Annotated in this window: 56 protein-coding genes (2 of these 56 running past the window's edge); 31 read left to right on the top strand and 25 right to left on the bottom strand. The window is 74.0% G+C overall.

Annotated elements, in window-relative coordinates; all coding sequences use genetic code 11:
* Positions 1 to 305, bottom strand: partial view of a diacylglycerol/lipid kinase family protein gene (locus tag HNR21_RS17640; protein WP_220500199.1) — the start only. Its footprint begins 601 nt before the window's first position; only the first 305 of its 906 coding nucleotides appear in the window; it begins with the start codon at positions 303 to 305; its stop codon lies beyond the left edge, outside the window.
* A 2-nt stretch (positions 306 to 307) separates the two neighbouring features.
* Positions 308 to 1,894, bottom strand: coding sequence for an FAD-binding oxidoreductase (locus HNR21_RS17635; protein WP_182708696.1), 1,587 nt, complete (start codon positions 1,892 to 1,894; stop codon positions 308 to 310).
* A gap of 72 nt (positions 1,895 to 1,966) precedes the next feature.
* On the opposite strand from HNR21_RS17635, the gene HNR21_RS17630 reads away from it, so the two are divergent.
* The 4 genes from HNR21_RS17630 (at position 1,967) to HNR21_RS17615 (ending at position 5,586) form a co-directional block, all read left to right on the top strand.
* Positions 1,967 to 2,557 carry a TetR/AcrR family transcriptional regulator gene (locus HNR21_RS17630; protein ID WP_182706049.1) on the top strand — a complete coding sequence of 197 codons (591 nt, stop codon included), beginning with the start codon at positions 1,967 to 1,969 and terminating at the stop codon, positions 2,555 to 2,557.
* Positions 2,554 to 4,092, top strand: a complete 1,539-nt coding sequence (locus HNR21_RS17625) for a glycerol-3-phosphate dehydrogenase/oxidase (protein WP_182706048.1) — start codon at positions 2,554 to 2,556, stop codon at positions 4,090 to 4,092. The genes HNR21_RS17630 and HNR21_RS17625 overlap by 4 nt, the downstream gene beginning before the upstream one ends.
* An 88-nt stretch (positions 4,093 to 4,180) precedes the next feature.
* The gene (locus tag HNR21_RS17620; protein WP_182706047.1) at positions 4,181 to 5,110 is read left to right on the top strand and encodes a sucrase ferredoxin; all 930 of its coding nucleotides are present in this window, start codon (positions 4,181 to 4,183) and stop codon (positions 5,108 to 5,110) included.
* A gap of 179 nt (positions 5,111 to 5,289) precedes the next feature.
* Positions 5,290 to 5,586, top strand: a complete 297-nt coding sequence (locus HNR21_RS17615; RefSeq protein WP_021600082.1) for a WhiB family transcriptional regulator — start codon at positions 5,290 to 5,292, stop codon at positions 5,584 to 5,586.
* 196 nt (positions 5,587 to 5,782) lie between these two features.
* Here HNR21_RS17615 and HNR21_RS17610 read toward each other — a convergent pair whose 3' ends face one another.
* From HNR21_RS17610 to rsgA, 3 genes are all read right to left on the bottom strand, one after another.
* Complete coding sequence (locus HNR21_RS17610) at positions 5,783 to 6,424, bottom strand: dienelactone hydrolase family protein (RefSeq protein WP_182706046.1); 642 nt, start codon at positions 6,422 to 6,424, stop codon at positions 5,783 to 5,785.
* Entirely contained in the window at positions 6,421 to 7,116 is a 696-nt protein-coding gene (locus HNR21_RS17605; protein WP_119731142.1) for a phosphoribosyltransferase, read from the bottom strand. Before HNR21_RS17605 ends, HNR21_RS17610 begins: the two co-directional genes overlap by 4 nt.
* 84 nt (positions 7,117 to 7,200) lie before the next feature.
* A complete protein-coding gene (gene rsgA / locus HNR21_RS17600) occupies positions 7,201 to 8,268 on the bottom strand; it encodes a ribosome small subunit-dependent GTPase A (RefSeq protein ID WP_246442212.1) in 1,068 nt (355 codons plus the stop codon).
* A gap of 233 nt (positions 8,269 to 8,501) precedes the next feature.
* Between rsgA and HNR21_RS17595 the strand changes: the two genes are divergently transcribed.
* From HNR21_RS17595 to HNR21_RS17585, 3 genes are read left to right on the top strand one after another with little or no spacing between them, the layout of a single operon-like run.
* A complete protein-coding gene (locus tag HNR21_RS17595; protein WP_182706045.1) occupies positions 8,502 to 9,692 on the top strand; it encodes a lycopene cyclase family protein in 1,191 nt (396 codons plus the stop codon).
* On the top strand, positions 9,689 to 10,396 hold the full coding sequence (locus HNR21_RS17590) for a class I SAM-dependent methyltransferase (RefSeq protein ID WP_182706044.1): 708 nt from the start codon (positions 9,689 to 9,691) through the stop codon (positions 10,394 to 10,396). The genes HNR21_RS17595 and HNR21_RS17590 overlap by 4 nt, the downstream gene beginning before the upstream one ends.
* Entirely contained in the window at positions 10,393 to 11,970 is a 1,578-nt protein-coding gene (locus HNR21_RS17585; RefSeq protein WP_376766592.1) for an FAD-dependent oxidoreductase, read from the top strand. The genes HNR21_RS17590 and HNR21_RS17585 overlap by 4 nt, the downstream gene beginning before the upstream one ends.
* On the opposite strand, the gene HNR21_RS17580 is transcribed toward HNR21_RS17585, so the two are convergent.
* From HNR21_RS17580 to HNR21_RS17565, 4 genes are all read right to left on the bottom strand, one after another.
* Entirely contained in the window at positions 11,919 to 12,899 is a 981-nt protein-coding gene (locus tag HNR21_RS17580; protein WP_312881075.1) for a DUF5914 domain-containing protein, read from the bottom strand. The two genes, HNR21_RS17585 and HNR21_RS17580, sit on opposite strands and share 52 nt — an antisense overlap.
* The gene (locus HNR21_RS17575) at positions 12,896 to 13,876 is read right to left on the bottom strand and encodes a phytoene/squalene synthase family protein (protein ID WP_119732175.1); all 981 of its coding nucleotides are present in this window, start codon (positions 13,874 to 13,876) and stop codon (positions 12,896 to 12,898) included. Before HNR21_RS17575 ends, HNR21_RS17580 begins: the two co-directional genes overlap by 4 nt.
* Positions 13,877 to 13,890: 14 nt before the next feature.
* Positions 13,891 to 15,441 carry a phytoene desaturase family protein gene (crtI, locus tag HNR21_RS17570; protein WP_182706043.1) on the bottom strand — a complete coding sequence of 517 codons (1,551 nt, stop codon included), beginning with the start codon at positions 15,439 to 15,441 and terminating at the stop codon, positions 13,891 to 13,893.
* 317 nt (positions 15,442 to 15,758) lie between these two features.
* Positions 15,759 to 16,721 (bottom strand): phosphotriesterase family protein, encoded by a 963-nt coding sequence (locus HNR21_RS17565; RefSeq protein WP_119731146.1) that lies wholly within the window; start codon positions 16,719 to 16,721, stop codon positions 15,759 to 15,761.
* A 212-nt stretch (positions 16,722 to 16,933) separates the two neighbouring features.
* On the opposite strand from HNR21_RS17565, the gene HNR21_RS17560 reads away from it, so the two are divergent.
* From HNR21_RS17560 to HNR21_RS17535, 6 genes are all read left to right on the top strand, one after another.
* Positions 16,934 to 17,116, top strand: a complete 183-nt coding sequence (locus tag HNR21_RS17560) for a hypothetical protein (RefSeq protein ID WP_119731147.1) — start codon at positions 16,934 to 16,936, stop codon at positions 17,114 to 17,116.
* A 288-nt stretch (positions 17,117 to 17,404) separates the two neighbouring features.
* Positions 17,405 to 19,057, top strand: a complete 1,653-nt coding sequence (locus HNR21_RS17555) for a nitrite/sulfite reductase (protein ID WP_182706042.1) — start codon at positions 17,405 to 17,407, stop codon at positions 19,055 to 19,057.
* Between the two features lie 51 nt (positions 19,058 to 19,108).
* Positions 19,109 to 19,288 carry a transposase gene (locus tag HNR21_RS17550; RefSeq protein ID WP_182706041.1) on the top strand — a complete coding sequence of 60 codons (180 nt, stop codon included), beginning with the start codon at positions 19,109 to 19,111 and terminating at the stop codon, positions 19,286 to 19,288.
* Between the two features lie 20 nt (positions 19,289 to 19,308).
* Positions 19,309 to 20,034 (top strand): phosphoadenylyl-sulfate reductase, encoded by a 726-nt coding sequence (locus HNR21_RS17545; protein WP_182706040.1) that lies wholly within the window; start codon positions 19,309 to 19,311, stop codon positions 20,032 to 20,034.
* A complete protein-coding gene (locus tag HNR21_RS17540; protein WP_182706039.1) occupies positions 20,016 to 20,792 on the top strand; it encodes a sirohydrochlorin chelatase in 777 nt (258 codons plus the stop codon). The genes HNR21_RS17545 and HNR21_RS17540 overlap by 19 nt, the downstream gene beginning before the upstream one ends.
* Positions 20,793 to 20,882: 90 nt before the next feature.
* The gene (locus HNR21_RS17535; RefSeq protein ID WP_119731152.1) at positions 20,883 to 21,143 is read left to right on the top strand and encodes a hypothetical protein; all 261 of its coding nucleotides are present in this window, start codon (positions 20,883 to 20,885) and stop codon (positions 21,141 to 21,143) included.
* A gap of 70 nt (positions 21,144 to 21,213) precedes the next feature.
* On the opposite strand, the gene HNR21_RS17530 is transcribed toward HNR21_RS17535, so the two are convergent.
* Complete coding sequence (locus HNR21_RS17530; RefSeq protein WP_220500198.1) at positions 21,214 to 21,882, bottom strand: DUF1707 SHOCT-like domain-containing protein; 669 nt, start codon at positions 21,880 to 21,882, stop codon at positions 21,214 to 21,216.
* 145 nt (positions 21,883 to 22,027) lie between these two features.
* Between HNR21_RS17530 and HNR21_RS17525 the strand changes: the two genes are divergently transcribed.
* The 5 genes from HNR21_RS17525 to HNR21_RS17505 all read left to right on the top strand — a co-directional run bounded on the left by HNR21_RS17525 (position 22,028) and on the right by HNR21_RS17505 (position 26,170).
* Positions 22,028 to 23,653: an acyl-CoA dehydrogenase family protein gene (locus HNR21_RS17525; RefSeq protein ID WP_182706038.1), complete on the top strand. Its 1,626-nt coding sequence runs from the start codon at positions 22,028 to 22,030 to the stop codon at positions 23,651 to 23,653.
* 121 nt (positions 23,654 to 23,774) lie between these two features.
* Positions 23,775 to 24,452, top strand: coding sequence for a maleylpyruvate isomerase family mycothiol-dependent enzyme (locus tag HNR21_RS17520; RefSeq protein WP_182706037.1), 678 nt, complete (start codon positions 23,775 to 23,777; stop codon positions 24,450 to 24,452).
* Between the two features lie 4 nt (positions 24,453 to 24,456).
* Positions 24,457 to 25,071 carry a TetR/AcrR family transcriptional regulator gene (locus HNR21_RS36030; RefSeq protein WP_220500197.1) on the top strand — a complete coding sequence of 205 codons (615 nt, stop codon included), beginning with the start codon at positions 24,457 to 24,459 and terminating at the stop codon, positions 25,069 to 25,071.
* Positions 25,072 to 25,100: 29 nt separating this feature from the next.
* Complete coding sequence (locus HNR21_RS17510) at positions 25,101 to 25,634, top strand: DUF4262 domain-containing protein (protein ID WP_182706036.1); 534 nt, start codon at positions 25,101 to 25,103, stop codon at positions 25,632 to 25,634.
* Between the two features lie 5 nt (positions 25,635 to 25,639).
* Positions 25,640 to 26,170, top strand: a complete 531-nt coding sequence (locus HNR21_RS17505) for a GNAT family N-acetyltransferase (RefSeq protein WP_312881074.1) — start codon at positions 25,640 to 25,642, stop codon at positions 26,168 to 26,170.
* Between the two features lie 18 nt (positions 26,171 to 26,188).
* On the opposite strand, the gene HNR21_RS17500 is transcribed toward HNR21_RS17505, so the two are convergent.
* Complete coding sequence (locus HNR21_RS17500; protein WP_182706035.1) at positions 26,189 to 26,659, bottom strand: DUF1877 family protein; 471 nt, start codon at positions 26,657 to 26,659, stop codon at positions 26,189 to 26,191.
* 223 nt (positions 26,660 to 26,882) lie between these two features.
* Here HNR21_RS17500 and glgX point away from each other — a divergent pair, with 223 nt between their 5' ends.
* Complete coding sequence (gene glgX / locus HNR21_RS17495) at positions 26,883 to 28,979, top strand: glycogen debranching protein GlgX (protein ID WP_182706034.1); 2,097 nt, start codon at positions 26,883 to 26,885, stop codon at positions 28,977 to 28,979.
* Positions 28,980 to 29,006: 27 nt separating this feature from the next.
* On the opposite strand, the gene HNR21_RS17490 is transcribed toward glgX, so the two are convergent.
* The 3 genes from HNR21_RS17490 to HNR21_RS17480 form a co-directional block, all read right to left on the bottom strand.
* The gene (locus HNR21_RS17490; RefSeq protein ID WP_182706033.1) at positions 29,007 to 30,056 is read right to left on the bottom strand and encodes a peptidoglycan-binding domain-containing protein; all 1,050 of its coding nucleotides are present in this window, start codon (positions 30,054 to 30,056) and stop codon (positions 29,007 to 29,009) included.
* Positions 30,057 to 30,200: 144 nt separating this feature from the next.
* Positions 30,201 to 30,932, bottom strand: a complete 732-nt coding sequence (locus tag HNR21_RS17485) for a hypothetical protein (RefSeq protein ID WP_182706032.1) — start codon at positions 30,930 to 30,932, stop codon at positions 30,201 to 30,203.
* Positions 30,901 to 31,446, bottom strand: coding sequence for a SigE family RNA polymerase sigma factor (locus tag HNR21_RS17480; RefSeq protein ID WP_157996086.1), 546 nt, complete (start codon positions 31,444 to 31,446; stop codon positions 30,901 to 30,903). The genes HNR21_RS17485 and HNR21_RS17480 overlap by 32 nt, the downstream gene beginning before the upstream one ends.
* 76 nt (positions 31,447 to 31,522) lie before the next feature.
* Between HNR21_RS17480 and HNR21_RS17475 the strand changes: the two genes are divergently transcribed.
* Positions 31,523 to 32,248, top strand: coding sequence for a pyrimidine reductase family protein (locus HNR21_RS17475; protein ID WP_182706031.1), 726 nt, complete (start codon positions 31,523 to 31,525; stop codon positions 32,246 to 32,248).
* Here HNR21_RS17475 and HNR21_RS17470 read toward each other — a convergent pair.
* On the bottom strand, positions 32,233 to 32,952 hold the full coding sequence (locus HNR21_RS17470) for a dihydrofolate reductase family protein (protein ID WP_182706030.1): 720 nt from the start codon (positions 32,950 to 32,952) through the stop codon (positions 32,233 to 32,235). The two genes, HNR21_RS17475 and HNR21_RS17470, sit on opposite strands and share 16 nt — an antisense overlap.
* Before the next feature lie 34 nt (positions 32,953 to 32,986).
* Here HNR21_RS17470 and HNR21_RS17465 point away from each other — a divergent pair, with 34 nt between their 5' ends.
* Positions 32,987 to 34,054 carry an ATP-dependent DNA ligase gene (locus HNR21_RS17465; protein ID WP_182706029.1) on the top strand — a complete coding sequence of 356 codons (1,068 nt, stop codon included), beginning with the start codon at positions 32,987 to 32,989 and terminating at the stop codon, positions 34,052 to 34,054.
* 67 nt (positions 34,055 to 34,121) lie between these two features.
* On the opposite strand, the gene HNR21_RS17460 is transcribed toward HNR21_RS17465, so the two are convergent.
* From HNR21_RS17460 to HNR21_RS17450, 3 genes are all read right to left on the bottom strand, one after another.
* Complete coding sequence (locus HNR21_RS17460) at positions 34,122 to 35,801, bottom strand: alkaline phosphatase D family protein (protein ID WP_182706028.1); 1,680 nt, start codon at positions 35,799 to 35,801, stop codon at positions 34,122 to 34,124.
* A 284-nt stretch (positions 35,802 to 36,085) separates the two neighbouring features.
* The gene (locus tag HNR21_RS17455) at positions 36,086 to 36,337 is read right to left on the bottom strand and encodes a GNAT family N-acetyltransferase (protein WP_233358795.1); all 252 of its coding nucleotides are present in this window, start codon (positions 36,335 to 36,337) and stop codon (positions 36,086 to 36,088) included.
* 178 nt (positions 36,338 to 36,515) lie between these two features.
* Positions 36,516 to 36,725, bottom strand: coding sequence for a DUF4236 domain-containing protein (locus tag HNR21_RS17450; RefSeq protein WP_312881073.1), 210 nt, complete (start codon positions 36,723 to 36,725; stop codon positions 36,516 to 36,518).
* 208 nt (positions 36,726 to 36,933) lie between these two features.
* On the opposite strand from HNR21_RS17450, the gene HNR21_RS17445 reads away from it, so the two are divergent.
* Positions 36,934 to 38,892: a Xaa-Pro dipeptidyl-peptidase gene (locus tag HNR21_RS17445; RefSeq protein WP_182706027.1), complete on the top strand. Its 1,959-nt coding sequence runs from the start codon at positions 36,934 to 36,936 to the stop codon at positions 38,890 to 38,892.
* Between the two features lie 112 nt (positions 38,893 to 39,004).
* Here HNR21_RS17445 and HNR21_RS17440 read toward each other — a convergent pair whose 3' ends face one another.
* Positions 39,005 to 40,084: a DNA polymerase domain-containing protein gene (locus HNR21_RS17440; RefSeq protein ID WP_182706026.1), complete on the bottom strand. Its 1,080-nt coding sequence runs from the start codon at positions 40,082 to 40,084 to the stop codon at positions 39,005 to 39,007.
* Between the two features lie 55 nt (positions 40,085 to 40,139).
* Between HNR21_RS17440 and msrB the strand changes: the two genes are divergently transcribed.
* Positions 40,140 to 40,541: a peptide-methionine (R)-S-oxide reductase MsrB gene (gene msrB, locus HNR21_RS17435; protein ID WP_119731169.1), complete on the top strand. Its 402-nt coding sequence runs from the start codon at positions 40,140 to 40,142 to the stop codon at positions 40,539 to 40,541.
* A 6-nt stretch (positions 40,542 to 40,547) separates the two neighbouring features.
* Here msrB and HNR21_RS17430 read toward each other — a convergent pair whose 3' ends face one another.
* From HNR21_RS17430 to hemG, 3 genes are all read right to left on the bottom strand, one after another.
* Positions 40,548 to 41,063 (bottom strand): hypothetical protein, encoded by a 516-nt coding sequence (locus HNR21_RS17430; protein ID WP_182706025.1) that lies wholly within the window; start codon positions 41,061 to 41,063, stop codon positions 40,548 to 40,550.
* A gap of 132 nt (positions 41,064 to 41,195) precedes the next feature.
* Positions 41,196 to 41,909, bottom strand: coding sequence for a hydrogen peroxide-dependent heme synthase (gene hemQ, locus HNR21_RS17425; RefSeq protein ID WP_119731171.1), 714 nt, complete (start codon positions 41,907 to 41,909; stop codon positions 41,196 to 41,198).
* Positions 41,854 to 43,335 (bottom strand): protoporphyrinogen oxidase, encoded by a 1,482-nt coding sequence (gene hemG, locus HNR21_RS17420; RefSeq protein WP_182706024.1) that lies wholly within the window; start codon positions 43,333 to 43,335, stop codon positions 41,854 to 41,856. The genes hemQ and hemG overlap by 56 nt, the downstream gene beginning before the upstream one ends.
* 144 nt (positions 43,336 to 43,479) lie before the next feature.
* Here hemG and HNR21_RS17415 point away from each other — a divergent pair, with 144 nt between their 5' ends.
* On the top strand, positions 43,480 to 44,373 hold the full coding sequence (locus HNR21_RS17415) for a DUF4349 domain-containing protein (protein WP_182706023.1): 894 nt from the start codon (positions 43,480 to 43,482) through the stop codon (positions 44,371 to 44,373).
* Here the strand turns inward: HNR21_RS17415 and hemE are convergent, their stop codons facing one another.
* Positions 44,374 to 45,438 (bottom strand): uroporphyrinogen decarboxylase, encoded by a 1,065-nt coding sequence (gene hemE / locus HNR21_RS17410; RefSeq protein ID WP_182706022.1) that lies wholly within the window; start codon positions 45,436 to 45,438, stop codon positions 44,374 to 44,376.
* A gap of 163 nt (positions 45,439 to 45,601) precedes the next feature.
* Between hemE and HNR21_RS17405 the strand changes: the two genes are divergently transcribed.
* Genes HNR21_RS17405 through HNR21_RS17395 form a run of 3 tightly spaced genes read left to right on the top strand, consistent with a single transcriptional unit; the run spans position 45,602 to position 47,727 of the window.
* On the top strand, positions 45,602 to 45,790 hold the full coding sequence (locus HNR21_RS17405; protein WP_119731175.1) for a hypothetical protein: 189 nt from the start codon (positions 45,602 to 45,604) through the stop codon (positions 45,788 to 45,790).
* A gap of 49 nt (positions 45,791 to 45,839) precedes the next feature.
* Positions 45,840 to 46,451, top strand: coding sequence for a DUF3000 domain-containing protein (locus HNR21_RS17400; protein ID WP_119731176.1), 612 nt, complete (start codon positions 45,840 to 45,842; stop codon positions 46,449 to 46,451).
* Between the two features lie 19 nt (positions 46,452 to 46,470).
* Positions 46,471 to 47,727 carry a ribonuclease D gene (locus tag HNR21_RS17395; RefSeq protein WP_376766591.1) on the top strand — a complete coding sequence of 419 codons (1,257 nt, stop codon included), beginning with the start codon at positions 46,471 to 46,473 and terminating at the stop codon, positions 47,725 to 47,727.
* Positions 47,728 to 47,775: 48 nt separating this feature from the next.
* On the opposite strand, the gene HNR21_RS17390 is transcribed toward HNR21_RS17395, so the two are convergent.
* Entirely contained in the window at positions 47,776 to 48,138 is a 363-nt protein-coding gene (locus HNR21_RS17390; protein WP_182706020.1) for a hypothetical protein, read from the bottom strand.
* A gap of 238 nt (positions 48,139 to 48,376) precedes the next feature.
* On the opposite strand from HNR21_RS17390, the gene HNR21_RS17385 reads away from it, so the two are divergent.
* The 4 genes from HNR21_RS17385 (at position 48,377) to HNR21_RS17370 (ending at position 54,860) form a co-directional block, all read left to right on the top strand.
* On the top strand, positions 48,377 to 49,579 hold the full coding sequence (locus HNR21_RS17385; protein WP_182706019.1) for a thiolase family protein: 1,203 nt from the start codon (positions 48,377 to 48,379) through the stop codon (positions 49,577 to 49,579).
* Entirely contained in the window at positions 49,576 to 51,654 is a 2,079-nt protein-coding gene (locus HNR21_RS17380) for a 3-hydroxyacyl-CoA dehydrogenase NAD-binding domain-containing protein (RefSeq protein ID WP_182706018.1), read from the top strand. Before HNR21_RS17385 ends, HNR21_RS17380 begins: the two co-directional genes overlap by 4 nt.
* Before the next feature lie 304 nt (positions 51,655 to 51,958).
* Positions 51,959 to 53,434, top strand: a complete 1,476-nt coding sequence (locus HNR21_RS17375; protein ID WP_182706017.1) for an amino acid permease — start codon at positions 51,959 to 51,961, stop codon at positions 53,432 to 53,434.
* Between the two features lie 67 nt (positions 53,435 to 53,501).
* Positions 53,502 to 54,860, top strand: a complete 1,359-nt coding sequence (locus HNR21_RS17370) for an FAD-dependent oxidoreductase (protein ID WP_119731182.1) — start codon at positions 53,502 to 53,504, stop codon at positions 54,858 to 54,860.
* Between the two features lie 36 nt (positions 54,861 to 54,896).
* Here HNR21_RS17370 and dxs read toward each other — a convergent pair whose 3' ends face one another.
* Positions 54,897 to 55,649, bottom strand: partial view of a 1-deoxy-D-xylulose-5-phosphate synthase gene (gene dxs / locus HNR21_RS17365; protein ID WP_182706016.1) — the 3' end only. It continues 1,173 nt past the right edge of the window; the window shows 753 of its 1,926 coding nt (coding positions 1,174–1,926); the start codon falls outside the window, past its right edge; its stop codon occupies positions 54,897 to 54,899.

Here is a 55,649-nt window from a genome sequence, read left to right as displayed (position 1 = left end):
TGGCGGGCGAAGTCGTTGCCGCGCCCGGCCGGGACGATCCCGATCACCGCGTCCGTCCCGGCGGCCGCGCCGGCCACGCACCCGGCCATGCCGTCGCCGCCGACGGCCAGCACCACCCGGCCCTCGTCGGCCGCCGTCCGGGCCAGGTCGGCGGCGTGCCCCAGGCAGCGGCTGTACTCCACGTCGACCCGGGCGCCGGCCTCGCGCAGCAGCCGGGTGATCCGCAGCAGCGTCGCGGCCGAGGAGGCGGCGCCGGGACCGCCGGCGGAGGGGTTGACGACCGCGGTGAAGGAACGCAGGGTCATGGTCACCTCGAGGAGGGCAGCAGGACGCCGGGGTTGAGGACGCCGGCGGGGTCGACGCGCTGCTTGACCGCGCGCAGCAGGTCCACGGCGAGCGGGCCGATCTCGGCGGCGTACCAGTCGCGGTGGTCGGTGCCCACGCCGTGGTGGTGGCTGATGGTGCCGCCCGCGGCGATGATCGCGTCGTTGGCGGCGTGCTTGGCGCGCAGCCAGTGCGCCACCGGGTCGGGCCCCTGGGCGGACACGACGGTGAAGTACAGCGAGGCGCCCGCCGGGTAGACGTGCGAGATGTGGCACATCACCACCGGCGGGGTGCCGGCGTCGGTGAGGGTGCCGGTGAGGGCGTCGCGGACGGCCGCGTACAGCGCCGGGATCTTCGACCAGAACGCGGCGGTCTCCAGGGTCTCGGCCATCGCCCCGATCTCCAGCAGGGAGTCCCGCAGGTAGGGGGCGTTGAACCGGCCGTGCGCCCAGCTCTCGCCCGGCTCGGCGCCGAGCGGTTCGCCGCCGGCCTCGCGCAGCACCCGCTCCACGGCGGCGCGGCGCGCGGCGACCTCCTGCTCCTCGCCCTCGTACCCGGCGACGGCCAGGCAGCCGGACTCCTGCAGGGCGCCGATCCGGTCCGGCCGGGCCAGGCCGATCATGGTCTCGGTCTCGTCCGACAGGCGCAGCACGGTGGGCAGCGGCCCGTCCTGGGCGACCTTCCGCAGCGCGGCCGTCCCGGCGTCGAACGAGGGGAACCGCCAACCCTCGTAGGCGGCGGTCGCGGGGGCCGGGCGGATCCGCACGGTGACGGAGGTGATGACGCCGAACGCGCCCTCCGAGCCGAGGACGAGCTGGCGCAGGTCCGGCCCGGCCGCCGACCTGGGGGCGCGGCCGAGTTCCAGCGTGCCCTCGGGGGTGGCCACGGTCAGCGCCAGGACCATCTCGTCGAAGCGGCCGTACCCGGCGGACGCCTGCCCGCTGGACCGGGCGGCGGCGAACCCGCCGATGCTGGCCCACTCGTACGACTGGGGGTAGTGGCCGAGGGTGAACCCGTGCTCGCGCAGCAGCTCCTCGGCGCGGGGGGCGCGCAGGCCCGGCTGCAGGGTCGCGGTACGGGACACCGGGTCGACGTCCACCAGGGCGTCCATGCGGCGCAGGTCCAGCGCCACGACGCCGGTGAAGCCGCCCGCCTCCGGGGCCAGGCCCCCCACCACGGAGGTGCCGCCGCCGAACGGGACGACCGCGATCCGCCGCTCGGCGCAGATGCGCAGCACCGCCAGCACCTCGTCGTGGGTCGCCGGCAGGACCACCGCGTCGGGGGCGTCGGCGACCTCCCCGGCGCGGATCCGCAGCAGGTCGGGGGTGGACTTGCCGCGGGTGTGCCGGATGCGGGTCTCGGCGTCGGCGCGCACGTGCGGATCGCCGACCGCCTGGGCCAGGGCGGTGAGGGCGTCGCCGGGCAGCCGCGGGTCGGCGACCTTGACCTGGTCGAGCCGGACCCGGGGCGCGTCGGAGGGCCGCACGCCGAGCAGGTCCTGCAGCAGCCGGGTCACCGGCTCCGGCAGTGGCGTCGCCCGGGCCGGATCGCCCCACCCGTTCCACGCCATCTGTCGCGGTTCCACCCCGTGCACCTCCTGCGTTCCGGCCGATACCCTCAGTATGGCCTTACACTGTGACATATGACGTCCATTCGTCACAAGAACACGAATGTGGACGCGGTGCTGGACGCGGCCCGCGACTGCGTGCTGGCGGTGGGGGTGCGGCGCACCACGCTCACCGACATCGCGCGCCGGGCGGGGGTGTCCCGGATGACGCTGTACCGCCGCTGGCCGGACGCCCGGCGGATCCTGGCCGACCTGATGACCCGCGAGCTCACCGAGATCGCCGGCGCGGTGGCGGCGGAGGCCGGTCCGGACGGCACGGCGCGCGACCGGCTGGTGCGCGCGCTGGTGGCCGGCGTGCGGGCGGTCCGCTCCCATCCGCTGTTGCGCAAGACGATGGAGGTCGACTCCGACCTGCTGGTGCCGTACCTGCTGCAGCGCCGGGGAGCCAGCCAGAACGCCTTCCTGCGCTACCTGGAGGGCGCCATCGCGGCGGGGCACGACGACGGCTCGATCCGCGGGGGCGACCCGGCCCGCCAGGCCCGCTCGGTGCTCCTGGTGGCCCAGTCCTTCGCGCTGTCGGCGCCGACCATGGCCGACGACGGGCACCCCCTCGACGCCTTCGACGACGAGCTCCGCGACATCCTGGAAAGGGCGCTCACCCCGTGAACTCCTCACTGAACGCCGCCCGCCGCGCCCGTGAGCTGGCGGACCTGCCCGACCGCACGTTCGACCTGCTGGTGGTCGGGCTCGGCGTGACCGGGGCGGGGGTGGCGCTGGACGCCGCCGCGCGGGGCCTGTCGGTCGTCGCGATCGACGCCCACGACCTGGCCTTCGGCACCTCGCGGTGGAGCTCCAAGCTGGTCCACGGGGGCCTGCGGTACCTGGCGTCCGGGCGGCTGGACGTGGCCCGCGAGAGCGCCGCCGAACGGGACGCGCTGATGCGGAGCATCGCCCCTCACCTGGTCTCCGCCGCGCCGTTCGTGCTGCCGCTGACCGCGGCGGTGTCCCGGTCGCAGGCGGCGCTGACATGGGCGGGGCTGGTCGCCGGGGACGCGCTGCGGGCGGGGGCCGGCACCCCCCGTTCGGTGCTGCCGGGGCCGCGCCGGCTGTCGGCGGCCCGCACCCGCGAGCTGGCCCCGGCGCTGCGGCCGGCCGGGCTGCGCGGCGGGCTGCTGTCGTGGGACGGGCGGCTGACCGACGACGCCCGGCTGGTGACCGCGCTGGCCCGGACCGCCGCCGCGCACGGCGCGCGCGTGCTGACCCGGGTCCGGGCGCTGTGGCTGGGCGCCGAGGGAGCGCTGGTCCGCGACGAGCTCACCGGCGGGGAACTGCGGGTCCGCGCCCGCGCGGTGGTGAACGCGGCCGGGGTGTGGGCGGGCGGGCTGGTCGAGGGGGTGCGGCTGCGCCCCTCGCGCGGCACCCACCTGGTGCTGCGCTCGAGCGCGCTGGGCGATCTGCGGACCGGGCTGCACGTGCCGATCCCCGGCGAGCTCAACCGGTTCGCGCTGGTGCTGCCGCAGCCGGACGGGCGGACCTATGTGGGGCTGACCGACGAGCCCGTCGACGGGCCGATCCCCGACGTGCCGGAGCCGAGCGAGGCGGAGATCGGGTTCCTGCTGGACGTGCTGGCCGGGGTGCTGGACGCGCCGGTGCGCCGCCGGGACGTGGCCGGGGCGTTCGCGGGGCTGCGCCCGCTGCTGGACGACGGGCGCGGCCGCACCGCCGACATCTCCCGCCGGCACGCGGTGCTGACCGGCCGGGACGGGGTGGTGACGGTCGTCGGCGGCAAGCTCACCACGTACCGGAAGATGGCCGAGGACGCGGTGGACGCGGCGGTGGCGGCCCGCGGGCTGTCCGCCGGGCCGTGCCGCACCCGGCGGCTGCCGCTGGTCGGCGCGGCCCCGCGGGAGCGCCTGGCCGCGCTGGCCGGGCAGGGGGTGCCCCGGCGGCTGGTGCGGCGGTACGGGGCCGAGGCCGCGGCGGTGGCGAGGCTGGCCGCCGACCGGCCCGAACTGCTGGAGCCGGTGGTGCCGGGGCTGCCGGTGCTGGGCGTGGAGCTGGCCTGGGCGGTCCGGCACGAGGGGGCGCTGGACGCCGCGGACCTGCTGGACCGGCGGACCCGGATCGGGCTGGTGGCCGCCGACCGGGCCGCCGCGCTCGCGCTGGCCGAGCGCCTCGCGGAGGCATCGGCGATCGATTGAGGGGTAGGGACCCTCCCCGAACCTGTCCGCGACTGTTAGCTTAGTCTTACCTAACAACGCGGGATCCGACGTTCTCTCGGGGGGATGCGTGCCGTCGGCGAGCCACTGTGACCACTGCCCGGGCAGCCACACCGGTGAGCGGTCCTGCCTGGCCACCGCCACCACCAAGGCGCGGTCCTGGCTGCTGATCGAGCACCCCGGTCCCTGGCCCGAGCGCATCGAGCGGCTCACCGGGCCCGCCCCCCTCGCCGCGGCCATCGCCCGCGCCACCGCCGCCGGGGTGCGCCCCCAGCTGATCCGCAGGCCCGGCCGCGCGGGGCGCCGTTCCGTCCCCCCGCTGCAGGTGTACGTCGGGTCCTCCATGCCGGGCGGCCCGGTGTGGCTGGAGGGCCGGCGGCTGTCGACCCTGGCCGAGCTGGACAAGCTGGACGACGCCATGCTCGCCGCGGTCGCGGCCGGGCGGCGGCCCGAGTTCGGGGAGCTGCTCTCCGGCGACGAGCCGGTCGTGCTGGTCTGCACGCACGCGCGGCGCAACGCCTGCTGCGCCCAGCACGGCGCTCCGCTGGCCCGGGCGCTGTCGGCACGTTTCGACCCTTTCGTCTGGGAAACGACGCACGTCGGCGGCGACCGCTACGCAGCGAACCTGGTATGCCTTCCCCACGGTCTGTACTACGGCGCCCTCGGCGTGGCCGAGGCGGAGTCGGCCGTGGCCGCGTACCTGCGCGGCGAGCTGACGCTGGAGCGGCTGCGCGGCCGGGCCGGGATGCCCGAGCCGGCGCAGGCGGCCGAGCACTTCGTCCGCGCCCGCACCGGCGCGCTGGGGGTGGACGCGGTTTCGGTGGAATCCCTCACCGGGACATCTCCGTACGAAGCGGTCATCGATGTCTCGGGCACCCGTTACCGGGCGATCGTCGAGCGCGCCGAAGCGGGGCACGAGTGCGGGCCCGACTGCGCCGAGAACAACGGATCGTGGGTTGTTAGGGGGATCACCCTTCTCAACCCGGCGGCGCTCGTGTAACCTCCTGGAGGCCCCATTTCACGGGCTTCCCGCCGCACACGGCTCCAGGACTCCATCGCAAACGGGATCCGGGGAACAGAGCGGCGCATCTAGACGTTGGACCTTTCGGCGCTTCCTTGAAAGCACGTAGAGCGTCCATGTCCGAAATTTGCTCAGCAACCAACCAAGGTGGGTGTTCCATGGCTCAGGTACGTCGGCAGGCAAACCTCCCTCGTCCCAGCTGGGGCTGGCAGGACGCCGCGGCGTGCCGGGGGGAGGACCTCGTGCTCTTCTTCGGGCCCGACGGTGAGCGGCAGCCCGAGCGCGAGATTCGCGAGCGTAAGGCAAAGCAGATCTGCATGGGCTGTCCGGTGCGCACGGAGTGCCTCGACTACGCCGTCTCCCGGCCCGAGAAGTACGGCACGTGGGGCGGTCTGAACGAGGACGAGCGCGCCTCCGAGCGCCGTCGCCGCATGCGCCGCGCCAACGCCGCCTGACCCGCGGCACGGCAGCGCGCCGGACGCCGTAGCGCACGCGTTTCCACGCCCGCGCCGAGCGCCTTCCGGTGCGCCACACGAAAACGTCACGGCCCCGCCCGCCGGGGCCGTTTGCGTTGCCTTGATCCAATCCCCCCGGCACATTTCCGGGGCCGGTCGAATTCCGGCGCGGACCGGGCCGCGCGCGGTGGAAAATTCACCGTCGCGTGTGCTCGGCGAACCACTCCGCGCTGAGTCGGCCGACCTCCTCCAGGGCGCCGGGCTCCTCGAACAGGTGCCCGGCGCCCGGCACTATCGTCAGCCGGTGCCCGGCGGTGTCGTCCATGCCCGCCAGCGCCTGCTCGTTCAGGCCGAGCACCTGCACGTCCTGCCCGCCCACGATGAGCAGGGTGGGGGCGCGCACCTCGGCCAGCGCGGGCCCGGCCAGGTCGGGCCGGCCGCCCCGGGAGACCACCGCGGCCACGTCGCCGGGCAGCCGGGCCGCCGCCACCAGCGCGGCCGCCGCCCCGGTGCTGGCCCCGAACAGCCCGACCGCAGGCGCGTCGGCGGCCGACCGCAGCCACGAGGTCGCCTCGGCCAGCCGCCGGGCCAGCAGCCCGATGTCGAACCGCAGCCGGGCGGTGCGCGCGTCGACCTCTTCCTCCTCCGGCGTCAGCAGGTCGAACAGCAGCGTTCCGAAGCCCCGCCCGTTGAGGTACTCGGCGACCGCGCGGTTGCGCGGGCTGAGCCGGCTGCTGCCGCTGCCGTGCGCGAACACGATGACCGCCTGCTCCCGGGGGACCTCGATCAGGTCGCCGGCCAGCCGCACGTCCCCCGCCGGGACCGCCAGCGCCGTCATGCCCGCCTCCCCTCCAGCAGCCGGGTCACGTCCCGGTCGGTGAGCTGGTCGAACCGCCGGTACCACTGGCCGACCGCGCGGAACGCCGCGGGCTGGGCGCACACCACGACCTCGTCGGCCTCGGCCGCCAGCATCCGCACCGAGTCGGGGGCGCCGACCGGAGCGGCCAGCAGCAGCCGTGCCGGGTGCCGCGCCCGGACCGCGCGCAGCGCCGCCCGCGCGGTCACCCCGGTCGCCAGCCCGTCGTCGACCACCACGACCGCCCGTCCGGCCGGGTCGGGCAGCGGGCGCCCGCCCCGGTAGGCGCGCACCCGGCGGTCCAGCTCGGCCCGCTCCCGCGCCACCGTGTCGGCCAGGTCCGCCTCCACCAGCCCCAGCCGGTCCAGCAGGGTGCGGTCGAACACCGGCTCGCCGCCCTCGGCGATGGCGCCGACCCCCAGCTCCGGCTGCGGCGGATACCCGATCTTGCGGGTCACCAGCACGTCCATGACGGCCGGCCGGTCCGGCCCGCCGAGCCGCCCGGCCACCTCCGCCGCCACCGGCACCCCGCCCCGCGGCAGCGCCAGGATCAGCGGGTCGGCCAGTTCGTGCGGCACCAGCAGCTCGCCGAGCACGCGGCCGGCCTCCGCCCGGTCGGCGAACGGCAGCCGCACGTGCACGGTCGCGCTGCCGCCGGTCCTTCCGAAGACCATTGCGATCACCTCTCAGGCCGCTTCCGCTACGGGCCCTACCCCGCCTGCCGCGCCCAATCCGCGGCAGGCGGGGCGGGGCGGCGGTCACGGGCGGTTGCGGCCCGACCGGCGCATCTCCCTGTGGATGATCTTCCACTTGCGGGTCTGCTCGGCGCGCAGCCGGGCGTCGGCGCGGCCCGCCATCCAGGCCGCCTCGCGCTGCAGCCTGCGCCAGCTCGCCAGCCGCCGCGGCGGCAGGTCGCCGGACTCGACGGCGGCCAGCACCGCGCAGCCGGGCTCGCTCTCGTGCGCGCAGTCGGCGAACCGGCACCCGGCGGCCAGCTCCTCGACATCGGCGAACGTCTGCGCCAGCCCTTCGGCGACGTCGTCGGACAGCCCGATCCGGCGCAGCCCCGGCGTGTCGATCACCAGCCCGCCCCCGTCCAGGAGCAGCAGCTCCCGGTGGGTGGTGGTGTGCCGGCCGCGCCCGTCCCCGGCCCGCACCTCCCCGGTCCGCATCACCGGCCTCCCGGCGAGCGCGTTGACCAGGGTGGACTTGCCGGCCCCGGACGGGCCGAGGAGGACCGCCGTCCGGCCCGGTCGCAGCCGTACGGCGTCCAGGCCGTCGCCGTCGAGCGCGGACACCGCGTGCACCCGTGCGCCGACGGCGGCGGAGGCGACGGCGTCGAGCAGGCCGGGCAGGTCGGCCGCCAGGTCGGCCTTGGTGATCAGGACGACCGGCTCGGCGCCGCTCTCCCAGGCCAGCGCGAGCAGCCGTTCGATGCGGCCGAGGTCGGTGTCGGGCGCGGCCGGTTCGACGATGTAGGCCACGTCGACGTTGGCGGCCAGCACATGCCGCGACGAGTCGCCCGACAGCCCCGACCGCGAGTCGCGGCCGACGCCGCCGCGGACGACGGCGGTGCGGCGCGGCAGGATCGCCCGCACCCTCGGCACGGGACCGGTGCGGACGGCGACCCAGTCGCCGACGCACGGCGGTTCGGCGCCGTACCCGGCGCGAAGCTCGCCCTGCTCGGTCAGCACCGTGCAGGCGCCCTTGTCGACGCGGGCCACCCGGCCCGCCAGGTGCTCGGTGTGCTCGGTGTGCTCAGTGAACGCGGCGGCCCAGCCGCCGTCCCAGCCCAGCTCGGGCAGGGGGAAGTGCGATGACGCCAATGTGGTGGCACCCTTCGGACACGGGCGCCCGTCCCCGCGTGCGGGATCAGATCAGGCGGACGCCCTGGAGGAAGAAACGAACCGGTGAGCGGGTATGGCGACGACGGCCATACGGCTCACCTCCTCTCGACAGGGCACCGCCCTCTGCGGCTGCCCCCACGTTAGCCGCCGCGGTCCGGCCGGTACAGCGGTTTTCCCGCCACAGCGGGTATGGAGGCGGCGGGAGGTGGTGCGTGGACGAGTCCGAGATCGTCGTCATCGGTGCGGGGGCCGCCGGGCTCTCGCTGGTCCACCACCTCACCGCGGACGGCGCGTCGCCCACCGTGATCCTGGTGGACGCTCCGGAGGGGCCGTTGCGCCCGCCCGAACGCACCTGGTGCTTCTGGGAGGCGGGCGACGGGGACTACGAGGAGGCGGTGGTCGCCTCCTGGCCGCGGTTGCGGGTGCTCGGCCCGGACGGCACCGCGCTGGTCCGGCGACCGGATCCGCTGCGGTACAAGATGATCCGCTCCACCGGCTTCGAGACGTTCGTGGGCCGTGCCCTGGCCGCACGCCCCACCGTGCGGCGGGTGTGCGCCGAGGTCGACACGGTGCGGAACGTCCCGGGCGGCGCCGAGATCGGCGGCACCACGGCCGAGGGGCGCCGGATGACGCTGCGCGCCCGCTGGGTGTACGACTCACGTCCGCCGCGGTCGCTGCCTCCCGCGCGTTCCACGCTGTTGCAGCACTTCCGGGGCTGGTTCGTGCGGACCGGGCGCCCGGTGTTCGACCCGGATGTGGCGTCGCTGATGGACTTCCGGACTCCGCAGCCCGCCCGGGGCCTGTCGTTCGGCTACGTGCTGCCGCTGGCGCCGGACGAGGCTCTGGTGGAGTACACCGAGTTCTCCCCCGCCCCGCTGGGCGACGACGCCTACGAACGGGCGCTGCGGCACTACACCGGCGAGGTCCTCAAGCTGGGGGCGTTGCGGGTCCGGGCCGTCGAGCAGGGCGTGATCCCGATGACCGACGCGGTGTTCCCGCGGCGGGTGGGGGACGCGGTGTTCCGCATCGGCACCGCGGGAGGGGCGACCCGTCCGGCGACCGGGTACACGTTCGCGGCGATCCAGCGGCAGAGCCGCGCCATCGCCGACGCCTACCGCCGGGGCGCCGAACCGGTGCCGCCCCCGCCGTATCCGGCCCGCTCCCGCGCCATGGACGCGGTGCTGCTGCGCGCCCTGGACCGGGGGCGGGTGGACGGCGCCGCGTTCTTCACCGGCCTGTTCGCCCGTACCCCGCCCGAACGGCTGCTGCGTTTCCTCGACGGGCGTTCCCGCCCGTGGGAGGACATCGCGATCGGCCTGAACACGCCGGTGTGGCCGATGCTGCGCACCGCCGCCGAACTTCCGCTGCTGCCCCGTCGCCGACCTTCCCGGGAGCGTCCATGACCATGCTGCGGGACTCCGATCTCGCCGCCGCCTTCGACCGTGCCGCCACCACCTACGACCGGCTGGTGGCGGCCAACCCCGGATACCACTCCCATCTGCGGCGTTCGGCCCGCAGGCTGCGGCTGCCCGGCGGCGGCGCCGGGCTGCGGGTGCTGGATCTGGGGTGCGGAACGGGCGCGTCCACGGCCGCGCTGTTGCGGGCCGCGCCGCACGCGGAGATCACCGCGGTGGACGCCTCGGCGGGGATGCTGGAACGCGCCGCCGCCAAACCCTGGCCCCCGAACGTGCGGTTCGTGCACGCCCCGGTGGAACGGCTGGCCGACGCCGGGGTGCACGGGCCGTTCGACGCCGCGTTCGCCGCGTACCTGCTGCGGAACGTCACCGACCCGGACGGGGTGCTGGCGGCGATCCGGGCGCTGCTGGGGCCGCCGCTGGGCCGGCTGGCGGTGCACGACTACACGCTCAGCGGGTCGCCGTTGCACCGGGCGGTCTGGGCGGCGGTCTGCCGGGGGATCATCATCCCGGCGGGGTCCCTCACCGGGAACGCGGACCTGTACCGCTACCTGCAACGCAGCGTGGAGGGCTTCGACACCGCCGCCGGGCTGCGGGACCGGATGGCCGCGGCCGGGTTCCGGGACGTGCGGGTGCTGCCGGTGTCGGGCTGGCAGACCGGCATCGTGCACACCGTGGTCGGCCGGCGGTGACCGCGCCCAGGGACCGGCGGGCGTGCGTGCTGGCGACGCCCGGCGGGCGGGACCGATGCACGGGGGACGTGCCGCGCGTCGCCGTCGTCGGCGGGGGCGTCGCCGGGCTGGCCGCCGCCACCGGACTGGCCGAACGCGGCGCCGAGGTCACCGTGTACGAGCGGGAGCCGGTGCTCGGCGGGCGGGTGGCGGGCTGGCCGGTCACGCTCGCGGACGGGTCGCGCGTCACGATGAGCCGGGGATTCCATGCGTTCTTTCGCCAGTACTACAACCTGCGGGGCCTGCTGCGGCGGGTCGACGGCGGGCTGGGGATGCTGGCGGGGCTGCCGGACTATCCGGTGCGGCACTCCGGCGGGATGCGGGACGGGTTCGCGCGGGTGCCGAGGACGCCGCCGTGGAGCGCGCTGGGGTTCGTGGCGCTCAGCCCGTCGTTCGGCTGGCGGGATCTGGCGCGGATGGACCCGCTGGCCGCCTCGCCGCTGCTGGACGTGCGGGTGCCGGAGGTCTACGACCGGCTCGACGCGACCGGCGCGCGGGACTTCCTGGATTCCATCCGGTTCCCCGCCGCCGCCCGGCATCTGGCGTTCGAGGTGTTCTCGCGGAGCTTCTTCGCCGATCCGGGCGAGCTGTCGGCGGCCGAGCTGGCGCTGATGTTCCACATCTACTTCCTGGGGTCGGCCGAGGGGCTGCTGTTCGACGTGCCGGCCGAGCCGTTCCCGCAGGCGTTGTGGGATCCGCTGGCCGCCTATCTGGAGCGGCGCGGGGTGCGGCTGCGGCCCGGGACGCCGGTCGAGCAGGTCCGGCCGCGTCCCGGCGGAGGCGTGGTCGTCCACGCGGACGGGACCGGCGACCACCATGACGCCGTCGTCCTCGCCCTGGACGTCGAGGGCCTGCGGGGTCTGGTCGAGCGTTCTCCCGGCCTCGGCGACGAGGACTGGCGGGCGCGTGTCGGGCGGCTGCGGACCGCTCCCCCGTTCCTGGTGACGCGGCTGTGGCTGGACCGGCCGGTGCGCGCCGACCGGCCGGGGTTCCTGGGCACCGGCGGTTACGGGTCGCTGGACAACGTGAGCGTCCTGGAACGCTGGGAGGGCGAGGCCGCCCGCTGGTCGGCCCGCACCGGTGGCTCGGTGGTGGAGCTGCACGCCTACGCGGTGGATCCGCGGGCCGATCCCAAGATCGAGCAGGAGCGCCTGCTCGCGCAGCTCCACCACGTCTACCCCGAGACCCGCGACGCCCGGATCATCGACGTCCGGCATCTGTGGCGGCGGGACTGCCCGCTCTTCGCCACCGGTTCCTACCGCGACCGGCTCACCGTGCAGACCTCCGACCCGGCGGTGACGGTGGCCGGTGACCATGTGCGCACCGGGCTTCCGGTGGCGCTGATGGAACGCGCGGCCACCAGCGGGTTCCTGGCGTCGAACGCGCTGCTGGCGCGCTGGGGCGTGCGCGGCCAGACGCTGTGGACGGTCCCCCGCCGGGGCCGTTCCGGGTTGCTGCGCGCGGTGGCCGCCCTGGGCAGGCGTCAGCCCGGGAAACGACCCGAGGCCCGCAACGCCCAGCGCCGTTCGGCGTAGGCGAGGTCGTCGCGCCACAGCCGCCCGGCCGCCAGCCGCATGAGGGGACGCACCAGCGGCGAGACCCTGCGGGCGGCGGCGAACCCGGGCCGCTCGGACGTGGCGATGACCGCCTCGATCACCGCCGTGCGGGGGCGGCCGTGCACGTCCGGCGCGAGCGGGGTGGCGTGGGTCTCCACGACGGAGGTGCGGCCCTCGCCCTCGGTGATGTGCATGACGACCGTGCGGGGCTCGGGGGCGGTGAAGGTGGCGCGGACCGGGACGACGGCGCGCCCGGCGACCTTGAACGACACGTCGACCGTGAAGTCGTCGTCCGGCGGGGCGCTCACCACCGTCAGGTCCACGAACGAGTACGGGTGGTACCAGCCGCCGTGCCAGGGATCGAGGCGGTTGGCGACCACGTCCTCGGGCTCGCAGACGCCGACGCCGGTGAACACCGCGTCGATCGACGCCGCCGGGCGCGGCCTGGCAGGGATCACCGGGCGTTCCAGCGGGGGCTCGCCCCCCAGGTCGTCCAGCCGGACCCACACCAGCACCCCGTCGTCGTGGGCGGGATAGGGGTCCCAGCCCGCGCACGAGGCGCCGTCCAGCGCCAGCCCGTGCCAGTGGCAGACCACCGCGCCGCCGACGACGCGGCTGTCCCGCAGCGGGGCGCCCAGATGCGGGCACGCGCCGGGTCCGGCGTGCAGCCGCCCGGCGCGGTCGCGCCAGGCGATGACCTCCAGACCGCCGATGCTGCGCCCGAACGGGCGGGCGCCCCGGCCGATCTCGCGGGAGGCCCCCAGCACGTACCAGTTGCCGGACGGCCTGGCGGTCGCCTGCTTCAACGCGTGCGCGATGAGGGCGGGCCGGGCCTCGCGCCAGGTCGGCCGCTGGTGATGCCAGGGCACCGGGCGTCGCAGCCGCAACGGGATGCGGGGGCGGTTCACCGGGAGGACTCCTTCGGCCGGGTGACGGGAAGGGGTTCGGGGCGGCGGGCCAGCAGCCGGAACGCGGCGACCCGGCCGGCCCCGGCGAGCGCCACCGCCGCCCGCCGCCTGCGGGGCACCACGGCCCGCCGGTGCAGCACCGCGTATCCCTGGGCGTCGATGACGCGCAGGATGTCCCGGTAGAGGGTGCGGGCGGTCTCGATGCACGGGCGGGACGCGGGCTGGAGCATCCGCAGCCCGGGCTCGGCGGTGCGGTAGGCGGCGTGCGCGAGGCCGGCGGCGGCCCGCAGCGCGGCCGGGATCCGGCGGTCGGTCCGGCCGGTGTCGCGGCTCCAGCGCAGCAGGGCGCGGTCGACCCCGTGCGCGGCCAGCAGGTCCTCGGGCAGGTAGACGCGGCCCCGGTCCAGGTCCTCGCCCACGTCCCGCAGGAAGTTGGTGAGCTGGAAGGCGATGCCCAGGGCCGCGGCGTGGGGGGCGGCCTCCTCCTGGGGCGCGACGGTGCCGAGCACCGGCAGCATCTGCAGCCCGATCACCGCGGCCGACCCGTGCATGTACGCCTCCAGGTCGGCGTAGCTGGCGTAGCCGGTGACGTGCAGATCGGCGCGCATGGACGCCATGAAGTCGGTGAAGTGCCGGTGGTCGATGCCGTACCGGGCGGCGGTGTGCGCGACCGCCCGCACCACCGGCCGGCCGCTGGTGCCGGACCGCAGCCCGGCGGTCAGGTCGGCCTCCAGCCGGTGCAGCGCGGCGGCCCGCTGCTCGATGGTGGCGGTGGTCCCCAGGTCGTCGACGATGTCGTCGGCCCAGCGGGCGAAGCCGTACAGGGCGTGCACCGCGGGCCGCCGGGCCACCGGCAGCAGCCGGGTCGCCAGGAAGTAGGTGCGGCCGTGCCGGGCGTTGAGCCGCCGGCAGTGCGCGTAGGCGGCGCGCAGGGTGGGATCGGTGATCCCCGCGGCGTCCAGTTCTCGTCGCGTCATCGCGGTCGTGTCCTTCATCGGGCTCTCGGCTGGGGGGCACGGCCGGGCCGGCCCCGGGCGGAGGAGCGGGCGGGGGGCCGGGGGGTGCCGGTGATGCGCGCGGCGGCGAGCCTGCCGGAGATGAGCACGGTGGGGATGCCGACGCCGGGGGTGGTGCCGCATCCGGCGATCACGGCGTTGGCGACGCCGCGGACGAGGTTGCGGGGCCGGAACGGGCCGGTCTGCGGGAAGGTGTGCGCCACCGAGAACGGGGATCCGGCGGCGTGCCCCTGTGCCGTCCAGTCGGCGGGGGTGACCAGGCGTTCGCGTTCGATGGCCGCCTCGGACCCGGCCAGTCCCCGGTCGCGCAGCACGGCCAGCAGTTCGTCGCGGTAGCGGGGCGCCAGGTCGCGCCACTCGTCGGCGCCGGGGCCGACGGCGGTGTTGGGGCACGGCGCCAGCACGTAGTACAGCTCCCGGCCCGCCGGGGCCAGCCCGGGGTCGGTGGCGGTCGGCCGGGTGACCAGCAGGGACGGGTCGCTCATCGGCCGTCCGGTGCGGGTCAGCTCGTCGAAGGTGCGTTCCCAGGCGGCGCCGAACGACAGCGTGTGGTGCCCGGTCGCGGGCCAGGTGCGGTCGGTGCCCACATGCCAGACGACCGCCGAGGGCGAGTGGGTGAGCGGTATGAGGCGGCGCGGCGTCCGCCCCAGCAGCCGGTACACGATCGGCAGGTCGGGGGTGAGCACGACGGCGTCGCAGGCGATCCGCCGCCCGTCCGCCAGGTGCACGGCGGTGACCCGGTCGCCGGACCGCTCCAGCCGGGTGACCTCGCCGTCCCAGTGGAACTCGGCCCCGGCGTCCAGCGCCGAGGCCGCCATGGCGCGCGGCAGGGCGTGCATGCCGTCGCGGGGGAAGTACACCCCGGCGACGGTGTCCATGTAGGCGATCACCGCGTACGCCGCCAGTGCCCGTGCCGGTGGCAGCCCGGCGTACAGCGCCTGGAAGGAGAACACCCGCCGCAGCCGCTCGTCGGACAGGAACCGGCGGATCCGGCCGTCCAGCCGCCCGAACCCGCCGAGCATCGCCAGCCGCGCCAGGTCGGGGGTGAGCAGTTGCAGCGGCGAGTCGAAGTTGGCGTCGATGAACCGCCGCATCTGCGCCGCGTACAGGTCGGTCAGCCAGCCGCGCAGCCGCCGGTAACCGGCCGCCTCGCCCGGCCCGGCGAACCGGCGGACCTCCTCCTCCATCGCCTCGGCGTCGGTGTGCACCTCCAGGTGCGAGCCGTCGGCGAAACGGGCGTGGTAGGCCGGCTCCAGCCGCATCAGGTCCAGCCGGTCGGCGAGCTCGTCGCCGACCGCCGCGAACGCCTCCTCGGCCAGGTGCGGCATGGTCAGCACGGTGGGGCCGGAGTCGGCGTGGTAGGCGCCGCCCAGGTCGAGGCGGCCGGCGCGCCCGCCGGGGCCGGTCGAGCGTTCCACGACCGTCACCCGCCGTCCCGCGCCCAGCAGGTGCAGGGCGGCCGACAGGCCGGCCAGCCCGGCGCCGACGACCACGACGTGGTCGGTCGGTCCCCGCACCGCCCTCACCGGCGGTCTCCGCGCATCGGGTGTGTGGCGCCGGTGCGAGGCATGGCCGCTCCCCCCTGCTCATGTCCGGCCGGTGCCGGGGCACGCGGCTCTACGTACCCCGGGCGGCGGGCGTTGCACCCTCGGACACGCGGACGGGCCGCCACGCCGGCGAGATCATCGACAGGGCGGCGACGCGCCGCCGCACGCCGTGCCCGCCCGCCTTCCGGTCGGCGGGGCCGGGCCGGGGCGGCCAGCAGGCGGCGCGCCCAGCAGCATCAGCGCGGCGGGCAGGGGTGACCGCCGGCCTGGCCCGGTCGCGCGACCGGGCCTGAAGATCACCCGGTGCCGCCGGTCAGCCAGCGCAGCGGGTTGTCGTGCAGGATCGTGCGCAGGGCGGCCTCGTCGACCCCGGCGGCGCGCAGCGCGGGCAGGAAGACCTCGAACAGGTAGCCGTAGCCCGCGCCGCCGTACCGCCTGATCTGGACCATCCGGGACACGCCGGTGCTCAGCAGGATCCGCTCGCCGTGCCCGGTCTCCAGCAGTTCCAGCACGTGGCGCACCCGGGCGCCGAGGGCGGTGTGGTCCTCCCCGGCCAGGCCGACGGTGCCGAACGCGACATAGGCGCCGGTCTCGGCGATCTTGCGGTGCGCGCCGGGGTCGTTCACCAGGTCCTGGCCGCCGACCGCGACCCGCTCGGCGGGCAGCCCGGCGGAGGTGAGGATCTCCAGCAGGGTCATCCCGGCCCGCCCGTAGGTGGCCACCGCCAGCCCCGACTCCTGCGCGGCCAGCGCGGCGGCGCGCAGCGCCCGCTCCTCGGCCGCGGTGGGCGCCGGCCCCCAGCAGCCGATCTCGCCGATCACGCCGGGCAGCGAGCTGGTGCCGTCCATCCCGAACCCGATCTCGGCCAGCAGCAGCTCGGCCAGCCGGTCCTCGTCGGCCCCGGCGGTCTCCTGCGGCGCGAACGGCTCGGTGAAGAACCCGGTCCCGGCCACCACGGCGACCCGGGCCCCGGCGCTGATCCGCGACAGCATCGCGGCGTTGCGGCCCATGCCCTGGCAGGTCAGGTCGACGACCAGGGAGAGCCCGTGGCCGGTGCGCAGCCCGCCCAGCTCGGCGGTGACCGCCTGCTCCTCGTCCAGCCAGCGGCGCGGGTCGGACGGGACCTCGGTCAGCCGGCGCTGCGGCCAGCGCAGGTCCAGCTGCAGGTGCTCGTGGCAGAGCACGGACCCGGTGACGTCGGACACCGGGATGCTTCCGGTCACGGTGCGCAGCAGCCCGGGCTGCGTGGAAGGGGTCATGTGCACCGAGGTTACGTCATGTTTGCCCTAATCAAGGCTGGGATTGGGTTTTTCGGCCGGGTTTTCGGGCAACGCGCCCGCGCGTGCGCGCACGACGGCGGCGCCCGCCGGGCCGCCGGCCCGGATCCCTGTGAAACTGTGAAGCGTCTCACCATCCGCCGGCCCGGGGGGCCGCGTCCGGGGCATCGCGCGCCCCGGGGCACAATGGAGGCGTGATCTGCCAGGACTGCCGGGAACGCCGCCACGAGGAGTGCCGCGGCGGTTCCTGGTGCGCCTGCCAGCACCGGACCACCCCGGCGACCCCCGCCGCCAGGGCCGAACGCGGCCGGGACGCCGCGGAGCGGGACGGCTCCGCGGGCACCGAGCCCCCGGTCAATTGGGTCAGGCAGGGATGATCGGCACCGGACGTCCACATGCCGGACGCGACTGGACAGCCCGTCCGGCCGCATGTCACCCTCGAGTCATGACGCCTGCGAACCCGACGCTGGTCAAGCGCCGGCACGTCGACTTCCTGCGGGTACGCAGCGCGATCTGTCTGTGACGCCCTGACCACGCCCATGCAGTCATCCAGCGTGGTGCGCCGGCGTCACCCTTAACCCCGTACCGCTCACCGTCGAGCCGGCCGTTAAGCCTGCCGGTGCGCTGCGCGTCGCTCTTCCCGAACTAGGAACAGGACGCGGACCGTGCCACCCAGCGTGAAGCGCAAGAGAGGCGAGGGCCAGTGGGCCCTCGGCTATCGCGAGCCCCTCAACAAGAACGAGGAGAACAAGAAGAACGACGACGGGCTGAACGTCCGCCGCCGGATCATCGACATCTACTCCAAGGCCGGCTTCGACTCCATCGACCCGGCCGACCTGCGCGGCCGGTTCCGCTGGTACGGCCTGTACACCCAGCGGCGGCCCGGGATCGACGGCGGCAAGACCGGCTCGCTGCCCGACGAGGAGCTCGACGACCGCTACTTCATGCTGCGGGTGCGGATCGACGGCGGCCAGCTCGACGCCCGCCAGCTGCGGGTCATCGGCGACATCTCCAACCGGTACGCCCGCGGCACCGCCGACGTCACCGACCGGCAGAACATCCAGCTGCACTGGATCGAGATCGAGAGCGTCCCGGCGATCTGGGAGGCGCTGGAGTCGGTCGGCCTGTCGACCACGGAGGCGTGCGGCGACACCCCGCGCGTGATCATCGGCTGCCCGCTGGCGGGCATCGCCGAGGACGAGATCATCGACGCCACCCCGCAGATCGCCGAGGTGGCCGAGCGGTACATCGGCTCGCCGGAGTTCTCCAACCTGCCGCGCAAGTTCAAGACCGCCATCGCCGGGTGCGCCTCGCACTGCACGGTGCCGGAGATCAACGACGTGGCGTTCGTCGGGGTCCGCAACGAGGCCGGTGAGGCCGGCTACGACCTGCTGGTCGGCGGCGGGCTGTCCACCAACCCGATGTTCGCCCAGCGGCTCGGCACCTTCGTCAAGCCCGAGCAGGTGCACGAGGTCTGGAAGGGCGTGGTCTCGGTGTTCCGGGACTACGGCTACCGGCGGCTGCGCAGCCGCGCCCGGATCAAGTTCCTGGTCAAGGACTGGGGCGCGGCCAGGTTCCGCGAGGTGCTGGAGAAGGAGTACCTGGGCTACGCGCTGCCGGACGGCCCGGCCGCCGACGCCCCGCTGCCGCACCGCGACCACGTGGGCGTGCACCGGCAGAAGGACGGCAACTTCTACGTGGGCTTCGCGCCGCGGGTGGGCCGCCTCAACGGCGACCTGCTGAACGTGATCGCCGACCTGGCCACCGAGTACGGCTCGGGCCGGGTGCGCACCACCGCCGAGCAGAAGATGGTCATCCTCGACGTTCCCGAAGAGCGGACGCAGGCGCTGGCCGACGCGCTGGCCGAGCACGACCTGCAGGTCACCCCGTCGGTGTTCCGCCGGCAGACGATGGCCTGCACCGGCATCGAGTACTGCAAGCTGGCGATCGTCGAGACCAAGCAGCGCGGCATGGACCTGATCGAGGAGCTGGAGAAGCGGCTGCCCGACTTCGACCAGCCGCTGTCGATCAACATCAACGGCTGCCCGAACGCCTGCGCCCGCATCCAGGTCGCCGACATCGGCCTGAAGGGCCAGCTCGTGGTGGACGAGAACGGCGAGCAGGTGGAGGGCTTCCAGATCCATCTGGGCGGCCAGGTCGGCGCCTCGTTCGGCAAGAAGGTCCGCGGGCTGAAGACCACCTCCGCGGGGCTGGCCGACTACGTCGAGCGGGTCGTGCGCAGGTACGACGAGCAGCGGGCCGAGGGCGAGAGCTTCGCCGAGTGGGTGGCCCGCGCCGACGACGCCGACCTCCAGTAGGGCCGTTTCCGTTCCGTTACCAGTGAGACGTACGAGACACGTGAGGCAGGAATGAGCGAACGCGCCGCGCCGTTCTACTGCCCGTATTGCGGCGAGGAGGACCTCCGGCCGCTGGAGGGCGAGGGCAGTTGGTACTGCGCCGACTGCGCCCGGTCCTTCCGGCTGAGGTTCCTCGGTGTGGGGGCGCCCTCGGGGGCCCCCTCCGACGACGACCGCGGCGCGCAGCCATGACGCTCGGGATAGGAGCCCGCATGCCCCCCTTGACGGTCCTGGATTCGCCCACCGACCGCCCTGTCCTCGATCTCCGCGACGTCGCCGAGTCGGCCGCGGAGGCGCTCAAGGACGCCTCCGCGCTGGAGATCGTCCGCTGGGCGGTGGCCACGTTCGGGGACCGGATCTGTCTGACCTCCTCGATGTCGGACGCCGCGCTGATCCACCTGGTCTCCACGGTCAAGCCGGGCATCGACGTGCTGTTCGTGGACACCGGCTACCACTTCGCCGAGACCATCGGCACCCGGGACGCGGTGGAGGCGGTCTACCCGGTCAACGTGATCAACGTGACCCCGTCCCGCACGGTCGAGGAGCAGGAGGCCGCGCTCGGCCCCCGGCTGTACGGCCGCAACCCGGACCTGTGCTGCCACCTGCGCAAGGTGGAGCCGCTGGGCCGCGCCCTGGAGGGCTACATGGCCTGGTTCAGCGGGATCCGCCGCGAGGAGACCGCCAGCCGCCGCGAGCGCAAGGTCATCGAGTGGGACGGCAAGCGCGGCATGGTCAAGGTCAACCCGATCCTCAACTGGACCCAGCAGGAGATGGACGACTACATCTCCGACAACGGGATCCTGGTCAACCCGCTGCACCACGACGGCTACCCCTCGATCGGCTGCGCGCCCTGCACCCGGCGGGTGGCCCCGGGCGAGGACCCGCGCAGCGGGCGCTGGGCCGGGCTGGGCAAGTCCGAATGCGGCATCCACCTGTGACCTGGACCGGGCCGCACCCGTCCGAGGTGCCGCTGGTCGCGGTGGCGCACGGCAGCCGGGACCCGCGGGCGGCGGCGACCGTCGAGGACCTCCTCGACGCGGTCCGCGCCCGCCGCCCCGGGCTGCCGGTGCACACCTCGTTCCTGGACCACGCCCCGCCCTCCCCGGACCGGGTGCTGCAGGGCCTGGACGCCGACGCGGCGGTGGTGCTGCCGCTGCTGCTGACCGCCGCCTACCACAGCAAGATCGACATCCCCGGCGTGCTGGCCGGGGTGCGCACCGCCCGCCCCCGGCTGGGCCTGCGCACCGCCGGCACGCTGGGCCCCCACCCGCTGCTGGTCGCCGCCCTGGAGCGCCGTCTGGCCGAGGCGGGCGTGGCCTGCGGCGATCCCCGTACCGCCGTGGTGCTGGTCGCGGCCGGGTCCAGCGACCCCGCCGCCAACGCCACCATCTGGAGCATGGCCCGGCGGTGGCGCGAGGCCGGCTGGTGGGGCGTGGTGCCCGCGTTCGCCTCCGCCGCCGGCCCCTCCCCCGCCGACGCGGTCGCCGCGCTGCTGGACGCCGGCGCCCCGCGTGTGGCGGTGGCCTCCTACTTCCTGGCTCCGGGCTACTTCGCCGACAAGGTCCGCGCCGAGTCGCTGTCGGCCGGCGCCGCCGTCGTCTCCGACGTGCTGGGCGCCGCCCCCGAACTCGCCGACCTCGTCCTGCACCGCCACGACGAGGCCCTGTCCGGTCTGCGCCAGGCCGCCGCCGTCTGACCGGCCCCGTCCCGAGGACGGGCGGACGGTCCTCGCTCCGCTCCGGTCGCCCGTCTGCATGGCCGTCCCCCTCACGGGTACGCGCACGGCATGACCGAACGAGAGGATCTCGGACACGAGCCCGAGCAGACCCACGACCGCGACTTCGCCCCCGTGAACCGGGGCTCCGACGCCCGCGGCGCCAGCGTGCACCCGGACGCCGTGGCTCCGCAGGAGGAGGGCTACGCCCGGCAGGAGGACGTGAGCGGCACCGGGACCCCCGGCGTCGACGTCGGCCACCCGGACTCCATCCAGCCCACCGAAGAGGGCGTCGAGGAGGCCGAACGCGGCGACGCCACCCGCGGTCACTGACCGTCCGCACGACTCCCGGCCGCCCTGCGCTCGCAGGGCGGCCGGGAGTCGTGCGGGGGCGCCGGGGCCGTCAGGGGCGGGACTTGCGGTGTTCCCACCAGGCGGTGAAGGCGCGGCGGACGGGGGCGTGGTGCTCGTCGTCCACGATGGTGATGTCGCCCATGATCGATTTGGCGTTGATCGTGACGACGGGGACCGCATGGCCCGGCTCGGGGCGGTGGATCCGGATCCGCCGGTCGCCCATCACGGCGTAGCCGGTCATCCGGACGTCCACCCCGTCCGGCACGATGATCTTGATGTCGCCCATCACCGCGGTGGCGACGATGGCGACCTCGCCGCGCGGGACCTGGGCGTCGCGCAGGTCCAGCACCACGTCGCCCATGATCGACTGGACGTGCAGCTCGTCCTCGATGCGGCCCACGATGCGCTCCCGGCAGTCGCCCATCACGGCCGAGAACCGGCGGGTGGGCAGCCGGGGCGCGGGCTCGGCCCCGGGGGCGCCGACGCCGGGCAGGTCGGAGGTGATCTTCTCCAGCTCGCCGCGGGTGGTGGCGGTGTAGGCGGCCGCGGTGCGCTCGGTCAGCTCCGCGAACGTCAGGCGGCCCTCGACCGAGGCGATCCGCAGCCGCTCCACGGTCGCCTCCCGCTCGGCGTCCGAGGCGCGCACCGAACCGGGGGACTCTGCGGATGCCGGCGGTCGCGGATGCGACGGGCCCGGCTGCGGGGTGGAGTGGCTCATGTCCCACAAGTTACGTCGTCGGCGGCCGCGCACCCTCCGCCGCGCGTAGGAGATCTCCCCCTTGCTTGAGGAGGATCCGATCCGGGCCGCCTCCGAACCCCGTTCTGTATCGTGTCCACCAGCAGCGACGGGCAGGAGCGAAACGATGACGCACGAGGTGTTCAACCAGGTCCCCCCGCTGGAAGGGCACGACCTCGCCGACGATCCGGCGTTGCTGGAGGGCCTGGAGCGGGAGGGCGCCGGATGGGCCGCCGCCGAGCTGCACGAGCTGGGCCGGCTGGCGGGGACCCGCCGGGCCCAGGAGTGGGGACGGCTGGCCAACGAGCACCCGCCGGTCCTGCGCACCCATGACCGGTACGGGCACCGCATCGACGAGGTGGAGTTCCATCCCGCCTGGCACGAGCTGATGAACGTGGCCGTCACGCACGGCCTGCACGCCGCGCCGTGGGCGGACGGCCGGGAGGGCTCGCACGTGGCGCGGGCCGCCAAGTTCTACGTGTGGCGGGTCGACGCCGGGCACGGCTGCCCGATCTCCATGACGTACGCGGCCGTTCCCGCGCTGCGCCGCAGCCCCGAACTGGCCCGTCAGTACGAGCCGCTGCTCGCCGAGCGGACCTACGACTTCGGCCTGCGCCCGCCGCTGACCAAGACGGCGATCCTGGCGGGCATGTCGATGACCGAGAAGCAGGGCGGCTCGGACGTGCGCGCCAACACCACGCGGGCCACGCCGCAGCCGGACGGCACGTACCGGCTGGTGGGGCACAAGTGGTTCACCAGCGCGCCGATGTGCGACGTGTTCCTGGCGCTGGCCCAGGCCCCGGGCGGGCTGACCTGCTTCCTGGTGCCGCGGGTCCTGCCGGACGGGTCGCTGAACCCGATGCGGCTGATGCGGCTGAAGGACAAGCTCGGCAACAAGTCCAACGCCTCCTCGGAGATCGAGTACGAGAACGCGGTGGCCTGGCGGGTCGGTGAGGAGGGCCGCGGGGTCCGCACCATCATCGAGATGGTCAACATGACCCGGCTGGACTGCCTGATCGGGGCGGCGGCCGGGATGCGGCAGGGCGTCACCATGGCCGCGCACCACGCCGCGCACCGCAGGGCGTTCGGCGCGTACCTGGCCGACCAGGCGCTGATGCGCAACGTGCTGGCCGACCTGGCGGTGGAGTCGGAGGCGGCGACCGTGCTGATGACACGGGTGGCCGGGGCGACCGACCGGGCGGTGCGCGGGGACGAGGCCGAGGCGGCCTTCAGGCGGCTGGCGGTGGCGGTCGGCAAGTACTGGGTGACCAAGCGCTGGCCCGCGCACGCCGCCGAGTCGCTGGAGTGCCTGGGCGGCAACGGGTACGTCGAGGAGTCGGGGATGCCCCGCCTGTTCCGCGAGTCGCCGCTGAACTCCATCTGGGAGGGCTCGGGCAACGTGGCGGCGCTGGACGTGCTGCGCGCGATGGCCCGCGAGCCGCAGTCGGTGGAGGCGTTCTTCGGCGAGGTGCGGGCCGCCGCCGGGGCCGACGCCCGGCTCGACGCGGCGGCCCGCGAGCTGAAGGACTCGCTGGCCGACCCGGCCACGCTCGAGATCCGCGCCCGCCGGGTGGTGGAGCGGATGGCGCTGGTGCTGCAGGGCGCGCTGCTGGTCCGGTACGGGCACCCGGCGGTCGCGGACGCGTTCTGCGCCTCCCGGCTGGCGGGCGACTGGGGCGCGGCGTTCGGCACCCTGCCGCCGGGCCTGGACCTGGCCCCGATCATCGACCGGGCCACCCCCAAGCTCGGATAGCCCCTCCGGCGGCGATGGAACGCCGGGTCCGCCCGGACCCGGCGTTCTCTTCGGATCCTATACATACATGCAGTCTGTATGTATGGTGATCGCACCGCAACCCCCGAAGGGAACCGACGCCATGACCGCCACCCGACAGGACCCGACGCCCACGGCCACCGAGCTGCTGCGCGGGCTGGACGAGGAGTACACCGCGTTCGCCGACCTGATCGCACCGCTGGACGACGCCGCCTGGACCGCCCCCACCCGCTGCACCGGCTGGCAGGTCCGCGACGTGGCCGGCCACGTGGTGCTCGACGTCGTCGAGTCGCTCGACGGCACGATCGGCGCCCACACGCCCGACGAGCAGGCCGCGCGGCTGCGCGACCGGTCCCCCGCCGAGGTGGCCGACCTGCTGCGGCGGTCCGCGCCCGGGCTGACCGCGCTGCTGGAGAAGTTCGACGAGACCGCCTGGGCCGCGCCCGCCCCGGTGGCCGGACGGACCATGTACAACGGCGTGCTCACCCTGTGGTACGACACGTTCGTCCACGCCGACGACATCCGGGCGGCGCTGGGCCTGCCCGGCCGGCACGAGCCGGCGGCGGTGGCCGCCTGCGTCGCCTGGCTCCGCGCGGAGCTGGACCGCCTGGAGCGCGGGCCGCTGACCCTCGAGCTCGACGGGCTGCCGCGCCAGTCGGTCGGCACCGGCGGCCCCACGGTCACCGGCGACCCGATGCGCTTCGTGCTGGCCGCGTCGGGCCGTCTCGATCCGGCCGCGCTCGGCCTGGACGAGAAGGTGAACGTGCATCTCCTACCATGACCGCATGAACCGCAAGGTGGAACAGGGCGACGCGACCCGTGCGCAGCTCGTGGCGGCGGGCGTCGCCCTGTTCGCCGAGCGCGGCTTCGCCGGGACCTCCACCACCGAGATCGTCCGCCGCGCCGGAGTGACCCGGGGCGCCCTCTACCACCACTTCGCCGACAAGGAACGGCTGTTCGAGGCCTGCCACGCCGAGGTGCAGAAGGACCTCTACGCCCGGTGCGCCGCCGCCGCGTCCGCCGCGCCCCGGGACCACGCCGCCCAGATCGACGCGGGCGCCCAGGCGTTCCTGGACTCCTGCCTGGAGCCGCAGGTGCAGCGGATCCTGTTGCGGGAGGGACCGCTGGTGCTGGGCCGGGAGCGGTCCCTGCGCTTCGACGACCCGTACTGCTCGCGGCGGCTGCTGCGGGCGGCGCTGGTCGCGGCGGCGCGGGACGGGCTGCTGCCCGCCGAGCACGCCGAGCCGATGGCGCACGCCCTGTACGGCGCGCTCGACCAGGCCGGGAACGTGATCGCCGCCGCCGCCGACCCGGCCGCCGAGCGGGAGCGGATGGGCAAGGCGATCGCCGACCTGATCGCCGCTCTGCTACGCGCGAACGGCCCGCGCCCCGGTTCGTAGTGTCGCCGCCACGTCCTAAGCTCTGGCCCATGGGTTCGGCCTGCCGGTGCATCATCTGTCACGACTACGGTGATCGCGACCGGCTCGGCACCTTCGAACTGCGCACCATCGTGCACGTCCAGCAGTACGGGTGGAGCACGGTGCTGACCGGTCCCCGGGACGGCCGGCCCGGCTGGGCGTTCACCATCGGCCTGTGGCACACCCACCGCTCCCCCGAGCTGGTGGTGTTCGGGCTGGACCCGTACGACATGCAGACCATCGTCAACAACCTCGGCGAGCGCGCGGCGCAGGGCGCGACCCCCGCGCCCGGACAGGAGCGCCACGACGCCACCGAGCGGCATCCGGTCGCGCTGCGCCCGGTCGACACCCGCTGGTACGAACGGCTGGTGCCCGAGGCGGTGCGCTTCTACCGTTCCTCGCCGCTGCCGTTCCTGCAGGTGGTGTGGCCGGACGCGGCCGGGCTCTACCCGTGGCAGCCGGGCGCCGATCCGGCCCTGGCGTCCGCCCAGCCGTCGCTGTGGACGCCGCCCGCGGAGCATCCCCCCGGAGTCTGGACGAGCTGATCGGCGTGCTCGGCCCGGCGATCGACCACCTCACCACCCCGCGGCTCCTGCTGGAGCCGCTCACCGTCGAGCACGCCGAGGAGATGGTCTCCGTGCTGGACGACCCCCGCCTGCACGCCCACATCGGCGGCGAGCCGCTCACCCTGGAGGAGCTGCGGGCCCGCTACCGCCATCTGGTCGCCGGTCCCGCCCCGTTCCACCAGGAGGCGTGGCTGAACTGGATCGTCCGGCGGCGCCGCGACCACCGGCCCGTCGGCACCGTCCAGGCCACCATCACCCCCGGACCCCGGGCCGCCGTCGCCTGGGTCGTCGGCATGCCCTACCAGGGGTTCGGCTTCGCGACCGAGGCCGCCCGCGCCGTCATCGGCTGGCTGCGCGCCCACCACATCACCGACGTGCACGCCTGCATCCACCCCGACAACGCCCCCTCCAAGGCGGTCGCCCGCAAGCTGGGGCTGCGGCCCACCCGGGAACGCGCCGGCGACGAGGTCGTCTGGCGGCCGCCCCCGCCCGGCGACCCCGACCGGGCCGGATGACCGCGCCGGAGCAACGGGTCAGCCGATGACGATCAGGACGAAGTCCAGGTCGGCGGCGGCCGCGCGGAAGAAGTCCCGCACCCGGGCGTAGGTGCCCTCCAGCGGCTCCAGGCTCGCCCGGTCGGTCCACACGCCCGGCGGGTACGCGGCGGCCATCACCTCCGGGTCGTAGGCGGCGACGAGCCGGTCGAACGGCGTGCGCGCCAGGGCGCCGGCCACCCGCCGCACGTCGCCCGCGTCGAGGAAGGAGGTCTCCCCGCCCCGGTAGGGGGTCATGGCGCGGGCTCCCCCGGCGATGCCGGTCTCGCCCCCGGTGGCCAGGACCAGCAGCATGTCGAGGGCGTCCCAGGTCTTGTCCACGTCCAGCCACCGTTCACGGCGGTGCTCGTACACCGCGTCGAGCAGCGCGTCGGCCTCCTCCGGCGCGGCCTCGTCGACGGCCAGCCAGTCATCGAACGGCAGACGGACGTAGGACCCCGGGACTCCCATGCCGCAGACCGTAACGGCCCGCGCGTCCGGCCCGCCCGGGACCGGCGTCCCGGATCCGCCGGGGACGTCCGGGAGCGTCGCTCCGGCGGCGGGCGCTGGGCGGATTGGGCGGATTAACCTACCGTCGGGTAAACAAGTGTGTCTTTGCACGCCGGTCACGGAGGCGTACCGGGTACGGGACAATCAGGGACCGTTGGCAGCACGAACCGAGGGGTGGAAGCAGATGCCGGAGGTATGGCCGGGCTCGGCCTATCCGCTGGGCGCCACCTGGGACGGCACCGGCACCAACTTCGCGCTGTTCTCCGAGGTGGCGACCCGGGTGGAGCTGTGCCTGTTCGACGAGCACGGCAACGAGACCCGATGCGACCTGCCGGAGACCGACGGGTTCGTGTGGCACGGCTACCTTCCCGGGATCGGGCCCGGCCAGCGGTACGGCTACCGCGTGCACGGGCCGTACGACCCGCGCCGGGGGCACCGCTGCAACCCGGCCAAGCTGCTGCTGGACCCGTACGCCAAGGCGATCGAGGGCGGGGTGCGCTGGCACGGGTCGCTGTTCTCCTACCGGCTCGGCGACCCCGACGTGCTCAACACCGACGACAGCGCGCCGTACATGCCGAAGAACGTGGTGATCAACCCGTTCTTCGACTGGGGCGACGACCGGGCGCCCCGGATCCCGTACCACGAGACGGTGATCTACGAGGCCCATGTCAAGGGCCTGACCAGGCTGCATCCGGCCGTTCCCGAGGCGCAGCGGGGCACCTACGCGGGGCTGGCGCACCCGGCGATGATCGACCACCTGCTGGACCTGGGCGTCACCGCGGTCGAGCTGATGCCGGTCCACCAGTTCGTCCCCGAGCACGCGCTGGTGGCGCGGGGGCTGACCAACTACTGGGGCTACAACACCATCGGGTTCCTGGCCCCGCACAACGCCTACAGCTCCTCCGGCCAGCTCGGCGAGCAGGTGCTGGAGTTCAAGGCGATGGTGCGGGCCCTGCACCAGGCGGGCATCGAGGTCATCCTCGACGTGGTCTACAACCACACCGCCGAGGGCGACCACCTGGGGCCGACACTGTGCTTCCGGGGCATCGACAACGCCGCCTACTACCGGCTCCGCGACGACGACAAGCGCTACCACCTCGACTACACCGGCTGCGGCAACTCCCTGAACGTCCGGCATCCGCACGCGCTGCAGCTCATCATGGACTCGCTGCGGTACTGGATCCTCGAGATGCACGTGGACGGGTTCCGCTTCGACCTGGCCTCGGCGCTGGCCCGCGAGCTGCACGACGTGGACCGGCTCAGCGCCTTCTTCGACCTGGTCCAGCAGGACCCGGTGGTCTCCCAGGTCAAGCTGATCGCCGAGCCGTGGGACGTGGGCGAGGGCGGCTACCAGGTCGGCAACTTCCCGCCGCTGTGGACCGAGTGGAACGGCAAGTACCGGGACACGGTGCGGGACTTCTGGCGCGGCGGCTACGCGGCGATGCCGGAGTTCGCCTCCCGGCTGACCGGCTCCTCGGACCTGTACGAGCACGGCAACCGGCGGCCCATCGCCTCGATCAACTTCGTCACCTGCCACGACGGGTTCACGCTGACCGACCTGGTGTCCTACGACCGCAAGCACAACGAGGCCAACGGCGAGGACAACCGGGACGGCACCGACGACAACCGGTCCTGGAACTGCGGGCACGAGGGCCCGACCGACGACCCGGAGATCACCGCGCTGCGGGCGCGGCAGCGGCGCAACTTCCTGGCCACGCTGTTCCTGTCGCAGGGCGTGCCGATGCTGACCGCCGGCGACGAGCTGGGCCGCACCCAGCGCGGCAACAACAACGCCTACTGCCAGGACAACGAGGTCTCCTGGATCGACTGGAGCGGCGGCGAGGAGGACCTGGAGTTCGTCCGGACGCTGGCGCGGCTGCGCCGCGAGCATCCGGTGTTCCGGCGGCGGCGGTTCTTCCAGGGCCGCGGCGGGCACGGGGAACTGGGCGACATCGCCTGGCTGACCCCGGCGGGCACCGAGATGACCGACTCCGACTGGCACGCCGGCTACGCCAAGTCGCTGTGCGTGTTCCTGAACGGCGAGGCCATCACCGAGCCGGACCCGCGCGGCCGGCGGGTGCGCGACGACTCGTTCCTGCTGCTGATCAACGCGCACTCGCAGTACGTGGAGTTCACCGTGCCGGGCCCGGAGTTCGGCGAGCGCTGGGAGTTCGTGCTGGACACCGCGGTCCCCGGGGGCGTCGGCGAGCGCGGCACGGTGAAGGCCTCCGACGTGGTGCAGGTGACCGGCCGTTCGATGATGGTGCTGCGCCGGATCTGAGGATCCGGCGCCCCGCGCGCCGGGCGGTCAGCAGCCGGGCAGGGTCCCGCCGCCGTAACCGTAGGTGATCTTCGGGCCGTAGTAGTAGATGTCCTGCACGCGGACCATGGTGATGATCTGGACCCGGCCGACGTAGTCGACGGTCTGGTCCGTCCACAGGTAGGTCAGGTAGTTGTCCATCCGGCCCAGGGTGTCCGGCCCGGCGACGCCGTCGGCGGTCAGGCCCTCCGCGCGCTGCCAGGCCACGGTCGCCGACGCGGTCTGCGCGCCGAACATGCAGTCGATCGAGGAGTACGCCAGCCTGCCGTCGGCGTACAGCAGGTGCTGGAACAGGCCCGCCCAGTTGCCGCTCCAGTACGTGCAGCCGTTGCACAGGGTGGCCTCGTTGCCGAAGTCGTCGTGCGCCGCGCCCGCGCCGTCGAGCACCTTGTTGGTGAGGCCGAAGGTGCCGAACTCGGCGTTCTTGTCGACGGCGTCGACGCCGGAGTCGCCGGGCGGCGCGGCCCGGGCGACCAGCGAGCGGACCTTCTCGGGCACGTCGGCGCCGTCCTTCGGGAGCGCGCGGGCCAGCCGCAGCAGGTCGTCCCGGGTCACCGTGCCGCGGACGGCGATCTGGTAGTTGACGCCGCGCCGTTCGCTCCACGACAGCACGGTCAGGCCCGGCCCCCACCGGTCGGCGGTCGAGGTGATCAGCGCCCTGCGGGAGCCGGCGCCCGGACGGCGCACCGTGGTCTCCGCGACGACCTGGGAGCCGGGCGGGAGATGGCGGCGGGCGACCTCGCGGACCGCGCCGACGCCGCGCGCCACGAGCAGCACCCGCCCGCCGCCGGCGAACGTGGCGGTGTCCAGCCTGACCTTCTCCCCCTCGGCCAGCGGCGAGGCCAGGCTGCGGGTGGCCCGTTCCCGCAGCGGATGACCGGGCAGCACCTCGGCCACCGTCTCCTGGGCGGCGGCGGCGAAGTCGGCCTCTCGTACCTCCCGGGCCTCCCGGGCCTGTACGGGCGGTGCCGCCACCCCCAGGGTCGCCGCCACGGCCATCGCGACGACCGCCGGACGCCGGCCGAACCTGGGACGCATCGTCGTTCCTCCCCTCCCCGGTGAGCACACCAGGTGATCATTGAACCGACATTCTCGACGATCAGGGAGGAAACAAGCATTCTCAAGCGTCCCGGCGGACCTCACACGGCCATCGGGTCCCCTTGCCCCTCGCGGCGTCCCGCGCTAGGCGGCCGTCCGCAGCCCGGCGACGACCCGGCGGACCTCGGCGTCCGGCACGCCCAGCCCGCGCACCAGGACGTGCACGCCCTCCCGGGGCTGCCAGTAGATCCTCAGCTCGGCCGCCCGGCCCGCCGTCCGCGCCAGCAACGCCCGCCCGATCGACACCCGGTAGGGGCGGACCCGCGCGCCCTGCCGTTCCTCGATCTCGCGGACGGCGTCCAGGCCCTCCGTGGTCCGCCACACCCGGACCAGCACGCGCTGCGGGCGGTCCCCGCGCCGGATCGGCTGGTACTGGGCGGTCCACACCTGCCCGGCGGAAGGCGCGGCGTCATCGGGCGTCTCCATGCCCGGCGCGGCGACCCTGCGCCAGCCCCGGGGGATGTAGCCGACCTCGACCAGCCGGCTGACGGGCACGGGCCGGGTGAGGGTGGCGGTCGCCACGACGGCCGGCCGCCCGTCCTCCGACCGGAGGGCGGGGACGACGGCGGCGGCCCCGACGACACCGGCCCCCGCGGTCAGGGCGAGGACGACCAGGGCGGCCCCCTGGGTCGCGCTCCACGGACGGCGGGCCCGGCTGCCGTGGATGACCCGGACCGCCATCGCGTCGGGGAACACCAGCCCCCGGGTGTCCTCGTCGATGCACTCGCGGATCAGGTCCGGCAGCGGGTCGGCGTCCCAGTCCAGCTCCTCCCGGCGCTCCCCGTCATCGCCCGGCCGGCCGAGGTCCGGACCCATCGCGCATCCCCCCTGCGTTCTCCACCTGCTCCAGCCGTCCCCGCAGCTCCCTGAGCGCGTGGTGGGCCTGGCTCTTGACGGTGCCCACCGAGATGTCCATCAGCCGGGCGGTCTCGGCCTCGGTGTAGCCGCCCCAGTAGCGCAGCGCGATCACCATCCGGCGGCGCGGCGGCAGCTCGTCCAGCGCCCGGCGCACCGCGTCCCGGGTGAGCATCTCGTCGATCGGCACGTAGGCGTCGCGTTCGGGATGGTCCTCGGCGGGCAGGCCGAGCACCTCCGGATGCCGCCGCTCCCCTCGCCAGCGGTCCCGCACCGCGTTGACGATGCTGCGGCGCGCGTACCAGACGGGGTCGCCGTGCCGCGCCACCTTGGCCCACCGGCCGTACAGCCGTTCCAGCGCGCCCTGCACCACGTCCTCGGCCTGGTGCCGGTCCCCGGTGAGCGCCACCGCCAGGCGCAGCAGTTCCAGGCCCCGCTCCTCGACGAAGCGGGTGAATTCGTCATCGACGTCCACGGCTCTCCCTCCGGCACCATCTGGAACACGTCCCGCGCCGCCGGAAGGTTGTCCGGGATTGGCTACGCTTCGGGCAATGCACGCTCTACCGGCCCTGCCGACCGACCCGACCGAACTGCAGGAGGCGTACGCCTACCCCGCCGAGGGGGTGTGGCTGCGCGCCAACATGATCGCCAGCCTGGACGGCGCCGCCTGGTACGCCGACCGGACCGAGGCGCTGGGCTCCCCCGGCGACCGGCGGCTGTTCCTGGCCCTGCGGGGGCTGGCGGACGTGGTGATCGTAGGGGCCGAGACGGTCCGCGTCGAGGGGTACGGGCCGGTGAAGGCGTCGCAGGGCTGGGACGTCTACCGGGCGGGCCGCACCCCGGTGCCGCCGCTGGCGGTGATCTCCCGGCGGCTGGACCTGGACCTGGACGCGCCGTTCTTCACCCGGGCCCGCGAGGGCGCCCGGACGATCCTGCTGACCACCGAGACCGCCCCGCCGGACCGCCGGGCGGCGGCCGAACGGGTCGCCGACGTGATCGTGGCCGGGCGGGACGGCCTGGACTTCCCCCGCGCCGTCGAGGAGCTGGCCGCGCGCGGGCTGCGCCGGCTGCTGTGCGAGGGCGGCCCGACCATCCTGGCCCGCGCCGCCGCCGAGCACGTCCTGGACGAGCTGTGCCTGACCCTCTCCCCCACGCTGGTCGCCGGCGACCCGGCCCGGATCCTGAACGGCCCGCAGCTGCCGGAGCCGAGCCGCTTGCGCCTGGCCTCCCTGTACGAGGAGGACGACTTCCTGTTCCTGCGCTACGCCAGGCGATAGCGCAGGAACAGCACGCCCTCGTCGGTGCAGACCTCCCGCAGGGTGAGGTCGACGCGGCCGGTCAGGTCGTTCAGCAGGCGGGTGTGGCAGGGGCCGCCGATCAGGGTGGGCGCGACGTTGAGGCACAGCTCGTCCACCAGCCCGGCCCGCAGCAGCGAGGTGGTCAGCGCCGGGCCGCCCTCGCACAGCAGGTGCGGCAGGCCGTGCTCGTCGCGCAGCCGGGCGACGGCCTCGGCCAGGTCGAGCCCGTCCGCGTTCTCCCGCACCGCGACGACCCGTACCGGGTCGGGCGCCGACGCGGCGGCGGCCCGCGAGGTCACCACGATCGTCGGGGTCTCGGCCTCGGTGAACAGCGGCAGCGACCAGTCCAGCGCGGCGGTGCGGGTCACCACGACGATCGGGGCGGGCCCCCTCCTCCCGCGCGCCTCGCGGTGCCGGCGCAGGGCGGGCCGCAGCCGGGCGGGGCCGAGCCGGCCGGTGCGGACGGTGGCCGCGCCCACCAGGATCGCGTCGGCCAGCGCCCGCAGGGTCCGGAACACCCGCATGTCGGCCTCGCCGCCCAGGCCGTCGCTCCAGCCCTCCTCGTCGGTCACCGAGCCGTCCGCGCTGAGCACCATCCCGACCCGCAGCCACGGCCCCGCGACGTCCCCGTACGTCTCCAGGGGATCGACCTCGTCCGCGGGCTCGGGGAACAGACGACGCATGGCCGCCAGGATAGTCATCGGGCAGGATGGGCATGTGGATCTGCCGATCACTCCGCCGCTCTCGCCGATGCTGGCCAAGGCGGTCAAGACGATGCCCGAGGGCGACCTGCTGTACGAGCCCAAGTGGGACGGCTTCCGCTGCATCGTGTTCCGCGACGGCGACGAGGTGGAGCTGTCCAGCCGCGGCGAGCGCCCGCTGACCCGCTACTTCCCCGAGCTGGTCGAGGCGGCCCGGCGGGAGCTGCCCGAGCGGTGCGTGGTGGACGGGGAGATCGTGCTGCGCCACGGCCGGGTGCTGGACTTCGACATGCTCCAGCAGCGCATCCACCCGGCCGCCTCCCGGATCAGGCTGCTGGCGGAGACCACGCCGGCCACGTTCGTGGCGTTCGACCTGCTGGCGCTGGGCGACGAGTCGCTGATGCAGGTCCCGTTCCGGGAGCGGCGGCGCAGGCTGGTGGAGACGCTGGCGGACGCCGGGCCCTCGGTGCACGTGACGATGGCCTCCGACTCCCGTGAGACGGCGCTGCGGTGGTTCGAGGAGTTCGAGGGCGCGGGGCTGGACGGGGTGGTGGCCAAGCCGCTGGACATCGGCTACGAGCCGGACAAGCGGCTGATGTTCAAGGTCAAGCACGAGCGGACGGCCGACGTGGTGGTGGCCGGGTTCCGCTGGCACAAGTCCGGCCCGGTGGTCGGGTCGCTGCTGCTGGGCCTCTACAACGACAAGGGTGCGCTGCAGCACGTGGGGGTGGCGGCGTCGTTCCCGATGAAGCGGCGCGCCGAGCTGGTCGAGGAGCTGAAGCCGTACCGGATGGACGACCTGACCGGGCACCCGTGGGAGGGGTGGGCGCGGCAGGAGGCGGAGGCGACCACCGACCGGATGCCGGGGGCGGTGTCGCGGTGGACCGGCAAGAAGGACCTGTCGTGGGTGGCGCTGCGGCCGGAGCTGGTGTGCGAGGTCGCCTACGAGCACATGGAGGGCGACCGGTTCCGGCACACCGCCCGGTTCCGCCGCTGGCGCACCGACCGGACCCCGCGCTCGTGCACCTACGAGCAGCTCGAGGTGCCGGTGGCCTACGACCTGGACGACATCCTGGGCTCCTGAACGGGGCCGTGGCCGCACCTCCGGCACCGGGGATGCGGCCACGACCTTGTGGGGAAGGGGTTGCGGCTCAGGGACGGACGGTCTCGTCGATGACGGTCTGGCGGCCCGGGTCGACGGGCGCGGACCGCGCGGCCAGGGTCTGCTCGACCGGCCGCAGGTAGGTCTGCTGCACGCCGGGCACCCGGTCCTCGATGACGAACGTCGCCTTGGTGTGCACCGGGGCGCCCGGCCTGCGGACGTACGGCAGCACCTTGAAGTGGGCCTCGATCTCCCCGGGGGTGATCTTGGTGAGCACGTAGCCGCGCTGGTTGTTGTAGAACCGCAGATGCGGGTTGATCTTCAGGAACGGGTGGTCGGCGGGGTTGGAGTCGGCGCCGTCGCCGCCGCTGGTGATCGAGGTGCACACCAGCTCCGAGCCGACCGTCCTCGAGGTCGGGTCGTCGTAGTCCAGCTTCAGGTCGCCGGCCCAGTGGGCGTGCACGTCGCCGGTGAGCACGACCGGGTTGCGGACCCCGGCCTCGATCCAGCCCCTGGTGATCCGATCCCGGGAGGCCACGTAGCCGTCCCAGGAGTCCATGCTGGTGACCTTGAGCGGCCCGGCGTTGTTGTCGCGCTGGGCGAAGAACACCTGCTGGCCGATGATGTCCCAGCGGGCCTGCGACCTGCGGAAGCCGTCCAGCAGCCAGCGCTCCTGCTCGTCGCCGGTGATGGTGCGGGAGGGGTCGACGGCGGCCGGGCAGTCGCGGTAGCCGTCCCCGCAGCCCTGGTCGTCGCGGTACTGGCGGGTGTCGAGCATGTGGAACGTGGCCAGCCGCCCCCACCGGATCCGCCGGTAGAGCTGCATGTCGATGCCGCGCGGGATCGAGGTGCGGCGCAGCGGCATGTTCTCGTAGTACGCCTGGAACGCGGCGGCGCGGCGCTGCAGGAAGGCGGCCGGGTCGGGGGTGTCGGAGTTCGCTTCGGGCACCTCGTCGGCCCAGTTGTTCTCCAGCTCGTGGTCGTCCCACACCACCAGCCAGGGCGCGGCGGCGTGCGCGGCCTGCAGGTCGGGGTCGTTCTTGTACTGGGCGTGCCGCTGCCGGTAGCCGGCCAGCGTGACGGTCTCGGGCCCCTCGTGGTCGCGGGGGTTGCCGCCGGGGACGTTGTAGACGCCCTTCCGGTACTCGTACTGGTAGTCGCCCAGGTGCAGCACCAGGTCGGGCTCCTCCTCGGCCAGCCGCCGGTAGGCCGAAAAGTAACCGTGCTCGAACTGGGAGCACGAGACGAAGCCCATGACCAGGGCGGGGCCGAAGGAGTGCGGCCGGGGCGCGGTGCGGGCGCGGCCCACCGGCGAGATGTACCGTTCCACCTTGAACCGGTACCAGTAGTCGCGGCCCGGCTCCAGGCCGTTCAGCTCCACGTGGACGCTGTGCGCGGACTCCGGCCGGGCGGTGACGGTGCCGCGCCGCACGATGCGGCGGAACCGCTCGTCGGCGGCCAGCTCCCAGCGCACCGGAACGTTCCGGGACGGCATGCCGCCCAGCCCGTCCTCGGCCAGCGGGGCCGGGGCCAGCCGGGTCCACAGCACGAAGCCGTCGTGGTCGGGGTCGCCGGAGGCGACGCCCAGGGTGAAGGGGTCGGCGGACAGCGTCCGGCTCGGGGCGGCGTGCGCGGCGGTGGCGTGCCCGACCACCGCGGCGCCGCCGGCGGCCAGCCCGGTGGTGACGAGGAAGGTCCGGCGGTTGAGGGGGAGACGACCGTCGGGCATGGAAGACCTTTCGGGAGGAGTCGGGCGAATGACCGCCCGTCAGCCTCACCAAGGCCGGTGGCCGTCGCGTACCGGCGAAGTGACGCTCCCTCCAACAACAACCGACCTGTTCCCCACCGGCGAGGTCCCGGGCACGGACCGCGCGGCCACCCTAACCGGTGCCACCGCTCAGGACGGGTCAGGCGGCAGCCCGCCGTTGATCTGCTCCCAGCGCGCCCGCAGCTCGTTCGGCAGACCGGGGTGGCGGCGGGACGCGCACCGGCCCCCGCCTCGGCGGCGGGCGCTCAGGAGGAGCGGCGTTCCAGCAGGACCACGTCGCGCCAGCGGGCGCGGCCGGGGAACTCGTGGAAGCCCAGCCGTTCGCGGACGCCGACGCGGCGGAAGCCCATCGTCTCGTGCAGCCGCAGGCTGGCGGTGTTCTCCGGGAAGATCCCGGCCTGCAGGGTCCAGATCCCGGCCTGGCCGCTCTCGATCCCGGCCCGGAAGATGCCGAGCACCTCGTCGGCGTGCTCGGGTGACATCGGTGAGATCTGCACGCGGCCCCTGATCCTCTCTCCTCCTCGCCGCACCTTCTCTTCGCGAAGGCGCCCGCGGGCGTGGACGAGATTCACTCTAGTGAGCCGTTTTGGCTGGTCGCGCCGGGTTACATACCGTGATGAGAGGGGCGCCGGGCTTTGGGGGGAGTGACCGGCGCCCCTCCGTCGTTCCGCCCGTTCAGCGCCTGCGCCCGCCGAGGGAGCGGCGCCACGACAGCCCGGTGCCCGGGATCCGCAGGGTCATGTGACGGCGGCCGTCCGCCGTCCGGGTGTAGCGGGCGCCGCGCCCGCCGACGCTGTGCCCCACCCCAGCCTTGGACAGGTTGATCCGGAACGGCCCCAGCTTGATCGACTTGCGGTAGCTCCAGCCCATGTCTCCTCCGATCACGGGGTCTCCCGCGGGCTGCCCGCGGCACCGTCCCGCATACCCGCGCCCCTGATACGGACGTCCGGAACAGTGGTTTCGTGCTGCCCCATGAAGGGGCAACGACAAGTTCTGCCAAAAAGCCCGCCGAGTCAGGCGATGATTTCCGTTTACGCGGAGGCTCCGATCGAACAGCGTGCCTTCCGTAGAGGCCCGACTCTGGAGGTGTGGTTTGGCACGCAGATCCCCCCGCCGGGCGGCCGTCGGTGCGCTGGCGGGCGTCGCGCTGCTCGTCGCGGCCACCGGCACCGCGCACGCGGTCGCGCCGCCCCGGATCGTGATCGAGGACGGCGTCACCCAGCCGGTGTTCTCGTACGCCGACGCGGTCCGCGAACGGGTGCTGGTGGAGTCCTCCGTGGACAGCGACGGGGACGGCCGGCGCGACCTGGTCAACGTGGACGTCATCCGGCCCAGGGAGACCGAACGCGGCCTCAAGGTCCCGGTGATCATCGACGAGAGCCCGTACTACGACAACGCCGGACGCGGCAACGAGAGCGAGCGCAAGCGCTACGACGCCGCCGGGAACCCGATCAAGTTCCCGCTGTTCTACGACAACTACTTCGTGCCGCGCGGGTACGCGTTCCTGGCCGTCGACATGATCGGCACCACCCGTTCGGACGGCTGCCCCACCAGCGGCGGCGCGCCCGACGTGCTCGGCGGCAAGGCGGTCATCGACTGGCTCAACGGCCGCGCCAAGGCGTACCGGCCGGACGGCAGCCCGGCCCGCGCCACCTGGACGACCGGGAACGCCGCGATGATCGGCAAGTCGTACGACGGGACGCTGGCCAACGGGGTCGCCGCCACCGGAGTCAAGGGGCTGAAGACCATCGTCCCGATCTCCGCGATCAGCGGCTGGTACAACTACAGCCGCTCCCACGGCGTGAAGTACTGGAACGACGAGCAGCCGTGGCTGGCCGACTACGTCGACACCGACCCGCCCGCCAAGTGCGCCGCCGTGCGCCAGGCCATGGACGAGGGCGAGGACGACGCCACCGGCGACTACAACGCCTACTGGGCCGAGACGAACTACCGCGACGGCACGATCGGCGACGTGGACAACGTGCGGGCCAGCGTGTTCGCCGTGCACACCGTCAACGACCTGAACGTCAAGGCCGACCACTTCTCCCTGTGGTGGAAGGGCCTGGCCGCCCGCGGGGTGCCCCGCAAGGTGTGGGTCGCCCAGTACGGCCACATCGACCCGTTCGACTTCCGCCGCGACGTGTGGGTGCGGACCCTGCACCGCTGGTTCGACCACGAGCTGCACGGGATCCGCAACGGCATCATGGACGAGCCGCGCGCCGACGTGGAGATCGGCCCGAACGAGTGGACCACCCAGCCCGACTGGCCCGCCCTCAACGCGTTCCCCGTCACCCTGCGCCCCGGCGCGGACGGCGGCCTCGGCCTCAGGCCCGCCCCCAGGGGCAGCACCGCCACGTTCACCGACGCCCCCGGCGACCGCGGCGACGGCGTCACCGAGTCGCAGATGGTCGCCGACCCCACCGCCGCCCGGCCGTACCGGCTGGCCTACGTCTCCCCGCCGCTCCCGATGTCCGCCCGGCTGTCGGGAACGCCGACCGTCAACCTGCGGATCAAGCTGGACGGGCCCACCGCCAACCTCACCGCCCTGCTGGTCGACTACGGCGAGGACACCCGCGTCGACTACCTGGGCCGGGGCTCGGGCATCCGCACCCTCGACACCGAGAGCTGCCACGGCGAGGGCACCCCCGACGACGACCCCTGCTACCGCGAGACCGAGGCGGTCACCGTCACCTCCCCGGTCAACGTGGTCGCCCGAGGCTGGATCGACGCCCAGAACCGCACCTCGCTGAGCGACCCCACGCCCCTCACCCCGGGCCGCTACCACACCGTCCGCTGGCGGACGCTCCCCCAGGACTACGTCTTCAAGCCGGGCCACCGCATCGCCCTGGTGCTGGCCGGCACCGACGCCGACTACAACACCGAGACCCCCACCAACGCCCAGGTGACGGTGGACCTGTCCGGCACCTTCATCACCGTCCCGGTCGTCCTCGCCAGGGGCACCGCCGCAGACCTGGTCGCCCCCCAGACCATGTCCACCTGGCAGGGCCCCACCGAGGTCACCCTCCCCCGCCAGCCCAGGCAGTTCCACTGACACCGAGGGCCGCCGCCCCGGCACAGGGGCGGCGGCCCCTCACGAACTCCTGCCCTGCACCCGACGGCGCTGAAGGCCACCCGCGAGCCGCCGCGCCGGAGGCGCGGCAGAACTACACGTCCTTGGCCTTGCTGGGCTGCACCCGCTTGGGCTCGCCGGGCATCTTCGGGTAGTTGGGCGGGTAGGGGGCGTCGCCGAGGCCGTGCTCGCGTTCGTCGCGGTCGGCGAGCTCGAGCAGGGGCTCCAGGGAGAAGGCGCGGTCGTCGATGGCGGCGTGCGGGTCGCCGATCTCGGCGAAGCGGGCCGGCATGGTGGCGATGGTGAAGTCCTCGGGGTCGGCGTCCGGCAGCTCGGACCAGTGCAGCGGGGCCGAGACGGGGGCGTGCGGGAGGGGCCGGACGCTGTAGGCGGAGGCGATGGTGCGGTCGCGGGCGTTCTGGTTGTAGTCGATGAAGATCTGCTCGCCCCGCTCCTCCTTCCACCATCTGCTGGTGACCTGGCCGGGGACACGGCGTTCGATCTCCCGGGCGAACGCCAGGGCGGCGCGGCGCACCTCGGTGAACGTCCAGCGCGGCTCGATCCGCACGTAGACGTGCAGGCCCGCCTTGCCGGAGGTCTTGGGGAAGCCCTCCATGCCCAGCTCGTCCAGCAGCTCGCGGACCGGCCCGAGCGCCACCCGCACCGCGTCGGCGAAGCCGGTGCCGGGCTGGGGGTCCAGGTCGATGCGCAGCTCGTCGGGATGGTCCACGTCACCGGACCGCACCGGCCAGGGGTGGAACGTCAGCGTCCCGATGTTGGCCGCCCAGGCGACCACGGCCGGTTCGGTGGGGCAGACCTCGTCGGCCGACCGGCCGCTGGGGAACTGGATCCGCGCCGTCCGCACCCACTCCGGCGCGCCCTTGGGCGCCCGCTTCTGGTAGAACGCGTCGGACTTCTCCGCCGCCAGGCCCGCCTGCCCGCGGGCGTAGTCCTCCCGGGTGGCCATCCGCGCCCCCTCGAAGACCCCGCGCGGCCAGCGTTCCAGCGTGGTCGGCCGGTCCCGCAGGGCGCGCATGATCCCGTCCTCCACCGCCAGGAAGTACTCGACGAGGTCGCGCTTGGTGTATCCGCGCTCCGGGAAGCACACCCGGTCCGGGTTGGTCACCTTGACCGTGCGCTCCCCGACCGGAATCTCGATGTACGGCGACGCCATACGTGCACGCTACGCGAGAGCACCGACAATCCCGGGGCGAGGTACGGTCGACACCATGGAGAAGGTCCACAAGAGCGAGGACGAGTGGCGCGCGATCCTCAGCCCCGAGGAGTTCCACGTGCTGCGCGAGGCCGGGACGGAACGGCCGTTCACCGGTGAGTACGTCGACACCAAGACCGTGGGGGTCTACCGGTGCCGGGCGTGCGGGGCCGAGCTGTTCCGGTCGGAGACCAAGTTCGAGTCGCACTGCGGCTGGCCGAGCTTCTACGCGCCGGCCGACTCCGACGCCGTGGTGCTGCTGGAGGACCGTTCCCACGGCATGGTCCGCACCGAGGTGCGCTGCGCCCGCTGCGACTCGCACCTGGGCCACGTGTTCCACGGCGAGGGCTACCCGACGCCCACCGACGACCGGTACTGCATCAACAGCGTCTCGCTGACGCTGGAGCCGGCCGAGTAGCCGTTCTCAGCGGGTCTCCCCCACCCGGCAGTCGTCGTCGGCGCTCTGCTTGTTGGCGAGCACGACGTGCCCGTTGCCGCTCTCCTCGGCGTGCACGAACACGATCGGCTCGCCTTCGCCGTCGTACCGCTCCAGGTACTCGGCGGCCCACTCGCACAGCGTGATCGCCGCGTCGGTGTTCTCGTCCCCCTCGTCCAGGTCGGTGTAGACCCGCAGGAACGCCCCGCTGCGGCGCACGTCCGTCACGTGCCGGACGGTCTCCCCGCCCGGATCCTTGACCTGGAAGTACGCCGCCACCTCGGGCATCGCGTCCGGATCCCCGTCCCCGGCGACCGACGGCGCCACCGCCGTCGACGCCGCCGGGGACGGGCTCCCCGACCGGACGGCCGCATGCGCCCCCGGCTTGGAGCCCGTCTCCCCGTCCGGCAACAACACCGCCGCGCCTCCGGCCACCACCAGCAGCCCCGCCGCCAGCACCCCGGTCCCGGCCGCGACCGTCCTCCGGCGGTTGCGCGCGCTCAACGCCGCGTCGACCACGCGGTCGACTCGTGCACGCCACTGCGACGGGGGTTTTGCATGACGCCCAGCCGGTCTTTCAGTCACGCCCGGAAACCTTACTGCCGCCCCCGGCCCCTCGCATGCCGGTGACGAGGATTACGGGAGAGCAGCCACCAGTTCGGAGACGGGCTTGCGGCGGCCGGTGTAGAAGGGGATCTCCTCGCGGACGTGGCGGCGGGCCTCCGAGCCGCGCAGGTGGCGCATCAGGTCGACGATGCGGTGGAGCTCGTCGGCCTCGAAGGCCAGCATCCACTCGTAGTCGCCCAGCGCGAACGACGCCACGGTGTTGGCCCGCACGTCCGGGTAGTCGCGCGCCATCCGCCCGTGCTCGGCCAGCATCGCCCGCCGCTCGGTGTCCGGCAGCAGGTACCACTCGTAGGAGCGGACGAACGGGTAGACGCAGACGAACGCCCGCGGCTCCTCGTCGGCCAGGAACGCCGGGATGTGGCTCTTGTTGAACTCGGCGGGGCGGTGCAGCGCCATCTGCGACCACACCGGCTCGCAGGCCCGGCCCAGGGCGGTGCGCCGGAACCGGCCGTACACCTCCTGCAGGTCGTCGGAGGTGGGCGCGTGCCACCAGAACATCAGGTCGGCGTCGGCGCGGAACCCGCTGACGTCGTACAGGCCGCGGGTGGTCACGTCCTTCTCGGCGGCCTGCGCGAGCAGGTCCTCGACCTCGCGGGCGACCTCGTCGGACCGGTCGACCGGCCGGGTCACCCGGAAGACCGACCACATGGTGTAGCGGATGACCTGGTTAAGGTCGCGCGCCTTGGCGCCCCGCGTCGGCCTGGCCTCGTTGCCCGTTGTCATGGTCGGTTCCTCCTCGGCTCTCGCACTGTTCCAGCACCCGGTCCGCCGCCGCCCGTGCGGTGGCGATGCAGGCCGGGACGCCCAGACCGTCGTAGGCCGCGCCGGCGACCGCCAGGCGCGGCACGGCGGCGACCGCGGCGCGGATGCGGGCCACCCGGTCCACGTGGCCCACGGTGTACTGCGGCAGGCCCCCGCCCCAGCGGGTGACCCGGCTGTCGACCGGCAGCTCCCGCGCCCCGCACACGGCGGCCAGCTCGGCGATCGCGGCGGCCCTCAGCTCCTCGTCGCCGCGCTGGAGGGTGTGCTCCTCCCCGTACCGGCCGATGGAGCACCGGACGATGACCAGGTCGGGGGCCCGCTCGGTCAGGTGCGGCCACTTCACCGAGCTGAACGTGACCGCCTTGACCTGGCGTTCCTCCACCGCGGGCACAAGGTACCCGCTCACGCCGGGACGCCGGGGGAACGCGGTCGCCGGATAGGCCAGGGTGACGATCGCCATGCTGGCGTACTCGATGGCCGCCAGTTCGCGGGCGGCGTCGGGGACCTCGGCGGCCAGCAGCCGCGCGGCGGGCTGCGCCGGGACCGCCACCACCACCGCGTCGGCGTCCAGCGTCTGGGGGGCGCGCGCCGGGCCGAACGTGAGCCGCCACCCGCCGTCCCCGAGCCGCCGCAGCTCGCGCACCATCGCCCCGGTGCGGATCTCGCAGTCCTCGCCCAGGGCGTTCGCCAGCAGCCCGGGCAGCGTGCCGAGCCCGTCCGGCAGGGTGGTGAACACCGGTCCCGCGTCCCGGGGCCCCGCGCCGCGCAGGGCGCGGACGCCGGTGACCAGCGAACGGTGGGTGCGCGCTGCGGCGGCGACCTGCGCGAGCGTCGCCTCGAACGACAGCAGGTCGGCGCGGCCCGCGTACACGCCGCCCAGCAGCGGCTCCACCAGGCGGTCCACCACCTCGCCGCCGAACCGGGCCCCGATGTACGCGGCGACCGACACGTCGGCGCCCAGCGGGGTGCGCGGCAGCACCAGGTCCAGCGCGGCCCGCGCGGTCCCGGCCGGGGACAGCACCTGGGAGGTCGCCAGCGCCCGCAGGTCGCCCGGCACCCCCATCATCTGCCCGGCGGGCAGCGACCGCAGCCCGCCCCGGCTGTAGATGGCGGAGGCGACGCCGCCCGGATGCACCCGCTCACCGGTCAGGCCCAGGTCGCGCAGCAGTTCCACGCCTTCGGGGCGGCGGGTCAGCAGGGACTCGGCGCCCTCGTCCACCGGGATCCCGGCGACCTCGCTGACCTGGAGCTTGCCGCCGATCCGCGAGGAGCCCTCCAGGACGGTGACGCGGGCGCCGCCGCGCACCAGACGCCACGCCGCGGTCAGGCCCGCGATGCCCGCGCCCACGACGGCGACGTGGGGGCGCGGGGAACGCCGTTCGCTCATGATTCAACCTTCCCAGACGGATGCCGGACCCCGTGCAGGCCCCACCCGTTCGGAAGCGGCCGTGACACGGCGTCTGCGCACTCGTGACCAGTTCGGAACCGAACCGGCCGGTCCGTGATATCGGCCACACACGTCAAAACGGGCATGAGACATCCACGTTCAGGCAGGACGGTCTCCGAGGTCCTGGCCGCCGCGCTGCTGGCGGCCGTCCTGGCGGGCTGCGGCGGCGGATCCAGATCCGCGGAGAGCGACGCGGGGGCGCCCGCCCCGGCACGGGCGCAGGAGAACCAGGCCCGCGACGCGGGCGGCGCGGGCGGCGCCGGCGGCGCGGGCGGCGGCAACGCGCAGACCGGGCGGCAGGTCGTGATCGACGACCGGGCCGTGGTGCACACAGCCAGCCTGCGGGTCCGCGCCCCCAAGGTCGACGCGGCGGCGGCCCAGGCCAAGCAACTGGTGGCGGCGGCCGGCGGCTACGTGCAGCAGGAGTCGTCGTCGGGCGGCGGCGGCGCACGGCTGACGTTCAAGATCCCTTCCGAGCGGTACGCGCCCACGCTGGACGGGCTGGCCCGGCTGGGCACCCGGCTGTCGCTGAACCAGCAGGCCGAGGACGTGACCGAGGAGGTCGCCGACGTCAACAGCCGGGTCCGGTCGGCGGAGGCGTCCCTGGAGTCGTTCCGCAGGCTGCTGCGCCGGGCCGACACGGTCGGCGAGGTGATCGAGGTGGAACGGGAGATCGCCAGCCGGCAGGCCGACCTGGAGGCGCTGCAGGCGCGGCAGAAGTCCCTGGCCCACCGCACGCGGTACGCGACCGTCACGCTCACCCTGGTCGGCCCCGAGCGCCGCCCCGACCGCGACGACGGGCAGGGCGGCTTCCTCGGCGGACTGGAGCGCGGCTGGAACGGGCTGCTGGCGGTCGGCGGGGCGCTGGCCGTCGTGGCCGGGTTCCTGCTGCCGTTCGCCCCGGTGTTCGTCCTGATCGGCGCGGTGGCGTGGATCGCCCGCGGCGTGCGGCGGGGCCGTCGCCGTCCTCCCGGGTGACTAGCGGGCCGACGCCTCGTGCACCAGGTCGGCCAGCCGGGCGAGCCGGTCCGGATCGGTGGTGGGCAGCACCCCGTGGCCGAGGTTGAAGATGTGGCCCTCGGCGGTGCGGCCCCGGTCCAGCACGTCGCGGGCGCGCCGCTCGATGACCTCCCACGGGGCGAACAGGATCGCCGGGTCGAGGTTGCCCTGCAGGGCTTTGCCCGGCTCGACCCGGCGGACCGCCTCGTCCAGCGGCACCCGCCAGTCGACGCCCACCACGTCCGCCCCGGCCTCGCCCATCAGGCCGAGCAGCTCACCGGTGCCCACCCCGAAGTGGATGCGCGGCACCCCGTACGGCTCGATCGCCGCGAAGATGCGGCGCGCGTACGGCAGCACCGAGGCGCGGTAGTCCTCCGGGGCCACCGCGCCCACCCAGGAGTCGAACAGCTGGATCGCGCTCGCCCCCGCCTCGATCTGCACCTTGAGGTAGTCGACGGTCAGGTCGGCGAGGCGGCCCATCAGCTCGGCCCACAGCTCCGGCTCGCCGTACATCATCGCCTTGGTGCGGTCGTGGTTCTTGGACGGGCCGCCCTCGATCAGGTACGACGCGAGGGTGAACGGCCCGCCGGCGAACCCGATCAGCGGGGTGTCGCCCAGCTCGCCGACCAGCGCGCGGACCGCCTCGGCGACGTAGGGGACGTCGTCGGGGGTGAGCCGGCGCAGCGCGGCGGCGCCGGCCCGGTCCCGGATCGGGTCGGCGATCACCGGGCCGACGCCCGGCTTGATGTCCAGGTCCACGCCGATCGCCTTGAGCGGGACCACGATGTCGCTGAAGAAGATCGCCGCGTCCACCGCGTACCGGCGCAGCGGCTGCAGCGTGATCTCCACGATCATGTCGGGCCGCGCGCAGGCCTCCAGCATCTGCACGCCCTCGCGCACCCGCAGGTACTCCGGCAGCGAGCGGCCGGCCTGGCGCATGAACCACACCGGGGTGTGCGGCACCGGCTCACGGCGGCAGGCCTTGATGAACGCGCTCTGGGACGGCCCGCGGCCGGTCCCGGGTTCGGTCGTGTCAGCAGCCACCCGTCGATGCTCCCACGTCTCACCCCCGGTCCCGTACACAGGTGAGGCCACGGGCGCGCCACCGGTACATTCGAACGGACTTTTGGACACGCCGCCGGAAGTCCCGCATTCCGTCAGACCCCCGTGGCAGCGTTGGGCGGGTCAGAACCTAGGAGGTCCCCAGTTGTCCTGCCCCGTTCTGTACTGCTCCGCCTGCGGCGGCGACCGGCCCTTCGAGCGGCCCGTGTGCCCCGACGGGCACGGCGCCGAGTGCCCCGAGCTGGCGTGCACCGAGTGCGGCATGGCGATCATCGTCGGGGCGGCCCCGCCGGCGCTCTGCGACCCCGTCCCCGTCCGTGGCCGGGCCGCCTGAGATCCGTGCGGTGCGACCTCCTGCCACCCCGTCCCCCGTCCGGCCCGACATGACCGCCGGGCGGCCGCCCGGCGCGGCCACCGAATCCGCCGAACCCGCCGGGCCCGCCCCGTTCCGGCGGGCGGTGGCCACCCTGCAGGCGATCCTGTCCGGCGAGCCGATCCGGCCGGAGCTGCAACTGGCCGAGATGCCGGCCCCGCAGCGGCTGGCGCCGTACGCGGCGGCGCTGGAGGGCTCGGTGGTCCGCGACGGCGACGAGGTCGCCGGCGGACGGCTGATCGTGCTGTACGACCCGGACGGCCGGGACGGCTGGACCAGCGGGTTCCGGGTGGTCGCCTACATCCAGGCGGACCTGGAGCCGGAGATCGCCTCCGACGAGCTGATCGGCAGCGTGGCGTGGAGCTGGCTGACCGAGGCGCTGGAGGCCGCCGGGTACGCCGACGCCTCCGGCACCATCACCCGGGCGGTGTCGGAGAGCTTCGGCGCCAAACGGGACGACCCGTCGACGACCGAGCTGGAGATCCGCGCCTCCTGGTCGCCGACCGGAGACGACCTGACCGGCCATGTGACGGCCTGGTGCGAGGTGATGTGCACGGCGGCGGGCCTGCCCCCGGCGGGGGTCAGCGCGCTGCCGGACCGATCCGGTGGTGCACGCCCGTAGACGGCGTACGGTAGGGCTCGTGGGAGTGTCTGAAACCGAAGCCGCCTCCGAGAGCGCCGGTGCCGACGCGGTACCGCTGCTGAACCCCCGCGAGGGCATCCCCCCGGTCGTCGCCGACGACGCCGCTCTGGAACGCGTCATCGAGATGTTCGCTGCGGGCACCGGCCCGGTCGCGGTCGACGCCGAGCGGGCTTCGGGTTATCGCTACGGCCAGCGCGCCTATCTGGTGCAGCTGCGCCGGCAGGGGGCGGGCACCGCGCTGATCGACCCGGTCGCCTGCCCCGACCTGTCCGGGCTGGACGCGGCGCTGGCCGACGCGGAGATGGTGCTGCACGCCGCCGGGCAGGACCTGCCGTGCCTGGCCGAGGTGGGACTGCGGCCGCGGCGGCTGTTCGACACCGAGCTGGCCGGGCGGCTGCTGGGCTATCCCAAGGTCGGGCTGGGCTCGATGGTGCGCGAGGTGCTCGGGTACGCGCTGGAGAAGGGGCACTCGGCCGCCGACTGGTCCACCCGTCCGCTGCCGGAGGACTGGCTGCGGTACGCGGCGCTGGACGTGGAGCTGCTGATCGAGCTGCGCGACGCGCTGGCGGGCGAGCTGGAACGCGCCGGGAAGCTGGAGTGGGCGCTGGAGGAGTTCGCCGCGATCCTGGCCACCCCGCCCAAGGCGCCGCGCCCCGACCCGTGGCGCCGCACCTCCGGGGTCCACCGGGTGCGGGGCCGCCGCCAGCTCGCGGTGGTCCGCGAGGTGTGGGAGGCCCGCGACCGGCTGGCCCGCGAACGCGACCTGTCCCCCGGCCGGGTCCTGCCGGACGCCGCGATCGTCCAGCTCGCCCTGGAGATGCCCAAGACCCCGGCCGAGCTGCTGTCCCTGTCGTCGATGCGCAACCGCGGCGCCCGCCGCCACCAGTCGGTGTGGCTGCGCGCCGTGAACCGCGCCCGCGCCCTCCCCGACGCCGAGCTGCCCGTCCCCAGCCAGCCCGGCGACGGCCCGCCCCCCACCCACCGCTGGGCCGAGCGCGACCCCGAGGCCGCCAAGCGCCTGTCCGCCGCCCGGACCGTCGTCGCCGCCCTCGCCGACGAGCACACCATGCCCGCCGAGAACCTGCTGCAGCCCGACGTCGTCCGCCGTCTGGCCTGGTCGCCCCCCGCCGAGGTCACCCCCGCCACCATCGGCGGCGCCCTGCGCGCCCTCGGCGCCCGCGACTGGCAGGTCCGCCTGGTGGCCACCCCCCTCGCCAAAGCCCTCATCCGCCTGGAGGCGAAGGGCGAGTTGTAACGCCGTCTTCGGGATTCGGCCTGGGGTGTGGGGGTCGTCCCCCCCACATCACAACTCGGGCAGGGGGTCCTCGGGGAGGGTTTCCCGGGCGAAGATCTCGGCGTCGGCGGCGTTGACGACCGGGATGTACTCGTCGTCGAGTTCGAAGTCGTTGCCGGCGAAGGTGAAGAAGGCGCCGGCGCCGGTGTCGACGGGGCCGATGCGGGTGCGGCGGGGGTAGGTGCCCCAGACCGCCTTGGGGGTGGTCCGGCTGAAGACGCCGGTGGTGACCACGGTGATGGCACCGTCGGTGACGACGAAGACGAAGTGCGCTCCGCCGCCGGCCAGCAGGGCGGGGAAGATGTAGCGGATCTCCTCGGTGAGGCCGAGGAAGTCGCGGCAGCGTTCGCGGAGCTGGCGGGGCACGGGCACGGCGGTCGGCTCCCGGCGTCGTCGGTGGGGTGTGACCTTGATCCCATGATGCCTTGGCCGGGGGGTCGCGGACATCGGTCGTTCGGGTGCGGGACGCTCCGGGTCAGTGGTTACTGACGAGTAGCATTCTTCGTTACCCGCGAGTAGCATCCGTTTCGTGGGTACTCGTGCCCGTCCGCCGCGCCGGCGGGCACGAGGCTCAACACCTCGTTCCTTCGTACTGGGAGGGGAAACGGCCGTGCCGCGTACCGCACGTGACGTCGTGTTCGTCGACGGCGTCCGCACTCCGTTCGGCAAGGCGGGCCCCAAGGGCCTGTACGCCGAGACCCGCGCCGACGACCTGGTGGTCCGCGCGATCCGGGAACTGCTGCGGCGCAATCCGTCGCTGCCTCCCGAGCGCGTCGACGAGGTCGCCATCGCCGCCACCACGCAGACCGGGGACCAGGGGCTGACCATCGGCCGCTCGGCCGCCGTGCTGGCCGGGCTGCCCAAGAGCGTTCCGGGCTACGCCATCGACCGGATGTGCGCCGGTGCCATGACCGCCGTCACCACCACGGGCGCGGGCATCGCGTTCGGGGCCTACGACGTGGCGATCGCCGGGGGCGTCGAGCACATGGGCCGGCACCCGATGGGCGAGGGCGTCGACCCCAACCCGCGGTTCCTGGCCGACAAGCTGGTCGACCCGTCCGCGCTGGTGATGGGCGCCACCGCGGAGAACCTGCACGACCGGTTCCCGCAGATCACCAAGGAGCGCGCGGACGCCTACGCGGTGCGCAGCCAGCAGAAGGTCGCCGCCGCCTACGCGGCCGGCAAGATCCAGCCGGACCTGGTGCCGACCGCGATCCGCTCCGCCGAGAAGGGCTGGGGGCTGGCCACCGAGGACGAGCCGCCGCGGCCCGGCACCACCCTGGAGGACCTGGCCGGGCTCAAGACCCCGTTCCGGGTGGGCGGCAAGGTCACCGCGGGCAACGCCGCCGGGCTCAACGACGGCGCCACCGCCTGCCTGCTGGCCGCCGAGGAGGTCGCCGCCGAGCTGGGGCTGACCGCCCGGATGCGGCTGGTGGACTACGCGTTCGCCGGGGTCGAGCCGGAGGTGATGGGCGTCGGCCCGGTGCCGGCCACCGAGCGGCTGCTCGCCCGCAACTCCCTGACCATGGACGACATCGGCCTCATCGAGATCAACGAGGCGTTCGCGGTGCAGGTGCTGGCGTTCCTGGAGCACTTCAAGATCGCCGACGACGACCCGCGGGTCAACCCGTGGGGCGGCGCGATCGCGCTGGGCCACCCGCTGGCCTCCTCCGGGGTCCGGCTGATGAACCAGCTCTCGCGGCTGTTCGCCGAGCGTCCCGACGTCCGGTACGGGATCACCACCATGTGCGTCGGCATGGGCATGGGCGGCACCGTGCTCTGGGAGAACCTCGCCTGGGAGGGCGCCAAGTGAGCGACATCAAGGACCTGTTCACCGACGAGGTCGTCACCAGGGCCCTCGTCCGGGACGTGGCCCTGCCGTACGGCGCCGGCACCATGGCGCTGATCACCCTGGACAACGGCCACGACCACACCAAGCCCAGCACCTTCGGCCCGAACGGGCTGCTGGCGCTGAACGAGGCGCTGGACGCGGTCGCCGCCCGCGACGACATCGTGGCGGTGGGCGTCACCGGCAAGCCGTTCATCTTCGCGGTCGGCGCCGACCTCAAGGGCGTGCCGCTGATCACCGAGCGGGAGCAGGCGCTGGCCATCGCCAGGCTGGGGCACGACGTGTTCCGGCGGCTCGGCGAACTGGACGTCCCGTCGTTCGCGTTCGTCAACGGCGCGGCGATGGGCGGCGGCGTCGAGGTGGCGCTGCACTGCACCTACCGGACCATCTCCGCGAACGTCCCGGCGGTGGCGCTGCCGGAGACCTTCCTGGGGCTGGTGCCCGGCTGGGGCGGCACCTACCTGCTGCCCAACCTGATCGGCCCGGAGAAGGCCCTCAAGGTCATCATCGAGAACCCGCTGGCCAACAACAAGACGATCAACGGCCGGCAGGCGTACGGGCTGGGCATCGCCGACGCGATGTTCGACGCCGCCGACTTCCTGGAGGAGTCGCTGGCCTGGGCCGCCCGGGTGGTCAAGGGCGAGGTCACGGTCCGCCGTCCGCAGATCGACCGGGGCGAGTCCTGGGACAAGGCCGTCGAGAACGCCCGGTTCGCGCTGCTGAACAAGCCGCAGGCCGCCCCGCACCGGGCGCTGGAGCTGGTCGCCGCCGCCAGGACCGCCACCCGCGACGAGGGCTTCGCCGCCGAGGACGAGGCGCTGGCCGACCTCATCATGAGCGACGAGCTGCGCGCCGGGCTGTACGCGTTCGACCTGACCCAGAAGCGCGCCAAGCGGCCCGCCGGGGCGCCGGACAAGGCGCTGGCCCGCAAGGTCACCAAGGTCGGCGTGGTCGGCGCGGGCCTGATGGCCAGCCAGCTCGCGCTGCTGTTCGCCCGCCGGCTGGAGGTCCCGGTCGTGCTGACCGACCTGGACCAGGAGCGGCTGGACAAGGGCGTCGGCTACGCGCACGCCGAGATCGACAAGCTGGCCGAGAAGGGCCGGGTGTCCGCCGACAAGGCGTCCCGGCTCAAGTCGCTGATCACCGGGTCGCTGACCAAGGACGCCTTCGCCGACGCCGACTTCGTGATCGAGGCCGTCTTCGAGGAGATGTCGGTCAAGCAGCAGGTGTTCGCCGAGGTCGAGGCGGTGGTGTCGGCCGAGTGCGTGCTGGCCACCAACACCTCCTCGCTGTCGGTCACCGAGATGGCGGCCAAGCTCAGGCATCCCGAGCGGGTGGTGGGCTTCCACTTCTTCAACCCGGTCGCGGTGCTGCCGCTGCTGGAGATCGTCCGCGGCGAGCGCACCGACGACGCGACGCTGGCCACCGCGTTCGCGGTCGGCAGGCAGCTCAAGAAGTCCTGCGTGCTGGTCAAGGACGCCCCGGCGTTCGTGGTCAACCGGATCCTGCTGCGGCTGCTGGCCGAGATCGTCAAGGCGGTCGACGAGGGCACCCCGATCGAGGTGGCCGAGCGCGCCGCCGCGCCGCTGGGCCTGCCGATGCCGCCGTTCGTGCTGATGGGCCTGGTCGGCCCGGCGATCGCGCTGCACGTCAACGAGACCCTGCACGCGGCCTTCCCGGACCGGTTCCCGCTGTCGGACAACCTGGCCAAGATGGTCGCCGCGGGCAAGAAGGGCGTCTACCGCCCCGACTTCACCCTCGACCCCGAGGTGGTGGAGATCTTCTCCGGCGGCACCAGCCCCTCCACCGAGGAGGAGGTGCTGCGCCGCGCGGTCGAGGCCCTCGCCGAGGAGATCCGGATCATGCTGGACGAGGGCGTGGTCGCCGAGCCGCAGGACATCGACCTGTGCATGATCCTGGGCGCGGGCTGGCCGTTCCACCTGGGCGGCGTCACCCCGTACCTGGACCGCACCGGCGTGTCCGAGCGGGTCACCGGCCGCCGCTTCCTCGAGCCGGGGATCGCCTCCCTGCCGGCCTGACCGGTGCGCGGGGTCGTCTCCGCGCACCCTCCTTGCGGGGGCGACCCCGTTCGGTGCGGACCATCCTCGCTCCGCCGGAGCCGCGGTGGTCCGCACCGATCGAACGCCCGTGCGGGCAGGGGACGGCTGCTCTCCTCCTGCCCGCACGGTGACCGCTCACAGCAGGCGGTTCATCTGGTCACGGCCATCGCCTTTACGTTGTAGATCATTAACGGAAAGGGCGGCGGACCGGATACCGGAGCCGGGTTTGGACGGGTGACCAGCGGTGATCCCTACCTCACTGTCGCGTCTGCCGGGGGTTCACGTGAGCCTGTTGCGTACCAAGCCCGTCGAGCAGTCGATCCGGGACACCGAGGAGCCCGGGCACCGGCTGAAGCGGGATCTGACCGCCACGGACCTGGTGGTCTTCGGCGTCGGGGTGGTCATCGGAACCGGGATCTTCGTGCTGACCGGGCGGGTCGCCCGGGACTACGCGGGGCCGGGGGTGGCGTTCTCGTTCGCGTTCGCCGCGATCGCCTGCGCGCTGGCCGCCCTGTGCTACGCCGAGTTCGCCTCGACCGTGCCGGTGGCGGGATCGGCGTACACGTTCTCCTACGCCACGTTCGGCGAGTTCCCCGCCTGGATCATCGGGTGGGACCTGATCCTGGAGCTGGCGCTGGCCGCCGCCGTGGTCGCGGTCGGCTGGTCGGGGTACGCCCAGTCGCTGCTGACCACGATGGGCATACCGTTGCCGGACAACCTGGCGGGCGAGGACGCCGTCTTCAACCTCCCGGCGGTGTTCGTCGTGCTGGTGGTCACCGTGGTGCTGGTGCTGGGGATCAAGATCTCCTCGCGGTTCAACGAGATCGTGGTGGCGATCAAGGTCGCGGTGATCCTGCTGGTGATCGTGGCGGGGCTGTTCTTCGTCAGGGCCGAGAACTACACGCCGTTCATCCCGCCCTCCCAGGAGAACCCGGCCACCGAGGGGCTCAAGGCGCCGCTGATCCAGGTGCTGTTCGGGGTGCCGCCGGTGAGCTTCGGCTGGCTGGGGATCTTCGCCGCGGTCGCGGTGGTCTTCTTCGCCTACATCGGCTTCGACATCGTCGCGTCGGCGGCCGAGGAGTCCCGCCGGCCGCAGCGCGACCTGCCGATCGGCATCATCGGCTCGCTGGCGGTGTGCACCGTCCTGTACGTGGCGGTGTCGCTGGTCGTGGTGGGGATGCAGAACTACAGCCGGCTCAGCCAGGACGCCCCGCTGGCCGACGCGTTCAAGGCGGTCGGGCAGTCCTGGGCGGCCACCCTGATCAGCGTCGGGGCGATCGCCGGGCTGACCACCGTGGTGCTGATCCTGCTGCTCGGGCAGAGCCGGGTGTTCTTCGCGATGAGCCGGGACGGGCTGCTGCCGCAGTGGCTGTCGGCGGTGCATCCGCGGTTCCGCACCCCGTACCGCACGACGATCCTGGTCGGGGTCGTGGTGGCGGTCCTGGCCGGGCTGATCCCGCTGTCGGAGCTGGCCGAGCTGGTCAACATCGGCACGCTGTTCGCGTTCGTGCTGGTGTCGATCGGGGTCGTGGTGCTCCGGCGGACCAGGCCCGACCTGCCGCGCTCCTTCCGCACCCCGTTCGTGCCGGTGGTGCCGATCCTGTCGGTGCTGGCCTGCCTGTTCGTGATGCTGAACCTGCCGGTGGAGACCTGGCTGCGGTTCGCCGGCTGGCTGGTGCTCGGCGCGGTCCTGTACTTCGCCTACGGGTACCGCAACAGCCGCCTGGCCGCACCGAAGGCGCCGGCCCCGGGGGACTGACGAGCGACACGCCGCGCGGATACGGTGATTTTGGACACGGTGTCCTTCCGGACGCGGGGTGTGCACAATGGCGCGCATGGCTGACACGCGGGTGGCGGTGATCGGATCGGGCCCGGCCGGGCTGTACGCGGCCGAGGCTCTGGTCAAGCAGACCGACGGGAACGTGCAGGTGGACGTGCTGGACCGGCTGCCGTCGCCGTACGGCCTGGTGCGGTACGGGGTCGCCCCCGACCACACCTCGATCAAGTCGATCGCCCGGTACCTGCAGCGGGTGCTGGAGCATCCGGCGGTGCGCTTCTTCGGCTGTGTGGAGCTGGGCACCGACGTCACCCGCGAGGAGCTGCTGGACTGCTACGACGCGGTCATCTACAGCACCGGCGCGATGGTGGACCGGCACCTGGGCGTCCCCGGCGAGCAGCTGCCGGGCAGCGTCGCCGCCACCGACTTCGTCAACTGGTACTGCGGGCATCCCGACGCCGCCGACCACGCCTTCGACCTGTCGGTGGAGGAGGTCGCGGTCGTCGGGGTGGGGAACGTGGCCGTCGACGTGGTGCGGATCCTCGCCAAGAGCGCCGACGAGCTGCGCGAGACCGACGTCCCCGAGCACGTGATCGAGGCGCTGGCGGCCAGCCGGGTGCGGCGCGTCCACCTGATCGGGCGGCGCGGCCCGGCGCAGGCCAAGTTCACCACCAAGGAGGCCCGCGAGCTCGGCGAGCTGGCCAACGCGGAGATCCACGTGCGGCCCGAGGACATGGAGCTGGACCCGGCCTCGGCCGAGCTGGCCGAACGGGACCGGCACGTGCGCGGCAACATCAAGGTGCTGCAGGCGTGGACCGAGCCCCCGGCGGGCGTCAAGCCGCGGCGGATCGACGTGCGGTTCTGGCTGGCCCCCGTGGAGATCCTCGGTGCGGGGCGGGTCGAGGCGCTGCGGCTGGAGCGGACCGCGCTGGACGAGAACGGGCGGGTGCGGGGCACCGGCGAGTTCGAGACCCTGCCGGTCGGGATGGTGGTCCGCTCGGTGGGCTACCAGAGCGTTCCGCTGCCGGGCGTGCCGTTCGACGAGCGCTCCCACGTGGTGCCGAACAAGGGCGGCCGGATCATCGACGCCTCCGGGGCGCAGGTGCCGCGCGAGTACGTGGCGGGCTGGATCAAGCGCGGCCCGACCGGGGTGGTCGGCACCAACAAGTCCGACGCCGCCGAGACCGTCGCCAACCTGCTCGCCGACCTGGCCGCCGAGGACGGCCGCACTCCCCCGCAGCGCCGCATCGAGGATCTGCTGGAGTCCCGCGCCTGCCGGGTCGTCACCTACACCGACTGGCTCAACCTGGACGCCGCCGAGATGGACCTGGCCCGCCGCCTGAACCGCGGCGAACGCGTCAAGCTGGGCCACTGGGACGCCATGCGCGCGGCCTGCCACCCCCGCTGACCAAGCGGTCAGCGGGGCGCCTCCGGAGCGGCGGGGTCAGTCGGCCGGGGCGGCGGCGGACTGGCGGGCCTTGTCCTCCTCGCCGGAGCGGGCCACCGCCTCGGTGATCTCGCGCGCCAGGTCCTGCGGGGTCAGGCCGATGTCGGCGAGGATCTCGGCGCGGGAGGCGTGGTCGAGGAACTCCTGCGGGATCCCGAAGGTGCGGATCGGGACGTCGACCTCGTTGTCGCGCAGCAGCCGGGCGACCGCGTCGCCGACCGCGCCGACCCGGCCGTTGTCCTCGACCACCGCGACCATGGTGTGCCGGCGGGCCTCGGCGAGCAGCGCCTCGTCCAGCGGCTTGACCCAGCGCGGGTCGACCACGGTGACGCCGATGCCCTGGGCGGCCAGCCGGCCGGCCACCTCCACCGCGGTGCCGGCCAGCGCGCCGACCGCCACCAGCAGCACCCGGGCGCCGTTGCTGCCGGTGTGCCGGGCCAGCACGTCCATGCCGCCCGCCCGGTCGATCGCCTCGATGTCGGCGGCCACCGAGCCCTTGGGGAACCGCAGCGCGGTGGGGGCGTCGCCGACCGCCACGCACTCGCGCAGCAGCTCGCGCAGCCGGGCGCCGTCGCGCGGCACCGCCATCCGCAGGCCGGGCACCAGCTGCAGGATCGACATGTCCCACATGCCGTTGTGGCTGGCCCCGTCGTCGCCGGTCACCCCGGCCCGGTCCAGCACGAACGTGACCGCCTGCCGGTGCAGCGCCACGTCCATCAGCACCTGGTCGAACGCCCGGTTCAGGAACGT

Source organism: Thermomonospora cellulosilytica (assembly GCF_014138835.1).
In the GTDB taxonomy this organism is placed as follows: Bacteria; Actinomycetota; Actinomycetes; order Streptosporangiales; family Streptosporangiaceae; genus Thermomonospora; species Thermomonospora amylolytica.
The sequence above is the reverse complement of the archived record's forward strand: the minus strand, read 5'-3'. Positions and strand labels throughout refer to the sequence as shown.

Excerpts from the sequence above, each read along its gene's own strand:
- glgX (WP_182706034.1), top strand. The coding sequence starts at position 26,883 with ATGCCGGAGGTATGGCCGGGCTCGGCCTATCCGCTGGGCGCCACCTGG.
- HNR21_RS17590 (WP_182706044.1), top strand. The coding sequence starts at position 9,689 with ATGACCATGCTGCGGGACTCCGATCTCGCCGCCGCCTTCGACCGTGCC.
- HNR21_RS17635 (WP_182708696.1), bottom strand. The coding sequence starts at position 1,894 with ATGGCGTGGAACGGGTGGGGCGATCCGGCCCGGGCGACGCCACTGCCG.
- HNR21_RS17525 (WP_182706038.1), top strand. The coding sequence starts at position 22,028 with ATGACGCACGAGGTGTTCAACCAGGTCCCCCCGCTGGAAGGGCACGAC.
- HNR21_RS17535 (WP_119731152.1), top strand. The coding sequence starts at position 20,883 with ATGACCGAACGAGAGGATCTCGGACACGAGCCCGAGCAGACCCACGAC.
- HNR21_RS17610 (WP_182706046.1), bottom strand. The coding sequence starts at position 6,424 with ATGACGGCGCTGGCGGTCCCGGCGGGGGACGTGCGGCTGGCCGGCGAC.
- HNR21_RS17470 (WP_182706030.1), bottom strand. The coding sequence starts at position 32,952 with ATGCGTCGTCTGTTCCCCGAGCCCGCGGACGAGGTCGATCCCCTGGAG.
- hemG (WP_182706024.1), bottom strand. The coding sequence starts at position 43,335 with ATGAGCGAACGGCGTTCCCCGCGCCCCCACGTCGCCGTCGTGGGCGCG.
- HNR21_RS17605 (WP_119731142.1), bottom strand. The coding sequence starts at position 7,116 with ATGGTCTTCGGAAGGACCGGCGGCAGCGCGACCGTGCACGTGCGGCTG.
- msrB (WP_119731169.1), top strand. The coding sequence starts at position 40,140 with ATGGAGAAGGTCCACAAGAGCGAGGACGAGTGGCGCGCGATCCTCAGC.
- HNR21_RS17490 (WP_182706033.1), bottom strand. The coding sequence starts at position 30,056 with ATGCGTCCCAGGTTCGGCCGGCGTCCGGCGGTCGTCGCGATGGCCGTG.
- HNR21_RS17615 (WP_021600082.1), top strand. The coding sequence starts at position 5,290 with ATGGCTCAGGTACGTCGGCAGGCAAACCTCCCTCGTCCCAGCTGGGGC.
- HNR21_RS17575 (WP_119732175.1), bottom strand. The coding sequence starts at position 13,876 with ATGACGCGACGAGAACTGGACGCCGCGGGGATCACCGATCCCACCCTG.
- HNR21_RS17440 (WP_182706026.1), bottom strand. The coding sequence starts at position 40,084 with ATGGCGTCGCCGTACATCGAGATTCCGGTCGGGGAGCGCACGGTCAAG.
- HNR21_RS17485 (WP_182706032.1), bottom strand. The coding sequence starts at position 30,932 with ATGGGTCCGGACCTCGGCCGGCCGGGCGATGACGGGGAGCGCCGGGAG.
- HNR21_RS17520 (WP_182706037.1), top strand. The coding sequence starts at position 23,775 with ATGACCGCCACCCGACAGGACCCGACGCCCACGGCCACCGAGCTGCTG.
- HNR21_RS36030 (WP_220500197.1), top strand. The coding sequence starts at position 24,457 with ATGAACCGCAAGGTGGAACAGGGCGACGCGACCCGTGCGCAGCTCGTG.
- HNR21_RS17565 (WP_119731146.1), bottom strand. The coding sequence starts at position 16,721 with ATGACCCCTTCCACGCAGCCCGGGCTGCTGCGCACCGTGACCGGAAGC.
- HNR21_RS17500 (WP_182706035.1), bottom strand. The coding sequence starts at position 26,659 with ATGGGAGTCCCGGGGTCCTACGTCCGTCTGCCGTTCGATGACTGGCTG.
- HNR21_RS17460 (WP_182706028.1), bottom strand. The coding sequence starts at position 35,801 with ATGCCCGACGGTCGTCTCCCCCTCAACCGCCGGACCTTCCTCGTCACC.
- HNR21_RS17415 (WP_182706023.1), top strand. The coding sequence starts at position 43,480 with ATGAGACATCCACGTTCAGGCAGGACGGTCTCCGAGGTCCTGGCCGCC.
- HNR21_RS17400 (WP_119731176.1), top strand. The coding sequence starts at position 45,840 with ATGACCGCCGGGCGGCCGCCCGGCGCGGCCACCGAATCCGCCGAACCC.
- HNR21_RS17545 (WP_182706040.1), top strand. The coding sequence starts at position 19,309 with ATGCCCCCCTTGACGGTCCTGGATTCGCCCACCGACCGCCCTGTCCTC.
- HNR21_RS17370 (WP_119731182.1), top strand. The coding sequence starts at position 53,502 with ATGGCGCGCATGGCTGACACGCGGGTGGCGGTGATCGGATCGGGCCCG.
- HNR21_RS17550 (WP_182706041.1), top strand. The coding sequence starts at position 19,109 with ATGAGCGAACGCGCCGCGCCGTTCTACTGCCCGTATTGCGGCGAGGAG.
- hemQ (WP_119731171.1), bottom strand. The coding sequence starts at position 41,909 with ATGACAACGGGCAACGAGGCCAGGCCGACGCGGGGCGCCAAGGCGCGC.
- HNR21_RS17630 (WP_182706049.1), top strand. The coding sequence starts at position 1,967 with ATGACGTCCATTCGTCACAAGAACACGAATGTGGACGCGGTGCTGGAC.
- HNR21_RS17475 (WP_182706031.1), top strand. The coding sequence starts at position 31,523 with ATGCACGCTCTACCGGCCCTGCCGACCGACCCGACCGAACTGCAGGAG.
- HNR21_RS17530 (WP_220500198.1), bottom strand. The coding sequence starts at position 21,882 with ATGAGCCACTCCACCCCGCAGCCGGGCCCGTCGCATCCGCGACCGCCG.
- HNR21_RS17540 (WP_182706039.1), top strand. The coding sequence starts at position 20,016 with ATGCGGCATCCACCTGTGACCTGGACCGGGCCGCACCCGTCCGAGGTG.
- HNR21_RS17510 (WP_182706036.1), top strand. The coding sequence starts at position 25,101 with ATGGGTTCGGCCTGCCGGTGCATCATCTGTCACGACTACGGTGATCGC.